A 57,671-nucleotide genomic window follows, 5' to 3' on the forward strand; every position below is an offset into this window, starting at 1 on the left:
TCCAAAATAGCTGCATAACCTAACATCACACCTGCCAGCATATGCCAACGGTGACGATAGATTAACGTCATCCAAGGCATACTGCCGTCATCACGACGTTGCGGCGACCAACCACTGTCGCGGCCCATCAGAATTGACATCACCGCACCGCAATGGATGAACATCATGATAGGTGCGATCAGCGCTGAGAGTATGACCTCAAAGATCACACTGAATATCGCTTTAATCCGGCCGCCAACACTGCGAGCAAACTCGCCGTCTTTAAGCAGCAACAAGACACCGAATACTTTAGGGCCGAACAAGACGCCCATAGTAATGTAGAACAATCTCAATGCCCTATCCGAGTCCATGATGGGCCAAGTGGGGAACAGTGAAAATTGATCGGTGAAATATTCAGGTCGAATAAAGTGTGCCTGCAGGGCTAACATCAAACCGGTCAAAATCAACATCAACCAGAAAGGTGATGATAAATAGGCCATGATGCCCGTCAGTAAATGCAAACGGCTCACCCAGTGCAGACCTTTAGTCGGCAAAATACGTGAATGCTGCAAGTTACCTTGGCACCAGCGGCGATCACGTACCGCTAAGTCGATAATTGACGGTGGACATTCTTCGTATGAACCGGGTAAGTCATAGGCAATAACCACACTCCAGCCGGCACGGCGAATCAACGCCGCTTCAACAAAGTCATGGCTCATGATATGACCACCAAAAGGCGGCTTACCCTTAAGGTTGGGTAATCCGGCCGCGGTCATAAAGGCTTCGGTACGGATAATGGCGTTATGGCCCCAGAAGTTACCTTCTTTTTGTACCCACCAGCCTAAACCGGTACCTATTACGGGGCCATAAATACGCGCCGCAAATTGCTGTAAACGCGCCATTAAAGTGGTGCCGTTGATCAGCGACGGAATCGTTTGGATTAAGCCCGCATCAGGGTCGGCCTGCATACGCTGGGCCAAACCTGTGATGGTTGATGACTCCATTAAGCTGTCGGCATCAAGCACTAACAAGTGATCATAGCGCGAACCCCAACGGCGGCAGAAATCCGCCACGTTACCCGCTTTACGGGCGACGTTTTTACGACGACGACGGTAATACACCCGCGAGTGTTTATGGGTTTCTTGACGTAACACCAAAAAAGCCTGCTCTTCGAGCAAGGCGATATCAGGATCTGTAGTATCACTTAAGATAAACCAATCAAAAGCATGACCATGACCCGTTTGCGACAAGGTTTCTGCCATCACAGAGACCGCCGAAAATACCCTGTCTGGGGATTCGTTATAGGTCGGCATTAAGATCGCAGTGCGCGTATGCAGCTCAGTCACTTGCAGATCTTTTGCCCGCGGTTTGCGCAGCAAAATTAAAAAACCCGCAATACCACTACAGAACGCTAAGGCGATCCAACAAAAGTTGACCGCAAATAACGCCAACACGAGATATTCAAGTGGCGTAATTCCGCCAATGCTAAATACCGCGCCCATTTCATAAATAGCGAATAAAGACAGTAATAAAGCACCGCCAACCACTAAGAAGCGGCGCGAAGCACGCGAACGTACTCCATTCGCCACTGTACTACGGCGAGGGAATCCCTCTGGCATCTTACTTAAATTTTGGGGTTCCATAGCGCCAGGCCGTTCATTAGGCATAGCACTACCACCCACGAGGACTTCCGTCTCGAGTACCGAGTTTTCGGATACAGTCATATCATGTTGCTCCGTCATGAACCTTACAGCGTCCAGCGATAGAGCCAGGTTTCAACCTGACGAGGAGTTGGGAACTTGAGTTCAGCGCGCAGTTCGATAAGTTCTTTATCTTCTGGCTCTAATTCAAAAGCTAAGCGATAGCCATTTTTGGCTGCATTACGGGCAATCACCACATTGGTGACCACACCACCAGACGCTTCTACTTTAGCAACTGGCATTTCATCTGTCATCGGACCTTCAATTTGATAGTCGACCACAAATAAACGTCTTGGTGTTGCTTTAGCGATATCGGCACGGCCACTGGCAGAGCGAGACACATGCACAGCACCGACTTTAGCCGCGGGTTCTTCACCCCAGCTCATGCGATAGGCAAAGTGGAATTCACTGCCCGCAGGAATAGGCTGACGAGGTTTCCAGTAGCTAACGATGTTGTCATGAATTTCAGACTCAGTCGGAATTTCAGTCAACACCACAGAACCTTGGCCCCAGTTGCCCACAGGCTCAATCCACAGACTTGGGCGACGTTCATAATGTGCTTCTAAATCTTGGTAAGACGCATAATCACGCTCACGTTGGATCAAACCAAAACCCTGTGGCGAGTTGTCAGAAAACGCACTGACCTGTAATTGACGAGGGTTAGCCAATGGACGCCATAAATGCTCACCACGGCCGTTTAACATCAATAAACCGTCAGAATCATGCACTTCAGGTCTAAAGTCATCGGTATCGTGACGACCATTGAGTGAGTGCAGGAACATGCTCGTGCTGGGTGCTAAACCAACTTTGCTCAGCTCAACTCGTGGAAACAGCGTCGCTTCGACATCAATCAAAGTGTTATCACCAGGACGGACAGAGAAAGTATAAGCACCCGCCACACTTGGGCTATCTAGCAAGGCATGCACGACAATCAGGTTGCTGTCATTGTATGGACGTTCAACCCAGAAGGCGCGAAATATTGGGAATTCTTCCCCTTCGGCATCGGCGGTTTTAAGCGCTAAACCACGTGAAGATAAACCATAGGCGTTACCTTTACCTAAAGCGCGGAAATAACTCGCACCTTGGAACACCATAAGTTCGTCAAACACGCCGTTAGTATTCAGTTGGTTATGAATGCGAAAACCTGAGTAGCCAATGTCGTCATTGGGTAACGCTTGAGTAATCACTTCACCCGCGGTGAAATACTTAGGCTCGTAGGCTAAGTGCGTTGCGTTTTGACCTTCCACAATCGCAATCTCGATCAGATCTTGGAAATAGAAGCCACGGTGGAACATTTGCATTTGAAAAGGCACGCCCTGATCACGCCAAATAGACGCAGTCGGGTTAAAACGAATATCACGGTATTCATCGTATGACAATTTAGCCAAGCCGGCCGGTAACGGGTCTTTAAGGGCCACATACGGTTTCGCTGCCAAACGTTTTGCAATCTTCACCACAGTATCGCTATCGAAAGCGCCTGTTTTAGTAAATCTCACTTGATTTTTTGTAGCGGGCTGAGAAATCACTTTCGGCGGAGTTACCACAGGAACTGTCTCGGCGGGTTTTGTCTCTTCAGCGAACGCGACACCAGACAGGGCGACAACAGCGCCTAGCGTCAGTGAACAAATGAGTGACGAATAAGGTTTGGACGATGGGCAACGCAACAAGCTAACCATAGATAGGTAACCTAAAAAATAAACTAAGAAATCAATGTTTTTTATGTATACAGTGAATTTTTTTCACCCTCGCTTAGGGGCGAAAAAAAACAGTTGCTTACATATCGCGAAAGATATCAGAAGGAGAAAAAAACTCATAAATAAAGATGCAGTTAACCCCTTCTACACAATACTATTTGAGAATAAGTTTATACCTAAAAGGAATATAAAAATAACATTATCATGCATATTTCTGCTTTCACAGTTACAAAAGCAGGTTAAGTGATCCAAATGCTACATTTTTGAAAGTAAAATGAGACTTTTTAAAGTCTCAACTTAGTGTGGATGATCTTAGATGAAAAAACGCAATTAGCGAACCAATCTGTTGGTAAACCTAAGGATTTTTTCTAAAATAGCAGACAAACGCACAATTACACTCACCCAAATGTATCAAAACCACTGAGGTGATGTCACTTAAACTGCGGATCTATTTTAAGATGTTAACTTCTGAACTATTGCGGCAAAAAAAGAGTCACAGATAATCCGCCCTTCTCCCTTGGCGCTATCACTAAACGGCCTTGGTGCAATTCAATGATGTGATGGCAGATAGACAAACCTAAACCCGCACCTATGCCTTCATTTTCATTCACACGATAAAAACGCTCTGTGGCATTAGCAATCTGCTCCTCTGTCATACCTTGGCCGCGATCCGCAATACAGATACTAATCTCATCACCCAGTGAATGGGCCGACACTGAGATTTCTGATTCCTGCGGGCTGTATTTGCAGGCATTTTCGATAATATTTTTTAGCACCAGCAGCAGATAAAAACGATCGCAAGTCACGGTCAGCTGGGGCGCGATATCGATATTCCATTCATAATCGGTGATTTGTGGCATCAATTGATTAAGCGCATCTTCAACCATGGGCAAGATAGCGTGGGATGACACATTGAGCTCATTTATTGAATCCACCCTTGCTAACACCAGTAACTGTTCAACGGTATGACTCATGTGCACCACGCCGGCATCAATCGCAGCCAGATGAAATTTCTGCTGTAGATCATCGTCAATCAGGCTCTCTAAACCGTGTTGATGTAATTTAATCACAGATAATGGTGTTTTCAGTTCATGGGCGGCATCGGCGCTAAAACGGCGCTCACGGGCAATGAATCTAGCTATGCTATTGATATATAAGTTTAATGCACGGCGAACGGGTACGAGTTCTTTCGGTAGTGACATAGTCAACGGCGTGAGATCGTTCGGCGCCCGCCCAATCAGCTCCCTTTCAAAGGTTTTTAACGGCCGGAACAATAGATAAAATAATAGGCTAACGATAAGTAGTGTCAAAGGCACCACAATCAAGGGCACGATAACCGCGTTATGCATGATTTGTGATACGAGCTCTTGGCGCACTTCATCCTGCTGAGCGGTGACAATCCAAACATGATTTTTGACCGAGAAAAAACTGAACACATGCCAGAGTTCACCTTCGAACACTTTCTTGTGATAACCCTGCACGAATCGGGTGATAGGTTGATGGCCAATATTGTCTGACAGCACTAAGGCTTCGCCCGCCTCACTCCAAATTTGAAACGCCAATTTATGCTCATAGGCGAGTTTCAGGGCATCGGCTTTTTCGGCAAAGGAACTGATCTGGCTATCGGGAACGTGGAGCACTTGCGGTCTCGCGGTACTCTGGGGCGTCGCACCGGGCTCAGTGTGATAAAACAGCTCCAGCATTTTCGCGGTTTGCAGCATTTGCGCATCGAAGAGTTCTTCAATTTGATGCTTAGAATCCCGAGTACTCAACCAGCTAGAGACAGCAACGGACACTGAAATACCTGACAAAATCAATAATGTCAGTACCAAACGCAGTGAATACACATCCAGCCCCTTTAATCGAATCACTTTAGTTTCCTAACGTTTTACCCTCAGCGAATGACTGAGGTATCAATACCCACAAACGTGAGTATTGTCACTTAATTCAGTGAATTAATTTATTTCAATCAAGGTATAGCCGATTCCACGCACGGTTTTAATCAGCTCATTGGCAAGTTTTTTACGCAGATGATGGATGTGCACTTCAATCGAGTTGCTGCCGACTTCATCCCAGCCATAGGTTAACTGTTCCAGTTGGCTGCGCGTCAATACGCGCCCTGCTGATTGTGCGAGTTCAAGCAATAATTGGAATTCACGCCGCGAAAGCAGCACATTTTGATCGCGAAAGGTCACTTCGCGGGTATTTAAATCAATGCACAGCGCACCAATAATCAAACTGTTGTGATCGAGCCCGTACTGGCGTCTGACAATGGCGCGAATACGCGCGGCGAGCTCACGTACATCAAAGGGTTTACCGAGATAATCATCGGCGCCCATGTCTAAGCATTCGAGCTTAGTGTCAAAATCCGTATTGGCGGTCAGGACTATTGTAGGAATTGACACCCCCTGCTGACGCCACGCCTTGAGTAAATCTTTACCGTTACCGTCCGGTAAACCCAGATCGAGCACTATGGCACTGAAGCTTTCATTTTTAACACCCTGTAATGCTTGCTGATAACTATTAAGGTGATCAACCTGCATGCCCAGCTTTGCCAAACTTAAGCAAATCCCTTGGGCTAATAACTCATTGTCTTCAACCAACATAATACGCATTCAATGTCCTTAACAGAGCCTTTTAAAAGAACCCTTAACGGAAAATACTAAACTTAACATCTTGTTGCTGTAAAAATGCTTCCGCATCTTGGCCCTGTAGCATGGCCATAGTCGCCAGCATTCCCGCGGTCACGCAGTTTGGCCCTAACACAGTCACGGAGCGCGGCGCCTGGACGACGGGATAGCCAGTGCGTGGATCGACAATATGGCCGTAACGCATTCCATCGACTTCAAAAAAGCGCCGTGTATCGCCGCTGGTCGCTAATGCGCCCTGACTGATCGCCAGTACATTGGCCGCGTGGTCGAGATGGCGAGGATCTTCAATGCCCACCTGCCATGGGTTCACTTTGGGCACAGGACAGGCGATATCGCCGCCAAAATTCACTAACACAGGAATATCTGGATAACATTCAGCCAACTCATAGGCGACTCTATCGACCGCATATTCCTTAGCAACGCCGCCAAAATCCAATTTCATTCCCGATGGCATCTCAATATGGTGCGAATCAAACTCGATACGCTCAAACCCCACTAAGGCTTTCGCGGCAAGTATGCGGGCATGTTCGGGCAATTGGGCTTTGGGATCAAAGCGCCACAGCTCCATTAACGGCCCTGCAGAGATATCAAATAATCCATCACTAAGCTGAAAACATTGTTTGGCAAAAGCCAATAACTGCCAGGTTTCTTCATCGATAAGCTGCTTATGACCATAGGCATGGTTTAATTGCCACAGACAGTTCTGTGCAATAAAGCGACTGTACTTATGTTCAATACGCAGCGCCTCAGTGACCGCCATATCTAACATATCGTCGGCAATATCGAGTTGATCGCATGCGATGAGTATTTCACAGGGACTCGCCATGGCTCTAAATTCGCCTACATAACCCCAATCACGGCGTTGCAGCGAATAAAGTGCGGTTTTTAGGGATGATGTCGACATCATAAATCACCTCTTTACATGGCACCCCACTGGGATTCAGCTTAAATAAGCTCAGGGGTAAATTGAGTATGGGTAGCTAAGCTACCCATACAGTTTAACGCCTTGCTATCTGAGTCAGTAGCATTATTTCGTATTAAAAAGAATAACTAAACTGTGCTGTTATTGCCTTCTGCGTCGGGAACAGATCAAAGTTTTGCAGCTCTCCTGGGATAGTCGTGCCGTTATTTTTCGGATCCTGTTGGTAATACTCTAAGCGATACGACATCTCATGACCGCCCGATAATCTATGACCAAATTTAATCCCTATCGTATAAGCCGACATATCACCGATACGATAATCGGCACTGGCAAACTCGGGCAGTGGCGCATCTGCCATCAAGAAAGGTTGATAGAAGTTAGCCGCCGTTTGTTGGTAATAACGTAGATGCAATTGACCGTAAAAATTGCCCGTAAAGTAATAACGGTAATGGGTTTCTAAGGTGTGCGATGTGAGATCCCAATCATCAGTATTATAACGATAGGAAAAATCCACTACGCCCGCATCCAACGCGCCTTTAGTCATCACGTAAAAGCTATGCTTCAAGCGAGCATCGGGGCGGCTTTCATACAAGAGATCCTGAGTGATGCCATTGTTATCCACCACACTGAGCACTTTGTAGGGATCGGTTAAATAGCCATTGACACTCGATAAGCCGTAATTGGCCTGCAACAACCAGCGCTGACTGAGCACTTGGGTGATGCCTAACATCATATCGGCCGTTTGCTTATTATCACTGCCACTTTGACGAGTCGCATCAAATGCGGTGCGGTAGGCGGCTTCACTGGCGAAGTTATCGCGAACCGCCATGGAGGATAAATCCACCGGACGTCCACCGACAGGATCGACCACATCGAAGCTGTAAGCTGTGCCTAAAAACAGTGTGGTGTTGTCTTTGTTAAAACCGCGCTCAATACTGGCATTGAGCCCCATTGACATATAATCGAATTCTTTTGAACCATAGACACCAGCGTTGACTTTCCAGTCAGGATTGAGCGCTTGGGCCCAATTAACGCTGCCTTGAACGCGGGTATCGTGGAACGTGTCATCGAGCGGTGTATCGCCCGCTGCCACACTGTATTGGCCATTGCCCGAAGGACGAGTAAAGGTTTGGCTGGTACTTTGAGCCACAGCGCCCGAAGCCGAGGCACCGGTTAAGCTATCGACCACCAGTTTGAGATCCAGCATGCTATCATCGCCAAAGGCTTTTTGTGCTGTACCTATGGCTTCAACGGCCTGTACTCGATCCTGTTCACCGTAATACATTAAAGCGGCATCGACCTTCCAGTCGTCAGCTTTTTTAGATAATTCAGTCGCGTGGCCACTTGTGGCAAACAATCCACAACTGGCTAAGGCTAACGCACCCGCAATCTGTTTCGATTGTCTTGCATTTATTTGATTCTTTTTTTGGGTCATAGCTGACAACACCTGTAGGTCACTTTCATCTATTCAATACCGCGGGATTTCGCCCCAGATTTTATTACATCTGCTCATCACATCTATTCGTTACATCTAAGGGCAACTAACACCAACGGAGAGTTTAGTTACAGCCACATCCACCACCGGCAAAGGCACGACCGCCGCTACTGCCTTCTTTACTAAAATAAATATGGTCATCGAGCGCCAGATCGAGCTTTTCACTGTCGAGCGCCATATCGGCGCGTGCCAACTGGCCTTTCTCCCACGGCTGCACCCCTAAATTTGAACAACCACTCAAACCTATAATGAGTGTGACTGCGACTAATGCGGGTTTAAGCATAAATTACTCCTTCAGTAAACTAACGAGCTCTTGCTCGTATTCAGCGGTTTTATCGGCATAAAAACCAACATGATGCTGCACTAACTGACCTTGGCGATTGAACATGAAACTGCTCGGCATACCCAGTAAATCGAAGCTGCGCGCGACATCACCTTCTGGATTGAAACGCACTGAAAAATTGGCGGGGACTTGTTTTAAGAATTCTTGGGCTAACTCGTTATCTGTATCTAGGTTGATTGCCACGACGGCCAAACCTTGATCTTGATACTTTTTTTGGATCTCATTCATCCACGGAAAGGATTTACGGCAAGGCCCACACCAAGAGGCCCAAAAATCGACATAAACGACTTTACCTTTAAACTCACTCAGGGAAACAGCTTGGTTTTGCGCGTTAAACACTTGGTGATCCAACGACGGTGCGGCTTGTACGCCAGCGGCCATTAAACTGAGTAACAACAATATTTTCTTCATAGAATATTCCGCGTTAACGATTACCTTTGAATCTATTAACTGAATCTTAAGGTTTTCTTAAACAAGCTGATATAAGCCCAATTAAGCCGTATGCACAAACTCCCCCCACTTAAGGTCGGCATTTTCAACAGCGCAACCTTAATAACATGAGCGCCGATTAAGTGACCGATTTCATCCAAAATGGCAAATATGAGACATTTTGTCCCATTAGGAAAAGTGAAATTAGATCTGCGTCATGTTAATTAAATGTCAAATTCAGTTCTATCACATCTCTTGAAAATTCTTGATATACATCAAGAATCTTTACACTCCAACGGCCTAAACTGACCCTGTCAATTATGTAAACCCTTACCAATTTACATTTAAATAACAAAAAAGGTTGACCCATGGACACACATGCAGCCCTATATGAACAGGGAAAGGCGCGCTTAGATGCGTTACGCCAATTCGCTCCCCGTCAACAACAATCGCTGATTGAGAAAATGCAACAGCACGGCATTAGCCGCCGTGATTTTATGAAGTGGAGTGCCATGGTGACGAGCATGCTCGCATTGCCGCTCCCCTTTAGTAACTTAGTAGCCGAAGCTGCCGAATTAGCCGACCGTGTACCCTTAATCTGGTTACACATGGCCGAATGTACTGGCTGCTCAGAATCCTTAATTCGTACCGATACCCCCAATCTAGATTCGCTGATTTTTGATCATATCTCCTTGGAATATCACGAAACCTTAATGGCTGCTGCGGGTTGGCAAGCCGAAGAAAACCTCGAAAATGCACTCGAAACCTACAAGGGCCGCTATTTACTGGCCGTTGAAGGGGCGATTCCGACCGCCAATAACGGCAGCTTCCTCACTGTGGGCTGTAAAGGTCACACAGGATTAGAAATCATCAAACATGCTGCAGAAGGCGCCGCCGCGATTATCTCTGTCGGCACCTGTGCGGCGTTTGGTGGCGTGCAAGCTGCCTATCCAAACCCAACGGGGGCGAAAGGCGTGCACGAAGTGGTCAGTAAACCCGTCATTAACTTAGGCGGTTGCCCACCGAGCGAAAAGAACATAGTCGGCACTTTGATGTACTTCATCATGTTCGGCAAATTACCTGCACTGGATATGTTTAACAGACCTAAATGGGCTTACGGCGCACGGGTACACGATAACTGTGAACGTCGCGGCCGCTTTGATGCCGGTGAATTCGTTGAAGAATTTGGCGATCACGGCGCGAAAGAAGGCTACTGCCTGTATAAAGTCGGTTGTAAAGGTCCTTACACCTACAACAACTGCCCTACCGAGCGCTTTAACCATCACACCAGCTGGCCAGTTCTCGCTGGACACGGTTGTATGGGCTGCTCAGAGCCTAACTTCTGGGATGACATGGCCGACTTTGAAAAACCCCTTGGCCGTCAACTCCTCCATGGATTGGATGCGACCGCAGATACTATTGGTGCGGTGATTTTAGGCGCGACTGTGGTGGGCATTGGAGCCCATGCCGTTGCCAGTATTTTTGCCAAACCGCTGGAGGAATAACCCATGAGCAAGCGCGTTGTTATCGACCCTATCACACGTATCGAGGGTCACTTACGTATCGAAGTTGAAGTTGATGAAAATAACGTCATCAGCAAGGCTTGGTCATCCTCCACACTCTGGCGCGGTATTGAAGTCATTCTCAAGGGCCGTACACCTATGGATGTTGGCCTTATTGTGCAACGTATCTGTGGTGTCTGTACCTATTCCCACTACCGCTGCGGCACTGAAGCAGTTGAGAACGCTCTGGGAATTCAAATTCCGTTGAACGCGAGATACTTACGTTCATTGATGCAAACCTCTTTATACATGCATGACCATATTGTGCATTTCTACCATCTACACGGTCTTGATTGGGTGGATGTGGTGTCTGCACTGAGCGCCGATCCGGCTAAAGCTGCACAAGTTGCGCTGCAATACACAGACAAGCCCATAGCCGCGGGTGAAGGTGATTTAAGAGCCGTGCAAGAAAGAGTCAAAGGCTTTGTCGAAACCGGTAAATTAGGCCCCTTTGCCAACGCTTATTGGGGTAATGGCACCTATAAATTTACTCCAGAGCAAAACCTTATCGCGCTATCTCACTATCTTAAAGCGCTTGAAGTACAACGTGTCGCGGCGGAAATGCTGGCCATCTTTGGCGGTAAATCTCCACATCCACAATCCGTTGTTGTTGGTGGTGTAACGTCGGTGCGTGACATGTTAAGCCCTGCTCGCCTGCAGGAATGGAAGCAAAAACATGCGACCGTGACTGACTTTATCCTGCGTGCTTATCAAGCGGATATCGTGATGGCGGCCGAAGCCTTTGGTACTGAGCCAAGCGTACTGGGCGGCGTGAATGTGAAAAACTTCATGGCGACCGATGACTTTGTGTTAGCCAATGGCGAATACATGTTCAATCAAGGCGTGATCATGAATGGCGACCTTGCCGGTGTCAGCGATGTAAACCCAGATCTGATTGCTGAAGACGTTAGCCATGCTTGGTATAGCGCCGATGCGCCGCAGCATCCCTATGACGGTACAACGATTCCTAATTACACTGGTTTTGTTGAACGCGATACCGTCTACGGCAAGCTGCCAACGCTGGATGGTGATGGTAAATACTCATGGGTGAAATCTCCCCGTTATCAAGGTGAACCCGTCGAAGTTGGTCCATTAGCCTGCCTATTGGTGAGCTATGCCCGTGGTAACAAAGTGGTTGTGGATTCGGTCAATGCCCTGCTTGCTCGCACAGGCTTACCCGTTGCCGCCCTATTTACCACTTTAGGTCGCACCGCAGCCCGTATGTTACAGACAGTTATCGTCGCCCAAGAAGGATTAAAAACCTTCGATGCGCTGCTGACGAATATCCAGTCAGATGAATCAACCTATGTGAAACCCAATATCGACCCGAGCAAAGAGTACATAGGTCACGCCATGATTGAGGCGCCACGCGGCATGTTAAGCCACTGGATCCGCATCAAAAATGGAGTGATTGAGAACTATCAAGCCGTAGTACCGACGACCTGGAACGCAGGACCTGTGGATGCCAACGGTAAAATGGGTCCCTATGAAGCCTCTTTAATTGGCTTGAAATTAGAAGATCCTACTAAGCCCCTTGAGGTGATACGTATTATTCACTCATTTGACCCTTGCATGGCGTGTTCTGTACACGTGATGGATTTTAAAGGTCAGGCATTGAGCGAATTCCGTGTCAGTCCCAATGGTCAATAATCGAGGGAGGGAACGCAAAATGAACCATTCTGCAACCCGCATTCGGACACTGGTTTTTAGTCCGGCAATACGGATTTTCCACTGGCTCAGGGCACTATCAATTTTAGTGCTAGTGATCACCGGATTCTATATTGCTTGGCCGTTTCTTGTGGCGCCTGAAAGTACGGATGTGCTCGTACAAGGCTGGATCCGCTTCGCGCATCTGATCTGCGGTTTTGTATTGACCGCCATCACCTTAGTCCGCTTCTACCTGTATTTTTTCAGTCGAAGCGACATTGAGCGGCGCTCATTTCGCGACGTGATGAGTGTAAAAAGCTGGATCACTCAGCTGAAATCTTACTTATGGATGGGTCACTTACATAAAGCGGGTGTATATGGACCGCTGCAATTTGTGACTTATGTAGCAATCTCACTGGTCGCTCTCGTGATATGTATAACGGGTCTGGTGTTGTACGCCAATGTGTATCACCAAGGTTTAGGTGGGATGCTTTGGGGCAGCGCCGCTTGGATTACGGCACAAATGGGTGGGCTGGCACAGGTTAGGATTTTCCATCACTACTTAACTTGGGCATTTGTTATCTTTGTGGTTATCCACGTCTATATGGCGGTTTGGTCAGGGATACGCTTCAAACATAACTCAGTTGACTCGATTGTCTCTGGCTATGACTACCCAAAGCCAGACTCACACCACTAGGAGTCCAATGAAGATATTGCTACTCGGTATTGGCAATGTCCTGTACGCCGATGAAGGCATCGGCGTGCATTTTGTCAATTATATAGCTGATAATTATCAGTTTACCCATGAGTCTCACCAGCTGAAGCTGCTCGATGGCGGCACCTTGGCTCAGGGACTTATCCCTATTATTTGCCAATATGATTATTTAATCGTGGTCGATACTGTCAATGCCAATGGCGTAGAAGCGGGCGAAGTCTACTTCTTCGATTTTGATAAGGCTCCGAAGGAAATCGACTGGCAAGGCAGCGCCCATGAAGTCGAAATGCTGCAAACCCTCAATATGATGGAAATGGTTGGCGACAGACCTAAGACCTTTGTGCTGGGCGTCACCCCAACCGTGCTTGAACCTATGGTGCTGGGTTTGACCCCTAAAGTTGCCGCCGCAGTGCCGTTAATGGAATCAAGCTTGTTATCCCACTTAGCCTCCCTTGGGTTCACTGCGACGCGTATTGCCGATCACAGTATCGACTCGCTGATCCCTGACTCTTATAAACGCGGCGTTACTACTGGTGAAAGTATATAGAAAATGAAAAACATCAGATTTGATTTTACCTGTTCACGTCAGGTGCCTTTGTACGCGCATTTATGTAATCAATACCTAAATTACGATGCGCTGAACATCAGCATAGGCTGTGATGGGCAACAGGACTTTGGTCAGCACAGTTACTTTATTGAAGTCCAGGGCGAGCAGACTCAACTCGAGCAACTGGCCGATGCCATTGCCGCAGACTTTTTGATTTCCGCTTGGTTGATTGACTCCGGCATTAAGGTCATCGACGAGCCCCAAGGCGGCAAAACCTTACTGCCCTATTCACAGTCTGGATCAAGTCCTGCCATCGCGCCTTTTTGCCAGCAATGTTATCCGCTTATTGGCGATAATCAGTCGGCGAAGTTTGGCGCGCTAGATTTAGCCTGCCCTTGCTGCAAGGGCGAAACACAATTAACGCCAGCGCAAAAAGCCTTAACCTTGTCAGATATAAAAGCCATGGCACAGGGGCTGCTGACACAAGGCCCACTGACATTAGCGGCCGCCGATGAGCTGCAACTTAGTCTGACACCGTTTGCTCTGCCCTTAGGCGAGCGGCCACAGCTGTTAATTTGTAATCCCAATACGCTAAACGCCCATTTCTGCCTGAACGATGCGCAGGTACTCGCGCTTTCGAGTATTGAAAAACCGCTTATCTGCGCCAGACCCACGCAAGAGCACGACAAACTCAGTGCGCCGCTGTACGACATTTGTTTTGCCTACAGCCGGGTGATTTTAGTACTCGCCGAAGTGTTGCGGCAAAAAGGGATCGATTGGGTTTATATCCAAGGTAAGCATAATAGGCCGAAACTCGCGTGGGTCGATGGCGCTTGGGCGCAAATTGCCAGCAAAGATTTAGGCTCAACGCAGGCTCCAACTAAGCACTTTATCGCCCCAGAACCCTTAAGAGAAAAAGTCAGTCTTCACGGTTATCAAGCCCAATGGCAAGCGGCGAAACGGTCACGTTCCCATCAAGGCGAACTGAGTGTGGCGGTATTAGCTCAATCGAGTGAAGCGACTCATGCTGCTAACACCTTTGCCGCTAACGCAGAAGCAGCTCACACTGAAGTTGAACATGCTGGCACGCCACACGCTAGCGATACCGAAAATCATACCATCGCGGACGCAGCGTTATTCAGTGCCTTACTTAACGGTAAATTTACCAGCCACAGACAAGCAAAAAATGCCGCGGTCATTTACTTAAGCCATACCCACGCCAGTCAAATTGTCACCTGCGATAATAAGGGCGACACCGAACTCTTCTTTGCACTGCCCGAGCTGCCCGATAACGGTTACGAAATCTTCCATCAACTGGACAGCAGTCCACAAAAAGCCGTGGCACAAAAGTTTAAAAGCCTGTTCCCCGACGATTACCTAAAACTCCTGAGCCTAAAGCTTCACGGCAGACGGGACAACTTGCAAAGTTTGTGGGCCATTGCCGCCATTTTAATTGGCCTCAATCCCCAAGAAGAAACGCAAAGCCAAGAAAGACTCAGCGATGCACTGATGGCCGCCGCCATGCGTTACCACGGTGCCAATGCCCCGCGTATCGATTATCCCCTGACCAAAGGTGAAGCCCACCGCAGCCTAAATTGGTGTAAAACCTTAGGCACAGTGTTGAGTTTTCGTATCGCAGGTAATGACGACCCGAGTCAACTCGCCTTTGCAATGCAAGACTCGCTGGCGGACTATTTATCTAACTGGATCGAGCATATCGATTTAAATATCGGCGTGCACAATGTTGCCTTAGCGGGCAATGAATTAACGAATGAAACCCTGTGTAAACGCATCAGTTTACGCTTAGGCAAAAACTTCCCCTTAGTGATCAATCGTAGTCTAGATTTAGACGGCGATAACTTAGCCGTTGGCGCACTTTACGTAAAGCAGCGCCAACTGAATACCCATGATTAGGAGGCCAAAAGTTAAGTCACAACGCATGCAGCCACATAGACATAATAGTCGCCACAAAAAGCACAGTGATCTGCAGATAAAGCGCAGGCTGGCATTGGAATACCTTGTCCACAAGGGCGCCGCGCTAAAGCGTTGTCAGCTGCACATCACTGGCATAGTGCAAGGGGTGGGATTTCGCCCCTTTGTCTATCGTTATGCCCTTGAATTTCAACTGACGGGTACTGTGCTCAACAATGCCAAGGGCGTGACCATTGAGCTGCAAGGCACAGAAGAAAACCTCACGCAATTTATCACAACGCTCAATACTACCCCACCGCCACTGGCCCGTATCGACAATATAATCCAAACACCGCTGCCGATTTTGCTAAGCGAAACCGCATTTGAAATTATAAAAAGCGACAGCCATGAGGACGATGACCCAAGTTCACCGATAGGTGCGCAGGTGGCGGTATCTGCGGATAAAAGTACCTGCCAAGATTGCTTGAACGACATGCATAATCCTGATGATCGCCACTTTGGCTATGCTTTTACAAACTGCACTAACTGTGGCCCTCGATACACCATAATCAATGCTTTACCCTATGATAGACACAACACAGCCATGGCCGATTTTGACATGTGCCCCGAGTGCGCCAAAGCATATCAAAACCCACTCGACCGCCGCTATCATGCTCAGCCAGTCAGTTGCCCAGTCTGCGGCCCCAGACTCAGTTTAAAAACACCCCAAGGGGAATACATCATTCCCAATACCTCTAATTTCAGTACACCTGAATTGAATACGGATTTGGCGGTACTGAAAGCGGCGGCTGACAGATTACACCAAGGGCAGATTCTGGCAATTAAGGGACTGGGCGGATTTCACTTAATCTGTGATGCCCGTAACGACAAAGCAGTCAACAAACTCCGGCTGCGAAAACAGCGCCAAGCCAAGCCGCTAGCTGTGATGATGGCGGATATCCAGATGGCGCAGCACTATGTCACAGGTTCGGATGCCGAGTGGCAAGTGCTGAGTTCGCAGGAGCGGCCCATAGTGCTGATGAGCAGCCGCGCCGAACATGATCTCAGCTTAGCTGTCGCCCCCAATCTGAATAAACTCGGGGTATTTTTGCCCTACACTCCACTGCATCATTTGCTGTTAGGTCTCTTCAAAGGGCCATTGGTCGCAACAAGCGCTAATGTGTCAGGTGAGCCTATCATCACAGATTGTGATGAGCTTATTAGCCACTTAAGCCATGTTGTGGATGCAATAGTTGATCATAATCGGCCGATTATTAATGGCTGCGATGACAGTGTGGTGCAGGTGATTCAGCCCCACATGGATTCGCCTGCAGAGGTGCAAGTACTGCGTCTCGCCCGTGGTTATGCGCCGTTAAGTTTCCCACTTGATACACCGCTGTCCCAATCAATTTTGGCCGTGGGTGCACAACAAAAAAATGCCATCGCCTTAGGCTTTGGCAATAATGTGTTTTTAAGTCCCCATATTGGCGACTTGTTCAGTGTCAGCGCCGAGCAGTATTTTGAGCGCACCTTAGCCACTTTTGCTCGGTTGTATCACTTTACGCCAAATCTTATTGTTCGCGATAAACACCCAGATTATGCCCCTTCGCGCTGGGCTGAAATGCACTCAAACTCGAGTGTAGAACTCATCAATACCAGCCAAAGCCAATGTTTAACTGTGCAACATCACCATGCCCATGTGCTCAGCGTAATGGCGGTTAATCAATATCGAGATCCCGTATTGGGCTTTAGTTTTGATGGCACAGGGCTTGGCGACGATGGCAGTTTATGGGGCGGTGAAGTGTTATTAACCACGCTCGATAAAGCGCAGCGACTGGCCCATTTTGAGCCCATAGCGCTGCTGGGCGGCGAACAAGCAATTAAGCAACCCGTGAGGTTGTTACTGGCATTATTGTTCGAGCAAATGAGCCTCGATGCTGTACTCGCATTGCGATTACCTATATTAAACAACATGCGCCCAAACACTCTGACTAACTTACATAAGATCTGGCAGAACGGTAGCGCACTTAAAAGCTCATCGGTCGGACGCTTGTTTGATGCCCTCGCCTGCGCCTTAGGCTTAATCGAAACCACACAATTTGAAGGTCAAGCAGGCATGGCAATAGAAGCCGCAGCCAATCGCGCCGATGCATTAGCCCTTGAAGCCATGTCGCTTAACTTACCTCTTGACGTCGACCAGTGGCGTAGCAGTGAAATGTTCAAGCAAATTGTTAAATTAATGACTGAAAAACCGCTAACAGACAACAGACGAGATGCCATCGCCCGCGCCTTTTTACACACATTAGGCGATGCTATCTGCGACTATGCCGCCCAGTACAAACACCTCCCAACCGTGCTCTGCGGCGGCGTATTCCAAAATAAATACCTATTGGAATATTGCCTGAGCAAGCTAAGCACCCAAGGCAATCAAGTGTTATCCAGTCAACAGATCCCCATCAATGATGGCGGCATAGCTCTAGGCCAACTTTGGTATGGCATTCATCAGAATCAATAACCTTACTTATTTGATAACCCCTGATGTTAGCTCGCCATTTTTATCCCCATAAACCTGACGAACATCAAAGATCTGCAGCGCAATTTGTATCACACTCAACATTAGCGTAACCAAATTAACGATCCGTATATCAGCATTCACAATTCGTCAGGCAAAGTCCTCGTACTCTGCCAATACAAGGAGAGGTAAAATGTGTAAAGACTGCGGCTGCTCCCTTACCCGCCACGATCATGATCATCTAGGCGCGCATGCCCATAGCCATGAGCATAATCATGACCATTCACATACTCATGAGCATAGCCATCAAGAGTTACACACCAATCCTCAGTTAAACGATAAAAAAACCTTGTCTGTGATCCATAAGATTTTAGATAAAAATGATATCGAAGCTGGACATAACCGCGCCCACTTTGAGACACATAACATCACGGCCTTCAACATCATGAGTAGCCCAGGCAGCGGTAAAACGACCCTTTTAGAAAATCTCAAAGAATACACCAAGCTCAACTATGCGGTGATTGAAGGCGACTTAGAAACCTCCCGCGATGCCGACCGCCTCATCGCTAAAGGCATTAAGGCCTATCAAATTCAAACGGGCAGCGCCTGTCACCTCGACGCCTTTATGGTGCACGGTGCCCTACATCATTTACCACTTGAAGGGCTCGATATTTGCTTTGTCGAAAACGTCGGTAATCTTGTCTGCCCAGCGAGTTATGACGTAGGTACGCACAAAAATATCGTGCTGCTGTCCGTGCCAGAAGGCGATGATAAGATTGAGAAATATCCCGTGATGTTCCGCCGCGCCGATGTTGTGTTTATCACTAAGTGCGATCTACTGCCCTATTTTGATTTCAAGCTAGACGAAGCCAAAGCGCAGCTTAAAAAACTCAATCCAGCAACTCAAATCATTGAAGTCTCCATTAAAGATGGCGACTCCATGCAGGCTGTGGCGGCTTGGCTTAAAGACAATATTAGAGGTGCACAATAATGTGCTTGTCCATACCTTCCCAAGTGGTGGCGGTCGATATTGAACGCCAGAGTGTCACGGTCGATACCTTAGGCGTACGCCGCGATGTCAGCAGTCATTTGATGAATGAACCGCTGGAGATTGGCGACTATGTGCTGATCCATATTGGTTTTGTGATGAACAAAATCGATAAGGAAGACGCGCAGCAAAGCATTGACCTATATAAAGAAATCGTCACTAAACTCGAAAACGAAGCCATACACTGATCATCAACAATGCAAGATTGAGTAGCAAGGCACGCACCCTATCGAGTGCACCGAGGAAAGAGCATGCTTGAACTAAAAAACCTCTATCAAAGCTTTCGCGATCCCCAAACGATTGCCAATTTAGCGCGTGATATTCAGTTGACCGCTAAATTAGTTAAGCAACCAATCAATATCATGGAAGTCTGTGGCGGTCATACTCACACTATTATGAAATACGGCTTACTGGATTTACTGCCTGATAATATTGAGTTTATCCACGGTCCAGGTTGTCCAGTGTGCATTATGCCGAAAGAGCGTATCGACCAAGCGGCGGCGCTGGCCTCCCAAGAGAATGTCATCTTAGTGACGCTGGGCGATATGATCCGTGTGCCCGGCTCTAAGGGTTCCTTAGCCAGCTTTAGGGCGAAAGGCTGCGATATTCGGCCGATTTATGATCCCTTAGATACGCTCAAAATTGCCCGCGACAATCCCGATAAAACCGTGGTCTTCTTTGCCATCGGCTTTGAAACCTCAACCCCAATGACGGCGATTTTGTTACAACTGGCCGAACAAGAAAAACTCGAAAATCTACTCTTTCATATCAATCATGTATTAGTGCCGCCAGCGATTGATGCCGTGATGCACGACCCGAAAGCGAGGGTGAATGCCTTTATCGGCCCCGCCCATGTGAGCGTGATCAGCGGCGCCAAAATCTATCGCAGCACAGTCGAAAACTATGGTACGCCTGTGGTTGTCGCAGGATTTGAACCCGTTGATGTGATGGAGTCGATTTTACGGATTGTGCGCCAAAAAGCCGCGGGCAAAGCGGAGCTCGATATCCAATACAGCCGCGCGGTATCGGAAGACGGTAACCTCACGGCGCAGGCCAAAGTGAATCAATTCTTTAATGTCAGACCGCAATTTCGCTGGCGCGGCCTCGGTCCTATCCCCAATTCAGCGCTGCAGCTCAAACCCGAATATGCCCACAGGGACGCCGAACTGCGCTTTAAAGACTGCTTACCCGTAAAGGAAATTGACGATCATAAAGCCTGCCAGTGTGGCGACATTCTTCGTGGGCTTGCTAAACCAAAGGACTGTAAAGTTTTTGGCCGAGGCTGCAATCCCGAAACGCCCCTAGGCAGCTGCATGGTCAGCTCCGAAGGCGCATGTAACGCCTATTACCGCTATCAAGGTATCGATATCAAGGAGCCACATCATGGCTGATACGCTAAAAGATAAATCCATTCAGCTCAGCCACGGCGGTGGCGGCAAAGAAATGAATAAACTGATCCGCGATCTGTTTTTTGCCGAGTTTGATAACCCTATCCTTCGTTGCGAAGAAGACGCTGCCAAACTCGATTTGCACGGCGCCAACGCCTTTACTACTGACTCTTTTACCGTCTCACCTTTGTTTTTTGCCGGCGGCGATATCGGCAAACTCGCCATCGCAGGCACAGTCAACGATCTCGCTATGATGGGCGCAGAGCCTCAATATCTGAGCTGTAGCGTGATCATCGAAGAAGGCTTTTCTATCAATGATTTAACGACTATTGTCCGCAGCATGGCAAAAGAGCTCAAACAAAGTGGTGCGCGGATTGTCTGCGGCGACACTAAAGTCGTGCCCAAGGGCTGTGCCGATGGTTTATTTATTAATACCTCAGGCATTGGCCGCATCTTGCGTCCCAACATCTCAGCGGCAAACATTGCAGTGGGCGATGCCATTATCGTCTCCCGTGATATTGGCTGCCACGGCGCAGCGATTTTAATGGCGCGTGAAGGACTCACGCTCGAATCAGCATTACAAAGTGACTGCGCCACGCTCTGGCCGATAGTCGAGCAATTGATTGCCGCCAATATTCCCATTCATGCGATGCGAGATGCGACTCGCGGTGGCTTATCGGCAGTACTGAACGAATGGGCTATTGCCTCCAATGTTGGTATCACAGTGAATGAGGCCAGTATTCCCGTCAGCGATGAAGTCAAAGGTCTGTGCGAACTCTATGGTTTCGAAGCCATGGATCTTGCCAACGAAGGCACTTTCATCCTCGCCGTCCCCAACGACATCGCTTTAGGTGCGCTCGAAATCATGCAACGCTTTGGCCACTGTGAGCATGCAGCGATAATCGGCACTGTGAGTGAGGATTTAGTGGGGAAAGTCGTGCTAAGAACGCCTTGGAATACCAAGCGTTATCTCGATCTTCCCCAAGGTGAACTGCTGCCAAGGATTTGCTGATGCACGAATATTCAATTGTGAGTGCGCTGATTGAGCAATGCGAGCAGCACGCGCAGGCTAATCATGCCGATAAAATCACCCGAGTGGATATCAAACTAGGCGTCATGAGCGGGGTTGAACCTAGCCTGCTACAAACGGCCTTCGATACCTTTAAGCTCGATGGGATTTGCAAAGAAGCCCTACTCAATATGCAAATTCAGCCGCTAGTGATACTTTGCCAAGACTGCCAGACTGAATCCGTACTGAGTGAGCGCACGGTCGTCTGCCCTGCGTGTCAAAGCTATCGCACCCGCGTACTTGATGGCGAAGACATGCTACTGATGCAACTTGAAATGGAACAAGATGAAGATTAGGTGCCTCATTTGTAATTGGCATTGTTAACGACAGCAGAGTTGATCAAGATCTCAATCAATAAAGAGTGCCATCAACAAGAATACCCCTCAAAACAAAAATGGCTTTGAGCACTGAGCGCTCAAAGCCATTTTTAGCCATACTAAATTGACAGGCCCGTCATTGACCGTAGATAGAAGCTTCACCCTCTGGGCGCGTCTTGAGCACGCGTAGGAACCACATATATTGCTCAGGGTAAGCTAAGATAACTTGCTCGACCACTTTGTTCAGCGCCAACGCCTCGTTTTCCTTGCCTACCATGTCTTCAGGCGCAACGGCCGTCATCACAGTGAGATCAAACTGCCGTGTCGCTTGGTTGTAACCAATCTTTACAGGTAGCACTTGGGCATTACCCGCCTGCGCTAAACGCCCAACAACAGGCAGCGTTGCTTTCACTGTGCCTAAAAATGGCGCAAACACGCTTTGTTCTGGGCCTAAATCTTCGTCGGGTAGATAAAAGAAACTGTTACCCCGCTTAAGCTCAGCTAACAACGCACGAATTCCCGCCTCGCGCATGTATACATGGCCACCACAACTGCTGCGCACACGATTACTAAACCAATTGAATAAGCCGTTTTTATGGGCTTTGGCCATAGTCACCATAGGCAACTCAAGGTTAAGGCGTAAACCAGCATAATCGATTGGCCACACATGGGGCATGATAAAAATGATCGGTTGCCCCGCCGCTTGTGCTTTCGTCACATGCTCAAAACCGATTAAATTCACTCGACGACGCAAATACGCTTTTGAGCGCACCAGCAATTCGCCTTGAGCTAACAAGACCAAAACGAAGTTTTGTACGTTCTCGCGGATTAACGCTTCAATCTCGGCGGCAGATTGTTCAGGAAAGCACGCCCTTAAGTTGGCTCTGGCAACACTAATGGGCTTTTTGGCAATCGGCATCACTATTTTTGCCAATAATCTTGCTATGGGATCACGTAGCCATGCGGGCATGAGTCCGAAAATCACTAATAGACCAATCGCCAACCAAGTGGCCCAGTATCTAGGGTGTAATAAGGCGAGTTTAAAACGACGGTCAAAATGTTTGGGCTGTCTTGACAAAGAATTCACCTCAGACAGTGGATAGAAATAATGGAGATATTGCACGAAAAAATAAACAGGAAAGCCACTCTCTAAGGAGTGGCTTTCCCATCAAACAAACGAAATTACTTACCCGTGTTTGCTGCTTCTACACGAGTTTTCAGCTTTTGGCCGGGACGGAAAGTCACGACACGACGAGCAGAAATTGGGATATCTTCGCCTGTTTTTGGGTTCCTTCCCGGTCTTTGATTCTTGTCCCTAAGGTCAAAGTTGCCAAAGCCAGATAACTTGACCTGCTCACCACTTTCAAGTGCGCCCCGAATCTCTTCAAAGAACGACTCAACCATCTCTTTGGCGACACGTTTGTTCATTCCGAGTGTTTCAAAAAGATGTTCTGCCATTTCGGCTTTGGTAAGTGCCATACTTTAATCCCTCAACGATGCGTTGAACTCGGACTTCAGGGCAGAAACGACTGAACCAACGGTCTCAGCAATCTCTTTTTCCTCAAGCGTACGAGTAGTGTCTTGTAATGTAAGTGCTATCGCCAGGCTCTTCTTGCCAGGTTCAACACCTTTACCTAAGTATACATCGAACAAGTTTATGCCAACCAACTGATTTTCGCCAACTTTTCTTATCAATTTCATTACATCACCTGCAGATACACTCTCATCTACTACGACTGCGATGTCACGACGATTAGCTGGAAACTTAGATACAGCTTGGGCTAGCGGCAAACTGGTATGCAATAAAGCATCCAATTCCAACTCAAAAACGATGGTTTTACCATTGAGTCCAAAAGGCTTCTCCAAACTAGGATGGATTGCACCTATATGACCGATCACTCGATCATTTCTCAATATTTCAGCACATTGCCCCGGATGGAGAGCAGAATGCGTCGCTCCTCTAAAGCTAAATTCTGATGCGGAAACTGTCAAGCCGATAATTGCTTCTAAATCACCTTTAAGGTCGAAAAAATCAACGGTTTTCGATTCCATAGCCCAATGTTCATCATTTTGGAGCCCAGTAATGACACAAGCGAGCATTGCTTGCTGTCTTACACCGGATTCTGCATTGATATCAGGAACAAAGCGCAGGCCAGTTTCAAAAAGTCTCACGCGACTCTGTTGACGACTTTGGTTGTAGCCAACGGCGGCCAATAAACCGGTGAACATTGACAGGCGCATGGCCGACATTTCACTGGAAATTGGGTTTGGTAACACCATAGCGTCTAAACCAGGGTGAACCAGATTTTGCAATTTGGGATCGACAAAGCTGTAGGTTACCGCTTCTTGGAAGCCGCGAGCGACCAATAAGGCACGCACGCGTTTTAGGCTTAAGTTAGATTCTTTATGATCTGACATACGCAGCGCAGCAACAGGCGCGATATTCGGGATATTGTTATAACCGTAAATACGCGCCACTTCTTCAATCAAATCTTCTTCAATCGCCATATCAAAACGATAAGTCGCAGTGGTGACCTGCCAGCTTCCCTCTGCTGCAACGACAGCAAAACCTAAACGCGTGAGGATTTCAGCCACATCGCTATCAGGTACATGGTGACCGAGGATTTTATCTAACTTGCTACGACGTAACACGATTTGTGCTGGTTTGGGTAAATCAGCCTCTGATTTAGCCTCAACTACAGGGCCCGCTTCACCGCCACAAATATCCAGCACTAAGCGGGTCGCACGGTCGATAACCTTGTGTTGCATCTCAGGGTCAACGCCACGCTCAAAGCGGTGTGATGAGTCTGTGTGCAAACCTAAACGACGTGACTTACCCATAATGGCAAGAGGCGCGAAGAACGCACATTCAAGCAGTATGTCTTGGGTCGTGTCGCTCACGCCTGAGTATTCGCCGCCAAACACGCCTGCAAGGGCTAATGGACGCGCATCATCGGCGATCACTAAGGTATCGCTGGGAATAGTGACTTCGCTGCCATCAAGCAGGGTGATTTTCTCTTCGCCAGTGCCTAAACGCACTTGGATATCGCCCGTTAACTTGGCAAGATCGAAAGCGTGCATAGGTTGACCGAATTCAATCAACACAAAGTTAGTGATATCAACGATAGGATCGATAGAGCGAATACCGCTACGGCGCAGTTTTTCCTGCATCCATAATGGCGTAGGCGCTTTCACATTGACGTTTTTAACCACACGGCCTAAGTAACGTGGACAAGCGGCTGGCGCCTTAACGTTAATCGTGACCTGTGCATCTGTCGTTGGCGTAACGGCTTGCCACTGTGGCTCAACCACAGCTTGGCGGTTTAACACGCCCACTTCACGGGCAAGACCTGCCATGCCTAAGCAATCGGCACGGTTAGCCGTTAAATCTACATCGATAACGGCATCATTAAGTTGCAGATAATCGCGGATGTCAGTGCCTAATGGCGCGTCCAATGGCAATTCGATAATGCCATCGCTTTCGACGTTAATGCCAAGCTCACTGTACGAGCACAACATGCCTTCTGATGGCATGCCACGCAGCTTAGCTTTCTTGATTTTGAAATCGCCAGGTAATACAGCGCCAACCATAGCTACGGCCACTTTAAGACCTTGACGGCAGTTTGGTGCACCGCAGACGATATCGATAAGTTCGCTACCACCAACGTTGATTTTGGTCACGCGCAGTTTATCGGCATCGGGATGCTGACCACACTCCACTACTTCACCAATCACCACACCGCTAAAATCGGCTGCTACGGCTTCAACGTCATCGACTTCGAGACCGGCCATAGTGATCTGGTGGGATAATGCTTCACGGCTGACGGAAGGGTTAACCCATTCACGAAGCCAAGATTCGCTAAATTTCATGCTATTACAGCTCCGTTATTTAAATTGCTTCAGGAAACGTAGGTCGTTTTCGAAAAACGCACGTAAATCGTTTACGCCGTAACGCAACATAGTTAAGCGCTCGACACCCATACCAAAAGCAAAACCAGAGTATTTTTCTGGATCTATGCCAACGCTGCGCAGCACGTTCGGGTGCACCATACCGCAGCCAAGCACTTCTAGCCATTTACCATTTTTGCCCATCACGTCTACTTCTGCTGAAGGTTCAGTGAATGGGAAGTAAGATGGACGGAAACGCACTTGCAGATCTTCTTCGAAGAAGTTACGCAGGAAGTCATGCAAAATGCCCTTCAATTCGGCAAAGTTAACATGTTCATCCACGAGCAAACCTTCCACTTGATGGAACATTGGCGTGTGCGTTTGGTCGTAATCGTTACGATAAACACGACCCGGAGAAATAATGCGTAAGGGTGGCTTTTCAGTTTCCATAGTACGGATTTGCACGCCCGACGTTTGGGTACGCAGCATCAGTTTAGGATTGAAATAAAAGGTATCATGATCAGCACGCGCAGGATGGTGCTCAGAGATATTCAGCGCATCGAAATTGTGGAAATCATCTTCAATTTCAGGCCCTTGCTTAACCGAGAACCCTAATTCCCCGAAAAAGGTTTCGATACGTTCAATGGTACGCGTCACTGGATGTAAGCCACCGATCTCTTGGGTACGGCCTGGCAAAGTCACATCAATCTTTTCAGCGATTAATTTGGCTTCCAGTTCCGAACTCTTCAGACCATCGATGCGCTCAGTTAATTTTTGTTGAATCGCCTGTTTAGCATCATTGACCGCTTGGCCAAAGGCTGGCTTTTCTTCAGGGCTTAAGCTACCCATCATTTTCATCATGTCGGTGATCTTACCTTTCTTACCCAGGTAATCGACACGGATATCATCCAGTGCTTTTAGATCACTGGCCTGGTCAATAATGACTAAGGCTTGTTCTACGATCTCAGTTAACTGCTGCATTTTCTCTTCCACTGCATAGTCGCGCTTGATAAACAAGTGCTATGGGCGCCAAACTTTCAGGCTATTTGGGTGCTCAGGTTATCGGGCGTTAATGCCAGACGCTTTGCTAGCTATAACGAAATAAAAGGATAGAAATTTTACGCGAGCGAGCGGCATATTACTAGGGCTTATTGGGGGTTTTTATCATGCAAATTCATGTGTTACCCCAGTTCAGAGCCTGAGTTTTGCTCAAGGTGAAATCTAAACCTCGATTCTGACTGAAACAAGTTCCGTGTTCAGCCACTAGCAGCATTTGTAACTAAACTGTAAACTCACACCCGTACCCTGCCAAAATTGCAGCAAATAACACAATAACGACTGCAATTAGACTACATTAACGATATAAGCTTTTACAAAACAGAAAACTATAAAGTCTATGGCAAACTAACCGATATACATTCGGTTCACAGCCCATTTTATCGAGGCACTCATGAAAGAAGTAAAGTTTCGCTGGATAGATCAATATCTTATCCATATGACCTTAAAAACTAAATTCGCAATTCTCTCTATCGTTCCTATGCTAATGATTGTTGGACTGGCGATTTTTCTTGATAACCAATCCCGGCAAACCTTAGTCCAAGGACAACTCAACGGTCTGCAAAATGCGTCACAACAAATCAACCAAGTCACGGGTACCTTATATAACAAACTCCCAGAGCAAGAACGCCAAGCTATCCTTAGCCAGCTAAGCCGCGACATCAAAGGCAATGTCAGCATTATTTCGGTGAATGAGGCCGACAGTAAAGCGCAATCCTTAGCTCGCAGCGGTGGCGGTATTGATAATAGCGGTAAGCTACCTAGAGCTGTGAGTGGCGTTAACGATCAAAACCTGATCACGATTATTCCCTTAGACAGCAAAGAAATTGATGCCCTGCTCGCCAAAGATAACCTGCTGGTTTACGGCCTGATGGCGGCGCTTCTATTTGTGTTGTTTTTATTTAGCTACTACATTTCGACCTTCGTGGGCGGCGCACTTTATACCACAGTGATGGCATTAAAACGGGCCGCATCGGGCGATTTGACGGGTCGTTTAAACTTCTTCGAAGTCAAAGACGAGTTCAGTATCTTAGCTATCAGCATAGATACCTTAGTTGAACGTCAACATCTGTTAGTGAAACAAATCGCAGAATCGACAACAAAAATCCGTGAGGTAGTCTCCTCGTTTCGTAGCACAGCGCAGCAAGGTCAATCTTTGGCGGTGAACCAGAGACAACATTTGGATTCCCTAGCAACGGCAATGGAAGAAATGACCGCTGCAGTGAAGGAAGTTGCCCGTAATGCTGAACAATCTTCTGCCGAAACTCAAGAGGCTAATCAACAGGTTAGCGCTGGCGGTAAAGACATTGAAACCACAGTCAATGCTATTGACGTGTTATCGGATGAAATTTCTGCGGCCTCAAATGCGGTGGGCGTTCTCAATGACAACGCCAGTAAAATTGATGAAGTGGTATCAACTATTAATGCAATTTCCCAGCAAACCAACCTACTCGCCCTCAACGCGGCGATTGAAGCGGCGCGCGCCGGAGAACAAGGTCGTGGTTTTGCCGTGGTCGCCGATGAAGTGCGTACCTTAGCGGGCCGCACTCAAGCCGCGACGGTTGAGATCAAAACCATGATCGAATCACTGCAGTCGGGTACGCGCAATCTAACCCAAGTAATGTCGCGTACTGTGAATCAAGCCGATGAAGGTAAACAACACGTACTGCAAACGGGTAAAGACTTAGAGTTTATCGCCCACCACAGCAACAAAGTGTTTGAAATGAGTGTGCTAATTGCCACCTCGGCCGAAGAGCAATCGGCAGTGGCCAACGAGATTGCAACTAACCTGATGGAAATCCGCAACCAGTCACACGATGTGGAGCAATCGGCGAACCAGTCGGTTTCAGGTTGTGATGAGCTGCAAGCAACAGCTGGGCAACTTGATCAGTTGATGGTGGGATTAAAAATCTAGCCAAAGGTTATTTAACGAAGTTTAAATTCACTTAACACCCAACATGCACAAGGGAGCGATAATCGCTCCCTTGTTGTTTTTTCATTCTGACGGTAACGGTCCAATCAACTACTGTTTTTTCAATCAACCAGTGTCGTTTCAACCAATAATTCACTTTTCAATCAATAAGTCACTTTTCAATCGACAACGCGACGGTAAAAATTAATCCACGTCTGTTAATCCACATCTTTGAGTGGCCATAGCACGATATGATCTTCAATATCCTTCACGCGTCTTTCATCGACTACTTTACCTTGGATCGACATGCCCGCTAAATGCATCGCTTCTTTAGAGCCAGTCAGCAGCGGATGCCAGCTCGGTAGCTCACGCCCTGCCGCTAAGCGGCGATATGCGCAACTGTCGGGAAGCCAAGTTAACTCATGGATATTATCAATCGTGATCACAGTACATTGAGGGACATGGGTGAAACGGTCACTGTAATGCTGACAGCCCGCCGTTTGATGATCGAGCAAAAGGCAGGCCGCATTGGTGTAATACAAGTCTTCGGTTTCATCATCTATCAACTTGTTTAAACAACATTTACCACAACCGTCACACAGGGATTCCCACTCGGTTGCGCTCATCTGCGCTAATGTTTTGCTCTGCCAAAATGCCATGATTAACTGTATCTTCTCAATAAAAAGCCCGCTTAATGCGAGCTATTTTACACTAGTTTATCGGCGGATACTTTATTCTCTCGGACAGATGCGCGACAGAAATCCCGAAATAATCGGTATTCTGCCAGTGCATTAATACGCGGTAATTGCCATAAACGAGGTATTTTCGACCGGTAACACCATCGGGCATGATTAGCGAGGCCTTGATTTCTTCGCGGGACGGCAAATCGGTATGATCAAACTTGCGAATACCGAGAGTTTGCCACTGGGCTAAGGACTGGGGTTTATCTAATCCAGCGACGGCCAAATCAAGCGTTGCAGGCACTTGTACTTGTCGCCCCCAAGTATCATCGCCGTTCCAACCGAGTTGCTGTAGCAAATGCGCCGCGGAGGCAAACGCATCTTGTGTGTTGTGCCAAATGTCTTTCTTACCGTCACCATCGCCGTCCTGCCCATAGGCAAGATAATCCGTTGGCATCAGCTGCGTTTGTCCCATGGCGCCATTCCAACGACTTTTAAGATCTTGAAAACCGATATGATCTTTATCCATTATGCTGAGCGCTGCAATAAACTCTTTTTTGAAGAAAGCTTCGCGCTCGCCGCCAAAGGCCAGTGACGCCGTCACAGATAGCACAGGATAATCTCCAGAAGCTTCACCAAAGTCGGAGACAAGCCCCCAGAGCGCGACTAAGAAGCGTGGCTGAACAGAGTATTGGCTGGCGATGGCGTTGAGTTGTTGTTCATGCTCTTTAAACAGCACACGTGCGGTGTCAACTTTCCACTCGGGCACAGTGTCGGCGAGATAAGTATCGAGGTTGTGAGTTTTGTCAGTCTGGAGGCTGTCTGTCGCTCGAGCTTTTTTGAAGAGTTTGATCTGGGGAAAGGCTAAATCTAAGGTCGCTTGGCTGATGCCCTGAAGACGGGCTTCTTGCTTTAGCTGAATTAAATAATCACTAAAGCTGATTTTCTCATCCGACTGCTGCGCCATGGCTGGCAAACTGCACGCACTCAGCCAAATGATGAAACAGACAAATGCCCTGATGGGAGCGAAGATATATGCTGCGAGTCGATAAAGCTTATTCTGATAAACCCCAAATTGACAAACCTTAACTGGGAAAGCATTGGTTTGATAAGCTTGGGTTAGATAAGTACGGTATCGATGCATATACCTTCCTGTTATTTTTATGCTATTGGCTTAATCTTTGATCCCAAGACTGAGCTTATGCTCGGCCAATAAATTCACCTGAGGTGGCGGAATTTGTAAATAAAAGCCGTTTTCTTCCATCGCAGCTCTTACCTTTTGAATATCTGCCATGCCTAACGCGTCACGTTTCGCAATAGGAAACACCATCACCAGCTTTGGCACGCCGAACATTTCCATCAAAGGCGCAGGAACATCATCAAAACAATCTCTTTTCTTCACAAATAAATAAGTATCAGCCTTTCGGCTACTTTTATAAACGGCACATAGCATAAGAGTACAAATATCCAATAGTTCAAACTTGCCAGTCAATGGGGCACACTATAACATGGTCGCCTAGTAATTTAATTGTAAAATCAGCGAACCGACTGATGATTTCTGGAGAATAGTGCCGGGATGTCAAAACCTAGCTTAGAGTTAAAAGGCGCTTCTTTTACTCTTTCAGTGCTTCATATTAATAGCAGCGATTTACAAGCTGTCATGACTGAATTAGACAGTAAGTTGGCACAAGCTCCTCAGTTTTTTCTGGGTGCTCCTTTAGTCGTCAATCTGAGTGCGATCCAACACGACAGCTTAAATTTAAGTGCGTTAAAGGATCTGCTGATCTCACGTCAATTAGTGATTGTTGGCATAACGGGCGCGACAACCGTACTCAGCAAACAGGCTAAAGACTTAGGCCTTGCCATAGTCAAAGCCGGAAAACAGAGCAGTACGCCACCGCCTGCACCTCGCCAAACTAAGATAGTGAAGCAAAATATTCGTTCAGGCCAACAAGTCTACGCAAAAAATGGTGATTTAATCATATTTGGTGCGGTAGGCAATGGCGCAGAAGTCATCGCAGATGGTAGCATTCATATCTATGGCGCATTACGAGGGAAAGCCATGGCGGGCGCGGCGGGCGATACCAGTGCCGTCATCATAGCCCACTCTCTGGAGGCCGAACTCGTTTCAATAGCAGGGCAATATTGGCTCGCTGAAAATCTACAACAACATAGCTCAGATAAAAGCGGCTGCATTCGCCTAGACGGTGAGTCGCTTATGGTTGAATCATTGCCCCTCTAAATGGCAGAACAAAGGATAGAGAGAAACATGGCACAAATTATTGTTGTCACTTCAGGTAAAGGCGGCGTAGGTAAAACCACATCGAGTGCTGCAATTGCGACCGGTCTTGCCATGCAAGGACACAAGACAGTCGTTATTGATTTCGACATTGGTTTACGGAATTTAGACTTGATCATGGGTTGCGAGCGTCGTGTGGTTTATGACTTCGTCAATGTGATCAATGGTGAAGCCAATTTAAATCAAGCGCTGATCAAAGATAAACGCTGCGACAAGTTATTCGTTTTACCCGCTTCACAGACCCGTGATAAAGATGCACTGACCAAAGAAGGTGTTGGCCGTGTTCTAGACGATTTAGCCAAAGACTTTGAGTTTATTCTGTGTGATTCACCTGCGGGGATTGAGCAAGGCGCTATGATGGCACTGTATTTTGCCGATATCGCCATTGTGACAACTAACCCAGAAGTCAGTTCAGTACGCGACTCAGACCGTATTTTAGGGATGCTGCAGAGCAAATCACGCCGCGCCGAGCTAAACCTTGAGCCAATCAAAGAATACTTACTGCTGACTCGTTATTCACCGAGCCGTGTAAAATCAGGCGAAATGTTGAGTGTTGATGATGTTCAAGAAATTCTGGCCATTGAGTTACTCGGCGTGATACCTGAGTCACAATCGGTACTGAAAGCCTCTAACTCAGGCGTGCCTGTGATTATCGATCAAGAAAGTGATGCAGGTTTAGCCTACAGTGACACAGTTGCACGTTTACTGGGCGAAGATGTCCCAGTACGCTTTATTACGGAAGAAAAGAAAGGTTTCTTACAACGGATATTTGGTAGCTAATTATGTCTTTACTCGACTATTTCAAAAGCAAGAAAAAGCCTAGCACTGCGGTAATGGCTAAAGAGCGCCTACAGATCATTGTGGCTCATCAACGTGGACAAAGGGACACTCCCGATTATTTCCCACAGATGAAACAAGAGATCATTGCCGTTATTCGCAAATATGTGCCGATTTCTGATGATCAAGTTTCTGTGCAGTTAGATCAAAACGACGCGAACCTGTCGGTACTCGAACTTAACGTCACATTGCCTGACAGATAAGTCGATTACGCAAAAAGCGTCATCTTCTGAAGAAGATGACGCTTTTTGTTGGCTGTTTTTCGGCTATCGATAAGTTTCAAATACTGCGCATAAAGTACAAGACTTCACGCGCAAGATTTAAATACTAGATTAAAAGCCTTAGACCTCAAGCTTAGCTAGGGACTCAGCGGCAATCTCGCCTCGCCATCCGCATAACACCGCGGGTAAATCCCCTTGTTGCTTATCCCAACGCCATTGCAAAAACTCATGGATATGACGTTTAGAGCCGAGCATTTCCTGTGGCACATCATGCTGTTCACACAACTCAACTAAGCAGCTTTTTATCGCCTTAAAGGCCGATTTGTAACCCGACTTCAACGCCAGCACATCCACTAACTCGGGTAAATTGACCAAATCAGCGGTTTGTAGCACACGTAATAGATCTTTACCGTGGATACGTTTTTCTTGCTCAGTCAAATCATTGAGCTTAAACAAGTCGGCCGAGGATTTAGGTTGCTTCTTCGCCAATGCGATAAGACCATGATCTTTGACCACAAAACCTAGAGCTAAATCACGCACTAAGGCTTTTTCAAGACGCCACTTGGCTAGCACTTTAAGGTAAGCCAATTGGATTTCAGTCAGTTGGAAAGCATTTTTCACTTTCAAATAGGCCGTGTCGAGATCAGGATCGGCAAGCCTGCCCTGGGTCATCCTTTCCCCTTCCTCGTATAACCAAGCTAAACGCCCTTGGGCGCTGAGTTTCGCTTTAAGTTGAGGATAGAGCTGATACAAGTACAAGACGTCATTAGCGGCGTAACTTAACTGTGCTTCCGTTAACGGGCGGCGGATCCAATCGGTACGCGACTCGCCTTTATCAATCACTTCACCCAGGCAAGTTTCTACTAACTTGGCATAACCCACACCGTGGCCCATACCACACAAAGAGGCGGCAATTTGGCTATCAAACAAAGGCGTAGGCTGACATTTGCCATAGTGGGCAAACACTTCTAAGTCTTCACTGCAGGAATGCACTAGCTTAACGATATTCGGGTCCGATAACAGCGCCCAAAACTGGGCTAAATCAGGTAAAGCCACAGGATCAATCAAAGCTAAGGTTTTACCATCATAGGCTTGGATCAAACCTAACTTGGCATAATAAGTACGAGTACGAACAAACTCGGTATCTAACACGAGTATCTTACTCTGTTTATATTGGGCAACGAGGGCATTAAGGCTTGCTTCATCACTCACATATTGAAACGCTGACAAATTCTTCTCCAGATCCTGTGGGTCAATCACAGTCCATAAAAACAAAAGCCGGCAAATGCCGGCTTCAATCTTACGCGCGCTTAGCTTCGTCTCTAAGCTCTCGTCGCAAGATCTTACCCACGTTGGTTTTAGGTAACTCGTCCCTAAATTCTACCAGCTTCGGTACTTTATATCCCGTTAAATGAATACGGCAGTGCTTAATGATGTCTTCAGCGGTTAAAGATTTATCTTTTGCCACCACAAATACCTTCACTAACTCACCACTGGCGTCGTTTGGCACCCCAACTGCGGCCACTTCAATCACTTTAGGATGCAGTGCAACCACTTCTTCGACTTCGTTAGGGAACACGTTAAAGCCTGAGACTAAGATCATGTCCTTCTTACGATCGACAATATAGAAGAACCCTTTCTCATCCATGTAACCAATATCGCCCGTGGCTAACCAGCCGTCAGTATCGATCACTTTGGCGGTTTCTTCAGGACGTTGCCAATAGCCTTTCATCACTTGCGGGCCTTTACCAAACAGCTCGCCAGTTTCGCCTTGGGCTAATACCTTGCCGTCATCATTACGGATTTGAATGAGTGTCGAAGGTGCAGGGAAACCAATTGAACCGTTGTAACCATCTAAATTATATGGGCAACAGGTTAATAGAGGTGAGGCTTCCGTCAGACCATAACCTTCGAGTAAACGGGTCTTAGTGATGGCTTGCCATTTATCCGCGACGGCTTTTTGTACCGCCATGCCGCCACCGATAGAGAGTTTTAAGCGCGAAAAATCCAACTGGGAAAAATCATCACTGTTCACTAACGCGTTAAATAAGGTGTTTACCCCAGTCAATGCAGTGAAAGGATACTTTTTCAACTCGGCCACAAATCCTGGGATATCACGGGGATTGGTGATGAGTAAGTTCTGGCTGCCTTTGTGCAAAAACAGCAGGCAATTCACAGTCAATGCGAAGATGTGATACAGCGGCAAGGCCGTTACCACAAACTCGCTGCCATCGTTTAAGGCGGGCGAATAAGCGCCATCGGCCTGCAATACGTTGGCGACTATATTGCCATGGGTCAACATCGCCCCTTTAGACACCCCAGTTGTGCCGCCTGTATATTGCAAAAACGCTAAGTCGTCGTTAGTGACTTCAGGCTTGATGTATTGCATGCGGCGACCAGTTGATAAGGTGTCGCGCATAGATAGTGCGTGGGGTAAGTCGTATTTAGGGACGAGCTTCTTAATGTACTTCACCACAAAGTTCACTAAGGTGCGTTTTGGTGCACTTAATTGATCACCTAAACTGGTGATAATGACGCTTTCAACGGGCGTTTGTTCGACCACTTCTTCTAAGGTGCGGGCGAAGTTTGACACGACAACGATGGCTTTGGCGCCCGAGTCAATCAACTGATGTTTAAGTTCGCGCGGGGTATATAGCGGGTTAACGTTAACGACCACCATACCGGCACGTAAAACCCCAAACAGTGCAATCGGGTATTGCAACAGGTTTGGCATCATTAAGGCGACACGATCGCCCTTTTCAAGCTTTAATTCATTTTGTAGATACGCGGCGAATGCACGGCTGCGTTCTTCCAATTTACGATAGGTTAGCGTGGCACCCATGTTGATAAATGCAGGTTGGTCTTCATACTTAGCCACCGCTGTTTCGAACATATCAACAAGCGATGAGTACTGCTCCACATTAATTTCAGCAGGCACATCTTTTGGCAAATGATTAATCCAAGGCTGATCCACTACTCTCTCCTAAATCCCCACAACTGCGGAAACAATATCCATACAAGCGTCAAGACTCGATAAATACCGAGTTAAAATACCGGCTTACATTTTATAGTTATTGATTGACTCGTCATAAATCATACGAGCGTTTTAATTTTGATCATCATCACATAAAAAAAACAAAAAACCTAGCGTCTTTTTTAGGGCAGTAAAAGCACCCTATTTAACGAATTCGCGGATCAAGCGCGCGACACCTTCGGCATTGTCCATGTGCACATGGTGATCGCCCTCTATTATGTGTTCAGACAAGTGTTTGAACCAGGTTCGCGCCTTAGGTATGGCGGTCTGCAACTGGCTAAATCCCTGTTTGCCACACACTAATAAGGTTTCAATATTGATGTCCTGCATTAATGCATCAACTTGAGCGAAGGTTAGCCTTTGGGGTGAATCTAATCTCAATCGAGGATCACTGCGCCAACCTATGCCCTCACCTTCGGGTTGCATATTACGCTCGAGCAACAGACGACACCAAGGTTGGGCAAGTCCTGTTAAATGTGCCCTCGCCCGTACTGCGGTATCTATGCCGTCATAAATTTTTGCCTGCCCATGCTTCTGGGTTAAATACTTCTCGTGTTGATAGAAGCTTTTTCTTAATCGTGCTTTCGCCTGCGTTGGCGACTCAGACAAGGGGCTTAACGCTTCAATCAATACCAGCTTGTTGACCTTTTCTGGAAACGTCGCCGTATACGCCGAGGCAATAATGCCACCGAGCGAATGCCCCACCATAGCCACAGGATTTTGCGGTAATGCCGTTAACAGTGCATCCAAATCATACAAGTAATCAATCCAATGCAGCGGATAATGCCCCGGCCTGTGCGCCGAAAAGCCGTGTCCAGGCCAGTCAATGGCGAGCACTTGATAATCGAGTAAATGTGCCGCTAAGGGCTCAAAACTGTTGGCGTTATCTAACCAGCCATGTAAGGCCAGTAATAAAGGTTTATCCTTCGCCCCCCATAATCGGCCCGCGACCTTAATATGAGGTAATACAAATTCGATTTGATTTTGGGGGGCGAGAGATTGCCACATAATGCCTCTGATGTCAGGTGATTAAGATGATTTTTTGACAAATTTGAGTGTCATACGATCACTTTCACCGATCGCTTGGTATTTTTCTTTATCCGTGTCACCCAAAGCAAAAGATGGCGGTAGCGTCCAAACACCTTTGGCATAATCCTTAGTATCTTTGGGGTTCGCATTGATTTCGGCGCTTTCAACTAAGGTGAAACCGGCTTTTTTGGCTAAAGCAACCATGGCCGCTTGGTCCATATAGCCAGTGCTAAAATTCATCCCTTCGTTGGCTCTATGCTCCACCACACCAAAGACACCGCCGTCTTTCAATACTTTATATGACGCGGCAAACACATTCTCTAACTGATCACTCGATGCCCAGTTATGAAGATTACGGAATGTTAATACCAGATCGGCACTGCCATCGGCGCCTAAATCCATCTTTTGTGGAGGATCGAAGGTAACAATCTTTGCATTGCCCATGACGTCTTTATTGGCCGTCATCCACGCAGCATACTTAGTACCAGCGTTGGCGCGATAGCGATTTCCGGGTGTATCCGTCGCGGGAGCGGTTTCGAAACTGGCGGCGATATATTGGCCTTCTTTGGCTAAATAAGGCCCTAATATTTCGCTATACCAACCATTACCTGGCCAGAGTTCAATCACAGTTTGTGTTGGGGTAATGCCAAAAAAACTTAAGGTTTCAGCGGGATGACGATAAACGTCACGGCTGGCATTTTTAGCCTGACGAAAATCGCTTTTTAAGACTTTATCTAAACTTTCATCGGCGTAGGTAACACTCGAACATAAACCAGCAAGCAGTAGACTGGCAACTAAGGTGACTTTTTTCATTGTAATTCTCCATGGATACCGAAGGCATAAGCTAGCAGCCAATGGCCAAAAATCCAAGGAATAGAAGTCGTAAAACCTAGGTTTGAGTGACATAAGTGGTTATGGCTCAAAGTGATGAGTCAATTCACCTTTAGCTAAACCAATAAAGCGCAAAGCGGAAAAAAGCCAGAGGAAACACAATACGCCTGAGGTATTAAATGACCTTGATGATTAGCGACTCGCAGCGTTATCCACACGGCGCCACGCAAAATACAAGGCGCAGGCACTGGTTAATAACCAAAGTCCCACCCAAATCCACGCGGGGATCCAAGAACGTTCGGCCAACATCACCGCATCACCTTGGCCATCAAGCCCGAGCAACACAGTTGGACTTGCCAGCGCATTAAGCATGATCATCAAACCGATAATACGCAAAAACTGGGTCAACATTTTGTTTTGACTGAGTTTAAGCGGTAACAACAAAATAATAGTGAGTACGGCTAGAATCGCCAGCGTGAGAATATCTCTGCCCCAAAGCAAGCCGCTTAGCACCACTAAAGCGCCCAGCAAGGCAAAGCTCACGCGGATCCCCTTTGGCCAAGTCGCGAGCAAGTAGATTAAATATCCCCAACAGGCCGCGCCAAAATACCCAGCAAAGCCAATCAACATCGGCGAGCCGCCTTGGCTAAAACAAAATCCGGCGCCATTCGGAAACAACTGAATATGGCTGACCACGCCCGAGCTTAAAATCGTTGCAATGCCATGGGACAGTTCATGAAAATAGCTTTCAAGCCATTTAAACGGCACGCTTAAATAGGGAATGCGAGTGATGAGTAACGCCACCACCAGCTCGATAATAAACAAGCCACGGCTTGGCACACCGCTGGCGGCTAAACCCGTTAATTTAGAAGAGGAAAATCGCGAGGTAGAACGGGGAGGCTTTTGTTGATGTTCAAGCATACAAGTCCACGCCAACCATTTGCTGAATTTCATCGCGTTTGGCGGCATGTTGAGTTTGTAAATATTGGGCTATCGCCCCCTGATGGCCACGAGTGTCTTGCTCATACTCGAGGTGGGCGCCGAGCCTTGACTGTAAATTTCCCGCTGCGCTTTTACTTTTAGGCTGTGTTTCTAAACTAAGGGCTTCGACGGCATCTTGCTCAATCACTGGGCGTGACGATTCAGGCACGGTTAGCCCCTGAGCGATAGCGGGTCTATTACTCGCTACAGCATTCGTCAAACTCATTTGATTCACATTCACTTGCATCAAGAAGCCTTAAGTTTGCACTATTCATCGTTAAGCCATTCATCGTAAAGAATGCTTAGCAGCAATTGCCTGAGATTCTATCGCAGATACTCAGGAAAAGAACAGCTTATTCACGACCGGGTAACTTTTTCCATGTGACTGTATCACGTAAATACACAGGTTCAAGCTCATCGACCGAGGTTGTTAGCCCTGCTTTGATACCTGCTTCAGCCAATATCAGCATAGCCCTTGCATCGGGATATTTCACGGCGTCGAGAGCTAAAATCCCCTTGCCGAGTGCCAGTAAATCAGGATACGCATCAAAACCTGTGCCGCAAGCCACAATGGGCGCTTGAGTATCAAGCTGAAGTTGTACGTTGGCAGGCGCACTGACCACTTCTTTACCGACTAATGTCGCAATACCATCGACGGCCACAAACTGCCCCCAATACACTTCACCCATGCGCGCATCAATGGCACACAGCACTTGCTCGGCTTGATGCTCGCTAATGGCCATTTGTGCCATAGCCGCTAAGGTTGAAATACCAATCACAGGCAAATCTAACCCCAGTGCCAGACCTTGGGTCATGCTAGTGCAGATACGGATCCCCGTGAAACTGCCAGGACCTCGACCATAGGCTATCGCCGCCACTTTATCTAAGCTAATGCCTGCTTGCTTGAGCACTGAATCGACCATAGGCAACAGACGCTGGCTGTGTTCACGCGGCGCATCGGCAAGTTCAGCATAAATCTGACCTTGATATTGCAGCGCAGCTGAGCAGGATTCGGTACAAGTGTCTAAGGCAAGAATACAAGCAGAGTGTTCATGTGTTATTGTCATTTCAAAACCGGATTAGCGGGCAAGATTTCGCATCAAGTTGACCATTTCGGTATTGTGCGAATATGCCATGAGTAAACTGGCGCAAATAATAACATCAAATGCCCGAAAACAAAGGGCTAAGCAAGCAAGTCAGCTAAAATAGCGCCCGCATGATATCCAGTAGCAAATCAGGACTTGATGGATTTATGTGATCTAAGTCAATGATCGATAAACTCATTAAGGAATACCGCCAGCTTGGGGAAACTTTTTCAACTTTGCTTGTCAGAGCAGACAAGTCTGGATTGAATTCATTCCTTGCCATTCCTTTACTATTGTACGATAGCACTAACCCGCCTTCGATAAGGATATTTCATGTTAAACACGCCTCCATTGCGTCGCCTAAGACGCTTACGTAGTTCAGAAGCGATGCGCGATCTGCTGCGCGAAACCCATATTTCGTTAAGCGATCTCATCCATCCCCTGTTCATTGAAGAGCACATCACCCACGCAGTGCCTATCTCCACTCTACCTGGTATCAGCCGCTTACCTGAGACTGCACTGGCGGAAGAAGTGCGCGAGCTTTATGCCCTCGGGATCCGCTATGTGATGCCCTTTGGGATTTCCCACACTAAGGATGATAAAGGCAGCGACACGTGGGATGACAATGGCTTACTCGCCCGCATGGTGCGCACCATTAAAGCCGCCGTGCCTGAGATGATGGTGATCCCCGATATTTGTTTTTGTGAATATACAGATCACGGCCATTGCGGCGTGGTGCACAATAATGAAGTCTGCAACGACCTCACCGTCGAAAATTTAGTTAAGCAATCGATAACAGCCGCCAAAGCGGGCGCTGATATGTTAGCACCATCGGCCATGATGGACGGTCAAGTGAAAGCCATTCGCCAAGGGCTTGATGCCGCAGGTTTTGAACATGTGGCGATTCTGGCTCACTCGGCAAAATTCGCCTCTTCCTTCTACGGTCCTTTTAGAGCCGCGGTCGATTGTGAACTCAGTGGTAACCGCAAGGGATATCAGCTTGATTATGCCAACGGTCGCCAAGCCCTGTTAGAAGCCTCATTAGATGAAGCCGAAGGCGCCGATATCCTGATGGTTAAACCCGGTACGCCCTACTTGGATGTGTTAAGCCGTTTAAGACAAGAAACTCACTTACCACTCGCCGCCTATCAAGTCGGCGGTGAATATGCGGGCATCAAGTTTGCCGCCCTTGCAGGTGCGTTGGATGAGCGTGCAGTGGTGACAGAAACCTTTGTCGGCTTAAAGCGAGCTGGAGCGGATTTGATTGTCAGCTATTACACCAAACAATACGCCCAGTGGTTAGCCGAGAGTAGATAGTTCCCTCGGTAACTATCGTTGCGGACATTAAAAAATCGATTAAAAACGCCACCTTTATCGGTGGCGTTTTTGTATTTAGCATCCTGCGCTGAATTGCTTAAGCTTTTTGCAATCGTGCAAACAAGGCTTTCACTTTTTCGACTTTAGGGCGCACAACCATCTGACAATAAGGCTGCTCACCGTGTAAAGCAAAGTAATCATTGTGATAATTTTCAGCGGGATAAAACGTCTCAAACGCTGACACTTGGGTCACTACTGGCGCATCAAAAACCTTGGCTGCTGCTAACTGAGTCAGCATAGCGGTAGTTTGCTCTATCTGCTCAGCATTATGGGCAAACACCACGGAGCGATATTGTGGCCCCTTATCATTGCCTTGACGATTGAGCGTGGTCGGATCATGACTCTCAAAAAAGACCTTTAACAGCGTCGTAAAATCAATTTCCTCTGGATTGAACTCAATATGCACAACCTCTGCATGGCCAGTTTGGCCTGAGCAAACCGATTTATAATCGGCATCATGGGCATCACCGCCAGCATAGCCAGAAGTGACGTTCACCACGCCTTTGAGGCTTTGAAAGATAGCCTCGACGCACCAAAAACACCCAGCGCCAAAAGTCGCAAAGCTGTTCGATGCTGGTTCAACAGCATCATCCATCCCTTTAAAAACCATAGAAACGGAGTTAACACAGTGACGAATATTATTGGGGGTTAACATCTCACCTTCAAAAACATGGCCCAAATGGCCGCCACATTGGCTACAGACAATCTCGGTTCTGCGGCCATCGGCGTCAACATGGCGCGTTACAGCGCCGGCGATTTCATCATCGAAAGCTGGCCAGCCACAATGGGCATTAAATTTATGCTCAGAGCGGTACAAGGGCGCATGGCATTTTTTGCATAAATACAAACCCTTGGCATCATGATCATAATACTCACCACTAAATGGGCGTTCAGTGCCTTTTTCTTCGATAACATAGCGTTCAAAATCGGTCAGTTTGTTCATATTAATGCCCTTTCGACTCACGTCGTTGTCTATTTTGATACTCTTTGATTAAGTTGATTAAGTTAATTAAGCAGCTGTTCCATAAAACCCAACATAAGACCCACTCCAAGCAAGATATCTTGCACTCGGCTTCAAAATGCGGCTGACATCAATCACAACAAATCTAATCACAACACATCCAATAACCCATACTAACGGGTTTAACGGCTAAAATCTTGCCACTTAAGTCAGTCCTAATCTAAGCATTTAAATCAGTGCGCATTAAGCGACAACATAAATGACGGAAAATACAGCAGTTGCTCTCACTCACCCTCGCGGAGTGTTTGCACCCGCTCAAGCGCACGGCTACACTTGCTGCGGGTCAAATTACAACTAAATATAACAAGTAGAAACCACAATGAAATTAGAAACCATTGATTACCGCGCTGAAAACAGTGCCCAGCAATTCGTTGAATCACTTAGGGAAACTGGCTTTGGTGTTTTATCTAATCATCCGATTGATAAGCGCTTAGTTGAAGACATCTACACCGAGTGGCAAGCCTTTTTTAATTCAGAAGCTAAAAACGACTATATGTTCAAAAAAGAAACCCACGACGGTTTCTTCCCCGCATCAATTTCTGAAACCGCCAAAGGCAACACAGTCAAAGACATTAAAGAGTACTATCACGTTTATCCTTGGGGCCGGATCCCCGATTCACTGCGTGCCAATATTCTCGCCTATTACGACAAAGCCAATGCGCTGGCTTCAGAACTTTTAGAGTGGATTGAAACCCACTCACCCGAAGACGTAAAAGCCAAGTTTTCGATGCCATTGCCAGAAATGATCGCCAACAGCCAAAAAACCTTACTGCGTATTCTGCATTACCCACCGATGACGGGCAGTGAAGAAATGGGCGCCATTCGCGCCGCCGCCCATGAAGATATTAACCTTATCACAGTGTTACCTGCGGCCAATGAGCCTGGGTTACAAGTGAAAGCCAAAGATGGCACTTGGTTAGATGTCCCCAGCGATTTTGGCAGCATTATTATCAATATCGGTGACATGCTACAGGAAGCGTCTGGCGGTTATTTCCCATCGACGTCACATCGCGTCATCAATCCTGAAGGTACGGATAAAACCAAACCACGGATCTCTTTGCCGTTATTTTTGCATCCAAACCCTGCTGTCGTGCTGTCTGAGCGTTATACCGCCGACAGTTATTTGATGGAAAGACTGCGCGAACTAGGGGTTATTTAACCCTTAATACCGCCTATTAATCCGAGAGATAATCGCAAGAGACAGTCAAGGATTAAGCGATTAAAGCGCCTTAGGGCGCTTTTTTTATGACATTCGCCACCTTCAAGGTAGAATAGCCATTCTTTAAGTTATTTAGGACAAGGCGTTATCATGGCAATTCAGTGGTATCCAGGGCATATGCACAAGGCACGCAAAGAGATTGAGGAGGCAATGCCTCAGGTCGATCTTGTTATCGAAGTGCTGGACGCGCGTATTCCCTACAGTAGCGAAAACCCCATGGTGGCTCAGCTTCGAGGCGACAAACCTTGTATCAAACTGCTCAATAAATCTGATCTGGCAGATCCAGAGATCACTGCGCAATGGATTGAATACTTAGAACGCGAACAAGGCGTAAAAGCCACCGCGATCACCACACTGCAAGCGGCAATGGTGAAAAAGATCCCAGATATCTGCCGTAAGTTAGTGCCGAGTCGCGATAAAACCGAAAAAGACATTCGCACTATGATCATGGGGATCCCCAACGTCGGAAAATCCACCATCATCAACACCTTAGCAGGCCGTGTTATCGCCAAAACAGGTAACGAACCTGCGGTGACCAAAACCCAGCAAAGGATCAATTTACGTAACGGTATCGTACTCTCGGACACCCCAGGGATTTTGTGGCCCAAAGTGGATAACGAAGCGAGCAGCTATCGCCTCGCCGTCACGGGTGCCATTAAAGATACCGCGATGGAATATGAAGATGTAGCCCTGTTCGCCGCTAAGTATTTCTTAACCGCTTATCCAAAAGAGATTTGTGAACGCTACAACTTAAGTGAATTACCCAAGGATGATGTCGCACTTCTCGAAGAAATCGGCCGCAAACGTGGTGCGCTGCGCCCCGGTGGTCGCATTGATATGCACAAGGCATCTGAGTTATTGCTGCATGAATACCGCTCAGGAAAAATCGGCCTCCTCTCGTTAGAAACGCCTGCGATGGCCGAGCTTGAGAAGATTGAAGTCGCCCGCATCATGGCAGAGAAGGAAGCAATAAAAGAAGCCAAACTCGCAGCAGAAAGATTGAAGCGTTCTGGTAAGCGCCATAACGACTAACTCATTACGCGTAGTCATCACGCTTAGTCATCACGGCAAGTTATCTTACTATCTCTGCAAGCATTGAAAATAACGCTTAGAGTGTATTTAAGTTAAGACGCTAATGGCGTTGATATTCAAGCTTAGTAAGCTAATTCATCAAGCGTAACATTTAAGCCAGCATATTGAATATGTTGGCTTTTTATTTTCATAAACGAAGATGTCGCGTTAACAAACACAGCCACTCGCAACTACTTTTGCGCACCAGAGGTCAACCTATCAAGCAAGGCATCCATACTCTGCTCTAATAAATCCAACACCAGTTCAAAGCCCTGCTCGCCACCATAGTAAGGGTCCGGCACTTCCGTGACTTGCGTATCCGCATAAGAGAGCATTAACTGTAACTTGTACTGATACTCAAGCGGACAACGACTAAGCAAATCCGCTAAATTGGCCTTATCCGCCGCCAAAATTAAATCAAAATGTTCAAAGTCGGCATCCACAACCTGCCGAGCCCGCATTCCATCGAAACTAAAACCCCGCTTTTCCCCCGCCGCCATAGCACGGCTATCAGGCCTATCCCCTTGGTGATAACCAATAGTACCCGCAGAGTCCACCTCAATATTAAGCCTGCGCTGCGCAACCTTAAAGCGACACACAGCTTCTGCCGTCGGTGAGCGGCAGATATTGCCCAGACACACCATTAATATACGTTGCACTCTCGCCTCTTTCATTTCATTCAATCCTTCAACAGTCAAAGCTTATCCATCGTCATGATGAAGTGATTAAATGTACTTTGTGCCTTAGCTGTCAAATTAAATTAAAATAAAGTCTACCAAAACAAGTACTTGCACTAAGTCTCGTTAACCGTACACGCCCCTATTGTTGACTGTCGATCTTATCTACATCGACTCGTACCCGCAGGAAACTGGCAAATCTGGGTAAGCCATTTACGGTAAGACCTAAATATTTATAGGTGATGATTGCACCCACAGCGGGAGGATGTTGGCGCTCTGCGAGATTAAAACCTGTGCCTATGTTGAAAACGCGGCCGTCTGGGGTTTGCACTCTTATTGCACCCATTTGCCCTGCAAATTGACCTTTGCCTGGTATATGGCCGATCACTGTCGCTTCAGCATCATAATAGGGTTTTAATTTCATCAAATTAGGATTGCGGCCACTGACATACATCGCGGAGCTGCGATGCAGCATTAATCCTTCAGCGCCTTTAGCAACTAAGCTATCAAGTTTTTGATACAGAGCTTCAAGACTGTCCACTTGGAACTGCGCTATGACTTCAAGATAATGCGATTTGCCACTCAGTTTAGTTAACGCAAATTGATAGCGATGCTGAAAGTCGCCACCCGCCTTGGGCACATCGAACACCATAAATCGCACTTTGCGCCAGTCATCATCCTTGGCTGAGGTTTGTCGAACTATGCTCGACATAACCTCAAACTGGCCTCGCCCAAGCCATAATTCACCATCGAGGGGATAATTCGGAAAATTCGCGATAAACCAAGTTGGAGCAGCAATAAGATTACCTTGCCGAGTCAATAGTGCCTGACCATTCCAGTAACCTCGCACCCCGTCGAGTTTTTCGCTAATCAAAAAGTCGTGAATATTAATCTCTTGCTGGGCATCAAACTCGGTTGCCAACTGTATCGAAGGTAGTGAGGTTTGTGCATAGGTCACTGGGACTAAACAACCGAATATTAGCAGACTGAGTAAGAGCAGACGTTGTTTGAAAAACCGAAAGCGGATAAAACGATGAAATGTTAAATCTTGTAACGGGCTGATATGAGTCATTCCCTTGCTCACTCTGGCAATATATCCTTCATCAAGCTTAGAACGCATAGCTCAAGTTGCACTAAAAAACCGTCGAAAGTCACTAAGCGCCTAAGTTAACAACGAATGTTGATGACGATTTTACTCAGTTAATTGTTTATGCGCTTTTCATCTCGGGCTATACTGCGGCCAAATTTATTAACTCAGTCAAATGTTAAAATCCACAACAGTTGGTTTTATCAAACCTGTTTGAGTGAGCAACACCTCAGCGCATTGTCGCTAATGTCTATTGGAAACACTATGAAACCAGCCAACAATCACGGTATTAAACGCATTTTCAGAGCGACGGGATTTTCGATGAAGGGCTTAAAGGCCGCTTGGATCCACGAAGCCGCTTTTAGACAAGAATTAATGTTGGCCATCGTCATGTTACCCGTGGCTTTGTGGGTTGATATCAGCACGATTGAACGTTTGTTGCTGATTTTTACACTGTTTATCGTGTTGATTGTTGAGCTTTTAAACTCGGCGATTGAAGCTGTGGTCGATCGTGTTGGCAGTGAAATTCACCCACTAAGCGGCCAAGCCAAGGACATCGCCTCGGCCGCCGTGTTTATGAGTCTTGCGCTGTGTGGATTAACTTGGCTGGTTGTACTCGCGCCACTGGTGTTTTAACACCGACGTTTTAGATAGTCGCATGAGCAAACACTGAGCCATCGTCCCTTAAAAAGTCGATGGCTTGTTTGATCTGGGCTAAACGATCATTTTCTGCCCAATAGGCAACATACACATTTCGTGAAATAGCGCTGGCGCCACTAACGTGATGCAATTCGCCGCTGCGCAAAGCATGCTGCACCAAATGCTCAGGTAAGAAAGCACAACCACCATTATTTAGGATGAAATCCAAGGCGATACGCGCAGAGCTCGTATGTAGCGTTGGCACAGGCAGCGACGCATATTCTTGCGCATGCACAATATTAAACGCCGTCCCCCAATCCACTTTTACATATTGCCCCGGCACCACGGCATTCACAGTTTGACCTTTTAGGCTCGAAACCAACAACAAATTAATTTGCCCCAGCTGCACTAATTCAAATTGATCAAGCTTTGGCGGATCGAATGAAATCGCGATATCGAGGGTGCGGTCCATTAATTGGCGCGTCATCGCATTGGCAGGCAGCACTTCGGTGCGCAGCGCCACGCCGGGCAGCCCCACATGCAGCCCCTGTAAATATCCTTGCAAATAGGCATCCCAAATATTCGGCCCTGCACCAATAGCAAGCTGAGTCGACTGTAACTGGCTAAGGGAAACATCTTGTTTAGCCCGCTCCCACGCCGTTAATACTGCTTCGGCATGGCCAAGCATGCGCTCGCCTGCAGGTGTGGGCTGAATGTTATTCCGCTGCCGCTCAAACAGCGCGACGCCTAAAATGCTCTCAAGCTGCTTGACTCGAAAACTCACAGCACTGCGCGTGAGATACAGATTCTCGGCCGCTTTACCGAAATGGCGAGTACGGGAGACTTCAAGAAAGGTTTTCAGTAAATCGGTATCCATAAAAATTCTTGACCAACATAGGCAAATTTTTTTGATTTATAAATCAATAATACTAGCCAATACTCCAGTTGCAAATCTTTGTATATCAAAAACTAGAGGGTATCTGCCATGTCTGAACAGTCTTTTTCAAACGCTAACAAGGGTTCTGAGACGTTTAACGGCTCAGCTGCTGCCAGTTTTGTCTCGCAAAAACGTTTCTACGACGACGCGAATTTCCCCAAAGGCTTCAAACGGAGCGGCGATTTTACTAATAAGGAAGCTGAACTGCTTGAATTGCATGGTCATGCAATGAAGAATTTGGCTGAAGGTAAAACCTTGCCCTGCACCTCCGATGAAGCCCAATTTGTGGAAGTCGCCAAAGGAAATATCGCGCCCAGTAGCTTGTTAGAGCAGATCTGGGTAAAGTATCGCAGGCTCGCCATGGGGAAACCCTTTTATGCCGTGGTTGGTACAGTGCATTTACCTGCAACCAAGCCCGAGATAGAAGTAGAGGCTGAGGCTGTATTTGATATTGAAGATGATGTTCAGGATGAACCTGAACCCGAGGATAAAGAATGAAGATTAAGGTTTGCTACTAAATGCGTGGTTGGATTTTATATAAAGAAACCGCGACTCAGCTAAAACCTGAATGGTATGAAATTGAGCGTCTACTGGCGGCAGCAAAAGCCGACAACATACAGTTGGAAGTTTACGCACCTGATGAATTTGATCTGACTGTCACCAGAGAAGATAACAAGAGTATTTTATTGAATGGGCAAGCCGTCGAGCTGCCCGATTTTATTATTCCGCGAATGGGATCAGGCACAACTTACTTTGCCTTAGCCATTATTCGCCACTTAGAAAGATTAGGGGTGTATTGCCTCAATCCTTCTAAAGCCATTGAAATCGTTAAAGACAAATTATTCTCCCAGCAATTGTTGGCCGAGAAGAATTTGCCTACGCCTAAAACAATGTTGGTTAAATTCCCCGTTGATATCGCCCTTGTAGAGCGCCATCTCGGCTTTCCTGTGGTGATTAAAACGCTTTCTGGCTCACAGGGCAGCGGTGTGTTTTTATCCCATAAGGCACGTGAATTTGACGATCTAATGCAGTTGATTGAAGCGACCAACAAAAACGCTAACATTATTCTGCAAGAGTTTATCGCTAACAGTCACGGGCGCGATCTACGGGTATTTACCATCGGTGGTCGTGTTGCAGGTTGCTACGAAAGGCGTGGTCAAGAAGACAGCTTTAAAGCCAATGTCAGTGCCGGCGGCTCAGCGCGTCCATTTCAGATCACTCCTGAAATTGAATGGCTTGCCACGCAAACAGCCAATATTCTCGATCTCGATGTTGCGGGTATCGATTTATTGTTTGATAACGGCCATTACAAAATTTGCGAAGCAAACTCATCCCCAGGATTTGAAGGCTTAGAATCCTGTTTGAATGTGGATATTGCCGCGCAAATTTTACACTTTATTCGCATCCGTTTAGGCATGTTTAATAAAGATGAGCCAAGTAGCCCCAAAGTGGTCATTACTGACAATGTAGAAACGTCTGTGACGCCCGTTATCGAGCCTAAATAGCGGACCAGCGATATATCTAGCGGTATCACGCCGCTAGATATTCTTAAATTGATTACTATCCTCCATTTATCATGTTTCACATCCATTGGCATCTCGCGCCACAAGCAAAGCTGCAATACTGAAGTCATTTCTAGGTAGCACTAGTCCCTCCCTTACCGTTTGCGTTAGCCTTCAATCCACAATTGATGTGATGTTTCGCTCAAATTTCATTCAATGCCGCTAAAATAAGTCCTACTTTTGTTTTAAATCACAAATTTTCGCATTTTTTAAAACATTTTATTCACATAGCGAAATTTGCTGTTAAACTCCAAATGTCGATTTTTTATGGCACTAAAGTCTGACCTTATCGCTAAACATAATAAGAATAATGCTGGAGTTACTCCTTAACATGTCGATTCGCCTGTTACCCCTCATCATAGCGTCACTCGTCAGCACTCAAGTGCAAGCCGATGACTTTACTATTCAATTAGGCGGCTTCTACTCGCAATCAGACACCAATATGGAAGTCACTAACCCAGTTTCGGGTAATAACTTCACCTTAGATTATGAATCTGATCTCAAACTCGCTGAAAACGAATTCCTGCCTTTTATCGAGTTAAATTATCACTTCAACGAGCGGCACAATATCTACCTCGACTGGAAACAACTCCACCGTAGCGCCGACACCCAAGCCCTTGCCAAACCCTTCCAGCTCGAAATCAACGACACCATTTACGATATCAAAGCCGGCGGTAAGCTCAGTTCAACCTTAAACATCGACGTGCTGCGCTTAGGCTATGGTTATGATGTCTTTCAAGGCAGTAACTATGATGTGGGTCTGTCATTTGGTTTACACACTATGTTTATCAAGACAGGTTTTGAAGGTGTGATTGGTGTTTGCGCTTCGTCAGAATTACTCAATAACGTCTGTGGTAGCCAAGCGATTCCGCGCATTGTTGATGAAAATGTCACTGCACCACTGCCGGACTTTGGTATTTATGGTCAGTATGAATTTGTTCCAGGTTGGCAAGTAACCAGCCATGCACAGTATTTCTACATCACACTCAATGATGTAAAAGGCGAGCTTGTTGATATTAAAGTCGGTGTTGATGCACAAATCACCCCGAACTGGCGCATGAGCGTGGCCTATAACTACTACAAAGTTGATGTGGATATCGCCCAAAACTCGCCGAATAAAGACACTCAAATCGCCGATTACAATATCTATTACAGCTTTATCGGCCCTATGCTTTCCATCAGTTATTCTTTTTAATTCAAATATATTCCATTAAGACTCTTATTGTCTTAAATCGCTACACCTAGCTAAAACTATCACTCAATCCTCAGCTAAAATCAGCGTTAAAAAATAAGGGCACCTACTGGGCGCCCTCATAATTCAACTGATTAACACTATTTACGCCCATCTTGCTCGCGCTTGGCTTTAAAGTCAGATGACTCAAGCCAATGGGGCCAATCGGTACTATTGGCTAAGCTGGTAATCATACTGGCGATGAGATCTAGATCTTGGCTTACACCGCCTAAATTCCAGCTTGGATCATAATCATCGGCAGGCTTGTGATATTTATGGGCGATATAATCAGGATCGGTATCCCCAAGGCTCATAAATAACAATCCAGGTACACCTTGTTGTGCCAGCGCAAAGTGGTCCGATCTAAACATCAACCCATTCTGCGGTCTTGGATCGGCTTTAACTGAACGGTCTTGGGCCTTCGCGGCGTTATCTAAGTATTGCTCCAACTCAGATACACCTTCGCCATAACGCAAAATATAATCCACGCCCTTGTTCACATTCATGCCATCGATATTTAAAAAGGCGACGATGTTTTTCGTTGGCACACTCGGATGCTGAGCAAAATGCTGTGCACCAATTAGGCCCGTTTCTTCCGCCGTAAAGGCGCTGAAGAGCACCGAGCGATCCAGTGGCACCGTCTTGGCTTGCTGTTTGAAGTAACGCGCCAAGGCTAAAACCCCCGCCACACCGCTGGCATTATCGACCGCTCCGTTTAAAATTTCTGACTTACCGCCTTCAATCACAGTACCGAGGTGATCCCAATGGGCATGCATCATCACCACTTCGTCGGGGCGCGTTTTACCTGGCAGTAAAGCCGCGACGTTATGGGACTCGGCGCGTTCAATTTTATTGTTTAACGTGAGCTGGGCGCTCAACTTAAGTGGGATCGCCTTAAAGTTTGGCTTGGCTGCTTGCTGCTTTAAGGTATCAAAATCCAATCCTGCTTTAGTAAAGATTTTTTGCGCGGTTTCATGCTGAACCCAACCCATTACGCCAACTTGGCCTTGGTTATTATTGGCATCGACCAGAGTGAACTTAGTGCCCGTGTTGGAGTTTTGCACCACACCCCAGCCATAGGCGGCAGGCGCTGTTTCGTGAACAATAAACACAGCCTCGGCGCCTTGACGTGCGGCTTCCTCATACTTATAAGTCCAGCGACCGTAATAGGTCATGGCATTGCCTTTAAATACCGCTGGGTCTTGAGTCGCAAAGCCTGGATCATTTACAAGCACAATAACGGTTTTGCCTTTTACATCTAACCCTTGGTAATCATTCCAGCCATATTCGGGCGCGTTGATCCCGTAGCCGACAAACACCACATCGCTTTTATTCAGGCTAACGGTTTCGGCGATTCTTTGGGTTCTCGCGGTAAATTCACTGCCATTGGCAAATTTAAGTCCGCCAATATCAAGCTGCATGTTTTGATCTGCGCTAATTTGCGCCAAGGGTACGGCCTGCAGATAACTGTCGCCAAATCCGGGTTTGAGACCCATATCTTTAAATGCTTTCACTAAATAGTCTAAAGTTAAGTTCTCACCTTCAGACAAAGGCGCACGTCCACCGAAGGCATCACTGGCTAAGGTTTTAACATCGGTTCGGTATTGCGCGAGATCGAGGCTTTGCACAAATGTGGTTTCAGCTAAAACGGGTAATGAGATAGTGGCCATCAGACTTGTGGCTAAGATGATATTTTTCACAACTTTCTCCCAAGTTATTATCATAATTTGATTTTAAGGATAGACTTTACCATATCATCTTTAGTTTATGATGGAAGTCTTAGCGCAAACGGAGTCGCTGCTGCCCAAGCACAAACGGTGTTCATGCCTTCATCGAGCCGGGATACTTGTGGTTAGTCTTGAACAGATAACAACAGAATAAAATAGCGAAGATCTTAAAATATCCGTGCATTTTCATTAAGTAAGGTAACAATATGTCGCTAGAGTTATTACAAGCCGCTGCACTGAATCTCAAAAAAGCAGTGCCTCTGATGCTCAAACATAAAATTCCGACCACCCCGGTTAATTATGCGCTTTGGTACACTTATGTTGGTGAACAGAATCCCGAATTAAATCAACGACTCGATACCGTTATCGCCCAGTACAACACTTGTCCTCCTGTGAGTAGCGAACTCTTATATCGCCAGTATGTTGCCGATCCCGTTGAACTCGATGTCCGCGAAATGCGCCAGAATCTGGATGCTATGGTGACTGAGCTGTCCCAATCGCTCAAAGATACCAATCTGGATGCCAATGAATTCCAGTCGCGCATCGAGAGTAATTTTGAAAAGCTCAACCGCATCGAAGATGAGGGTTTTAGTGTTGAGCAAGTGCTCGATCTGGTGCGCAGTTTAGTGAAAGAGTCGGACAATATTCGCTCGAGCACTGAGTTCTTTACCGGACAATTGCAGAAAGCGCAAACCGAAATCGATGCGCTAAAGAAAAAGCTCGAACAGACAGAAAAAGATGTGCTCTACGATGCGCTGACTGGCTGCTTTAATCGCCGCGCCTTCGACAGCGATTTTGCTGGCATGTTAGCCCAAGCGCCCTTAGGCACCTGCGTGATCTTGGCCGATATCGACCATTTTAAAGTGTTTAACGACACCTACGGCCACCAGCTTGGCGATCAAGTGTTACGCGCCGTGGCGAAACGGCTACAGGAATCCTGCCGCGATGGCGCAAAACTGTATCGTTTTGGCGGTGAAGAATTTGTGATTATTGTGCCTAAAAGTCAGTTACGCATCGCAAGGCAACTGGCCGAAGCCATGCGCCGTGGACTCGAAAAGCTCAGTTTGAAAGACAGACGTAAAGACGAGCGCATCAATAATATCAGTGCCTCATTTGGGGTTGCCCAATGGCAAGAAAAACAAACGGGCATGCAATTAATTGAAGCGGCAGATAAATTACTTTATGACGCTAAACGTTTAGGTCGAAATCGCGTGTTACCGATCAGCAACTAATTGTGATGACTTGATTATGCTAACTGGAACGCAATGAATTAGCCTGAAGCCGATGATTCGGCTTCAGGCTAGGATGATTAAAAGACAGTCATTTGGCGGTTACTGATAAGCACTATTTATTCAGCATTATTTAGTTAACATTATTAGCTCAAAGCAGCCTTAACGCTTTGGTTGAAGATTGCGCTAAGGCTTAAATTAACGTGCGACCTAATGGGTGAAACTGCGCGATACAGAAGCGACCTTCCCTTGTATCCCATTCCCTATTGAAGCTGAAACATCGGCACTAGCCGTATCCATTGACTCATCTGCAACCGGTATCGCCTGCACCACAAAGCGCAGTTCGGCGCCGCCTTGAAGCGCATCAAACGGATAACAAGTGATTAAGGTTAAGCGATTATCAGCGGATGGCGCCATAAACTGCGTTTCAGTTTCATGCACCACCTGAGTCGCAACTACTTCATAAATAATGTTATTTCCCTTAAGCGTCTGCAGCGATAATCGGCGACCCACCGCCATGCCATTGAGGATCGCAAAATGCGTGTCCCTGTGTCCGGCAATCACAGTATTGCCCTTTTGCCCCGCTGGCGCGCTGGACAATACTAAACTTGGGCCAAAGGCCAAATTTCGCCCTGAAGCCCCCGCCAACACATATAAACTGTCATTAAGCTCGGCTTCAATATCGCTATTAGCCGCCGCTTGTTCACGATAAATGGACAGCTTTGCCACGGGATAAGTATCCGCCCATGACCAAGGCTTATGAGATTGTCCATCGGCTAAGGTTTTAGTCCACGCCTGTTCAATCAAATACTGGGCAAAGTGTGCTTTAGCTTGCATATAGAGTCCCTTTCCTAACAATGTTGCGCCAATTAAAAATAATCCCACCACTAAAAATCGCTGTGTTCTGCCTTTGCTCATCGGGCTTTACTCGTCGTTCATGATTCATAATTCATGGTTCATGGTTCATCGATGACAGGCAAGCGCGATCATGGCCGCCTTCTCTTCACGTTTTTGTCGCAGAATCGATCCCATAAGTACCAAGGCCAGCAGCAAGGTCAGCGCACCCAATAACATATCCAAACGGCTCGAGGTCGCAGTTTGTGGCAAGGCACCAAAAGGCTGCCAACCTAAGGGCAAGTGCTGACGCACCACGGCATCGCGGCTCATTGCGGTTGAATCGATGGGGGTTAAGTCCACCGCCACTAAACTGGTATAAGCGCTGACTAAGTGATAATTCATCGACAAGGCCGTGACTTGCTGCTTTACCTTGTCATCATTTGCGCCATTTTTACTCAGCTCCAATGCACCAATCTGTTTACGCGCCCAGAGTAAATCTAAACCCGCACCTTGATTGGTGATAAGTCCCGTTGAGTTGTCCTGAAGCGATAACGACTGTTGCCAGTTTTTATGCCCTTGGCGACCTGAGATCACTAATTCCTGCGGCTCACGGGCGCTGCGTTTTAGACTTACGAGCACAGGCTCGCCGCGATACAGATCGGCAATCGGTGATGGCCAGTAATCGGGCACACTGCCATCATCAAAACGCACTTGAATATCGGTTAATACGGGATATTGAATTTTGCTCAGCAAGGCGCTGATCTTCTCGTCGACTTCATCCACTTTGCCAATATAAGTAAAAGTGCCACGACCCAGCTCTGCCGCCCTTTGCATAAAGTGAGAATTAGGCGCTGAGCCTATGCCGACAGTAAATAAGCGGCTCTCACCGATTTGATAGCGGATCAAATCGAACAAGGCTTGCTCATTGCCCACAGAGCCGTCGGTCATAAAGATCACTTGGCGCAAAGGCTGCACTGCATCGGGCGAGACACTGCCCAAGGATTTGGGCAATGCAGCGTCCAGTGCCAGTGCCATTTCAGTGCCACCATCGGCTTTTAAACGGCTCACAAATTGACGGGCGCGGGACAAATTAGACGAAGTCGCCGGTAATGGTGTCGCTGAAAACTGAGACAGACTGGAGTTAAATTCGATAATGTTAAAACTGTCCTCGGGCTTGAGTCCTTTTAATGCATAAAGCAGTGCATTTTTGGCTTGAACGATAGAATCCCCCGCCATAGAGCCCGAAGTATCAATCACCAAAATTAATTCACGGGGCAAACTCGGTTGGGTGCTCTTTTCAACTTTAGGAGGCAACACCATGACGAGACTGTAATTATCTTCATTCATGCCGTTGGCTTTGCTGGTTTCAAGCGTGTCCTGAGACAGATTATCGCCATCGGGTTTATGGGTTTTACCCTGTTGATTAAACACCCAAGCCATAGGACTCGTGCCCTGCTGTACGCGCCATTGCAATACAAAGTCACGATTGGCAGGCACGCGTTGTGCCAGTGAAACATCGACGCCGCTATTGGTTTGCTTGAGTTTGATGTCATGATAAGGGCTCTCAATTGACGCCTTATCAACCCCCTTTGCCAGCAAGACTTGAATGTCAGCCTTGAGCACAGGATCGCGTCCACTGGCGCCGTCCCGCACAGGCGCCACAATCCGGTCAGCATCAAACACCTGCGAGCTGGTCACTCGGCTCGATTGGCGTGCCATAGGCTCATTTGAATCGCTAGCACTGGCGTCAGAGGTTAAGCCCGGGATATACCGAGGCGCGACCACCAGCGGAAAACGTAGGCTAAATAAGCCGTCTTCATAATTGATACTCTCTTGATAGCTGATTTCGACAATCAGCTCCTCTTGTGGTGCTAGGTTGGCCACTTCGGTCGTGAACATATTCGGCCGCTCTTGGCTCACTAAGCTGGCGCGTTTGCCCTCCGCTTTGGCTTGCTCAAAAATCTGCTTAGCCTCGGCCTTAGGATGAATTTGCCCTTCGATGACCCTTTGGCCGATATGTAATCGCAGCGAATCCACCGCGGCCTCATTGGGCAGCGGGAACAGATATTGCCCATTCAACACAAATTCAGTGTTATTGCGAAAAACCTGCTTCACGCTCACGCGATTACTTAAGCCAGAGACTTGCATCGACACTTGTGTATCGAGTGGCAAAGATGGCACCCAAGCGCCACTCGGCTGGCGATAAAGTAATAATCCCTGGGTAATGTCATCGTAATTAATGACCTGTGATTCTGTCGTACTTTGAGCAGTATTTTGGCCGACCAGCGCCGAAGCAATATTCTGTGGTTCAGACAATGTGCCCGTGCTATTGGGTGAGGCTAATGCCACAAAGGGCAAGCCCCAACATACGGCGGCACTGATCATTAATATTGCTAAGCTTTCGCTGATTTCTTTTACCCTTTTCCCTGTGATCATCACAAAGGCTTCCTTCTTTCTATTAACTAATATGGACTGACGTTCGCAGTCGTTAAAATGAATGTTCTAAATTGACGGCTTAGAATGGACGACTAACATCGACCGCTATTGTGTCGTGTGCGTTGCCATCAAGGTTGAATGAGGCTGTAAGGTCAAGGTCACACGGCGATCGAACACATCCGATTCCCTGTCCTGCTCCGCTTGCAGTGGCGATAAAGCGCCAAAGGCTTGTGTTGTCATACGCTCAGCAGCGACGCCCTGCTTAATCAGGTAGCCACGGACTTCCAGTAAACGTTGCTCAGAAAGGGCTTGGTTGTAGCTCACATCCCCTCGGCGATCGGCATAGCCTTTCAATTCCAAATTAAGCTCAGGCGACAGATTCATCACCTCGGCCACATCATCTAATTGGGGCAAAAAATGCGATTCGACCTCAGAGGAACCAGTGCGAAACTGCACGTTTAGCCCTAGGGCGAGCTCACTGAGTAATTGACGTTGCGCGGATAGCAATTCATCAAGCTCTTGCTGCGCCTTGGCATATTCGCTGGCGCGTTTTTCGGCGGCTTGTTGCTTTACACTCAACTCGGATAATTGCGACTCTTGCAGGCTGATCTGTCTTTGCTGAACGTGCAGCGTGTCTGTGTCGCTAACCGACTTACCAATCAAGGTGCCAGTGAACGCGCCAATAATGGCCCCCACTGGGCCACCGACTAACGCGCCCACTAATGCACCACCACCGAGGCCAATTAAGGCTTCTGGCTGTTCGTCCTCATTGGCGTATTCACCATCCATCGCCATACCGCTGGCATCGACATCATTATCTAAGCTGCGCTCCTGTCCTT

General features: G+C 47.2%; 53 protein-coding genes (2 of these 53 cut by a window edge). 23 read left to right on the forward strand and 30 right to left on the reverse strand.

Translation table 11 applies throughout. The annotated features are described in order from the left end of the window. The 8 genes from mdoH to Q4Q49_RS10850 form a co-directional block, all read right to left on the reverse strand. Positions 1 to 1,703, reverse strand: the 5' portion of a protein-coding gene (gene mdoH, locus Q4Q49_RS10815; RefSeq protein ID WP_300477601.1) for a glucans biosynthesis glucosyltransferase MdoH. 481 nt of this gene lie to the left of the window's left edge; only the first 1,703 of its 2,184 coding nucleotides appear in the window; it begins with the start codon at positions 1,701 to 1,703; its stop codon lies beyond the left edge, outside the window. A gap of 23 nt (positions 1,704 to 1,726) precedes the next feature. Then, positions 1,727 to 3,355, reverse strand: coding sequence for a glucan biosynthesis protein G (locus tag Q4Q49_RS10820; protein ID WP_311999338.1), 1,629 nt, complete (start codon positions 3,353 to 3,355; stop codon positions 1,727 to 1,729). A 491-nt stretch (positions 3,356 to 3,846) separates the two neighbouring features. Then, positions 3,847 to 5,244: an ATP-binding protein gene (locus Q4Q49_RS10825; protein ID WP_311999339.1), complete on the reverse strand. Its 1,398-nt coding sequence runs from the start codon at positions 5,242 to 5,244 to the stop codon at positions 3,847 to 3,849. A gap of 84 nt (positions 5,245 to 5,328) precedes the next feature. Continuing rightward, a complete protein-coding gene (locus tag Q4Q49_RS10830; protein ID WP_006086413.1) occupies positions 5,329 to 5,988 on the reverse strand; it encodes a response regulator transcription factor in 660 nt (219 codons plus the stop codon). A 34-nt stretch (positions 5,989 to 6,022) separates the two neighbouring features. Then, a complete protein-coding gene (locus tag Q4Q49_RS10835; RefSeq protein ID WP_311999340.1) occupies positions 6,023 to 6,931 on the reverse strand; it encodes an FAD:protein FMN transferase in 909 nt (302 codons plus the stop codon). A 130-nt stretch (positions 6,932 to 7,061) separates the two neighbouring features. Then, a complete protein-coding gene (locus Q4Q49_RS10840) occupies positions 7,062 to 8,381 on the reverse strand; it encodes a DUF3570 domain-containing protein (RefSeq protein ID WP_226059066.1) in 1,320 nt (439 codons plus the stop codon). 124 nt (positions 8,382 to 8,505) lie between these two features. Further along, complete coding sequence (locus tag Q4Q49_RS10845; RefSeq protein ID WP_006081386.1) at positions 8,506 to 8,724, reverse strand: DUF4266 domain-containing protein; 219 nt, start codon at positions 8,722 to 8,724, stop codon at positions 8,506 to 8,508. A 3-nt stretch (positions 8,725 to 8,727) separates the two neighbouring features. Continuing rightward, on the reverse strand, positions 8,728 to 9,195 hold the full coding sequence (locus Q4Q49_RS10850) for a TlpA disulfide reductase family protein (protein ID WP_006086408.1): 468 nt from the start codon (positions 9,193 to 9,195) through the stop codon (positions 8,728 to 8,730). Positions 9,196 to 9,581: 386 nt separating this feature from the next. Between Q4Q49_RS10850 and hyaA the strand changes: the two genes are divergently transcribed. From hyaA to hypA, 11 genes are all read left to right on the forward strand, one after another. Then, positions 9,582 to 10,718, forward strand: a complete 1,137-nt coding sequence (gene hyaA / locus Q4Q49_RS10855) for a nickel-dependent hydrogenase small subunit (protein WP_006081384.1) — start codon at positions 9,582 to 9,584, stop codon at positions 10,716 to 10,718. A 3-nt stretch (positions 10,719 to 10,721) separates the two neighbouring features. Further along, positions 10,722 to 12,425, forward strand: a complete 1,704-nt coding sequence (gene hyaB / locus Q4Q49_RS10860) for a nickel-dependent hydrogenase large subunit (protein ID WP_006081383.1) — start codon at positions 10,722 to 10,724, stop codon at positions 12,423 to 12,425. A gap of 19 nt (positions 12,426 to 12,444) precedes the next feature. Next, a complete protein-coding gene (cybH, locus tag Q4Q49_RS10865; protein WP_006081382.1) occupies positions 12,445 to 13,119 on the forward strand; it encodes a Ni/Fe-hydrogenase, b-type cytochrome subunit in 675 nt (224 codons plus the stop codon). A 7-nt stretch (positions 13,120 to 13,126) separates the two neighbouring features. Beyond that, positions 13,127 to 13,684: a HyaD/HybD family hydrogenase maturation endopeptidase gene (locus Q4Q49_RS10870; RefSeq protein WP_006086407.1), complete on the forward strand. Its 558-nt coding sequence runs from the start codon at positions 13,127 to 13,129 to the stop codon at positions 13,682 to 13,684. Between the two features lie 3 nt (positions 13,685 to 13,687). Next, on the forward strand, positions 13,688 to 15,598 hold the full coding sequence (locus Q4Q49_RS10875) for a NiFe hydrogenase (protein ID WP_311999341.1): 1,911 nt from the start codon (positions 13,688 to 13,690) through the stop codon (positions 15,596 to 15,598). Further along, complete coding sequence (hypF, locus tag Q4Q49_RS10880; RefSeq protein ID WP_409373189.1) at positions 15,591 to 18,110, forward strand: carbamoyltransferase HypF; 2,520 nt, start codon at positions 15,591 to 15,593, stop codon at positions 18,108 to 18,110. Before Q4Q49_RS10875 ends, hypF begins: the two co-directional genes overlap by 8 nt. A 190-nt stretch (positions 18,111 to 18,300) precedes the next feature. After that, positions 18,301 to 19,098, forward strand: a complete 798-nt coding sequence (gene hypB / locus Q4Q49_RS10885) for a hydrogenase nickel incorporation protein HypB (RefSeq protein ID WP_311999342.1) — start codon at positions 18,301 to 18,303, stop codon at positions 19,096 to 19,098. After that, positions 19,098 to 19,343 carry a HypC/HybG/HupF family hydrogenase formation chaperone gene (locus Q4Q49_RS10890; protein WP_028760183.1) on the forward strand — a complete coding sequence of 82 codons (246 nt, stop codon included), beginning with the start codon at positions 19,098 to 19,100 and terminating at the stop codon, positions 19,341 to 19,343. Before hypB ends, Q4Q49_RS10890 begins: the two co-directional genes overlap by 1 nt. Before the next feature lie 63 nt (positions 19,344 to 19,406). Continuing rightward, the gene (gene hypD / locus Q4Q49_RS10895; RefSeq protein WP_311999343.1) at positions 19,407 to 20,546 is read left to right on the forward strand and encodes a hydrogenase formation protein HypD; all 1,140 of its coding nucleotides are present in this window, start codon (positions 19,407 to 19,409) and stop codon (positions 20,544 to 20,546) included. Then, entirely contained in the window at positions 20,539 to 21,555 is a 1,017-nt protein-coding gene (gene hypE / locus Q4Q49_RS10900) for a hydrogenase expression/formation protein HypE (RefSeq protein ID WP_311999344.1), read from the forward strand. The genes hypD and hypE overlap by 8 nt, the downstream gene beginning before the upstream one ends. Further along, on the forward strand, positions 21,555 to 21,908 hold the full coding sequence (hypA, locus tag Q4Q49_RS10905; RefSeq protein WP_311999345.1) for a hydrogenase maturation nickel metallochaperone HypA: 354 nt from the start codon (positions 21,555 to 21,557) through the stop codon (positions 21,906 to 21,908). The genes hypE and hypA overlap by 1 nt, the downstream gene beginning before the upstream one ends. A gap of 157 nt (positions 21,909 to 22,065) precedes the next feature. Here hypA and lpxM read toward each other — a convergent pair whose 3' ends face one another. From lpxM to pheS, 4 genes are all read right to left on the reverse strand, one after another. After that, a complete protein-coding gene (gene lpxM, locus Q4Q49_RS10910; protein WP_311999346.1) occupies positions 22,066 to 23,007 on the reverse strand; it encodes a lauroyl-Kdo(2)-lipid IV(A) myristoyltransferase in 942 nt (313 codons plus the stop codon). A 104-nt stretch (positions 23,008 to 23,111) separates the two neighbouring features. Continuing rightward, positions 23,112 to 23,408, reverse strand: coding sequence for an integration host factor subunit alpha (ihfA, locus tag Q4Q49_RS10915; protein WP_006081370.1), 297 nt, complete (start codon positions 23,406 to 23,408; stop codon positions 23,112 to 23,114). Positions 23,409 to 23,411: 3 nt separating this feature from the next. Then, positions 23,412 to 25,799 carry a phenylalanine--tRNA ligase subunit beta gene (gene pheT, locus Q4Q49_RS10920; RefSeq protein WP_311906625.1) on the reverse strand — a complete coding sequence of 796 codons (2,388 nt, stop codon included), beginning with the start codon at positions 25,797 to 25,799 and terminating at the stop codon, positions 23,412 to 23,414. Between the two features lie 15 nt (positions 25,800 to 25,814). Continuing rightward, positions 25,815 to 26,798 carry a phenylalanine--tRNA ligase subunit alpha gene (gene pheS, locus Q4Q49_RS10925; protein WP_006081368.1) on the reverse strand — a complete coding sequence of 328 codons (984 nt, stop codon included), beginning with the start codon at positions 26,796 to 26,798 and terminating at the stop codon, positions 25,815 to 25,817. A 469-nt stretch (positions 26,799 to 27,267) separates the two neighbouring features. Here pheS and Q4Q49_RS10930 point away from each other — a divergent pair, with 469 nt between their 5' ends. Beyond that, entirely contained in the window at positions 27,268 to 28,788 is a 1,521-nt protein-coding gene (locus tag Q4Q49_RS10930) for a methyl-accepting chemotaxis protein (RefSeq protein ID WP_311999347.1), read from the forward strand. 215 nt (positions 28,789 to 29,003) lie between these two features. Here the strand turns inward: Q4Q49_RS10930 and Q4Q49_RS10935 are convergent, their stop codons facing one another. Genes Q4Q49_RS10935 through Q4Q49_RS10945 form a run of 3 tightly spaced genes read right to left on the reverse strand, consistent with a single transcriptional unit; the run spans position 29,004 to position 30,918 of the window. Further along, positions 29,004 to 29,444: a YcgN family cysteine cluster protein gene (locus Q4Q49_RS10935; protein WP_006081366.1), complete on the reverse strand. Its 441-nt coding sequence runs from the start codon at positions 29,442 to 29,444 to the stop codon at positions 29,004 to 29,006. Between the two features lie 52 nt (positions 29,445 to 29,496). Further along, positions 29,497 to 30,609 (reverse strand): lytic murein transglycosylase, encoded by a 1,113-nt coding sequence (locus Q4Q49_RS10940; protein WP_311906627.1) that lies wholly within the window; start codon positions 30,607 to 30,609, stop codon positions 29,497 to 29,499. Between the two features lie 30 nt (positions 30,610 to 30,639). After that, positions 30,640 to 30,918, reverse strand: a complete 279-nt coding sequence (locus tag Q4Q49_RS10945) for a YcgL domain-containing protein (protein ID WP_006081364.1) — start codon at positions 30,916 to 30,918, stop codon at positions 30,640 to 30,642. Between the two features lie 123 nt (positions 30,919 to 31,041). Here Q4Q49_RS10945 and minC point away from each other — a divergent pair, with 123 nt between their 5' ends. The 3 genes from minC to minE are packed head-to-tail and all read left to right on the forward strand — an operon-like array spanning position 31,042 to position 32,804. Next, on the forward strand, positions 31,042 to 31,707 hold the full coding sequence (gene minC / locus Q4Q49_RS10950; RefSeq protein WP_006081363.1) for a septum site-determining protein MinC: 666 nt from the start codon (positions 31,042 to 31,044) through the stop codon (positions 31,705 to 31,707). Positions 31,708 to 31,734: 27 nt separating this feature from the next. Further along, positions 31,735 to 32,544 carry a septum site-determining protein MinD gene (minD, locus tag Q4Q49_RS10955; protein ID WP_006086391.1) on the forward strand — a complete coding sequence of 270 codons (810 nt, stop codon included), beginning with the start codon at positions 31,735 to 31,737 and terminating at the stop codon, positions 32,542 to 32,544. A 2-nt stretch (positions 32,545 to 32,546) separates the two neighbouring features. After that, positions 32,547 to 32,804, forward strand: coding sequence for a cell division topological specificity factor MinE (gene minE / locus Q4Q49_RS10960; protein ID WP_028760193.1), 258 nt, complete (start codon positions 32,547 to 32,549; stop codon positions 32,802 to 32,804). A gap of 138 nt (positions 32,805 to 32,942) precedes the next feature. Here the strand turns inward: minE and rnd are convergent, their stop codons facing one another. The 7 genes from rnd to tsaB all read right to left on the reverse strand — a co-directional run bounded on the left by rnd (position 32,943) and on the right by tsaB (position 39,764). Further along, positions 32,943 to 34,052, reverse strand: a complete 1,110-nt coding sequence (gene rnd / locus Q4Q49_RS10965) for a ribonuclease D (protein ID WP_063882836.1) — start codon at positions 34,050 to 34,052, stop codon at positions 32,943 to 32,945. Positions 34,053 to 34,122: 70 nt separating this feature from the next. After that, positions 34,123 to 35,796: a long-chain-fatty-acid--CoA ligase FadD gene (gene fadD, locus Q4Q49_RS10970; protein WP_261273369.1), complete on the reverse strand. Its 1,674-nt coding sequence runs from the start codon at positions 35,794 to 35,796 to the stop codon at positions 34,123 to 34,125. Positions 35,797 to 35,997: 201 nt separating this feature from the next. After that, the gene (locus Q4Q49_RS10975; RefSeq protein WP_311999348.1) at positions 35,998 to 36,864 is read right to left on the reverse strand and encodes an alpha/beta hydrolase; all 867 of its coding nucleotides are present in this window, start codon (positions 36,862 to 36,864) and stop codon (positions 35,998 to 36,000) included. Between the two features lie 21 nt (positions 36,865 to 36,885). Beyond that, entirely contained in the window at positions 36,886 to 37,698 is an 813-nt protein-coding gene (locus tag Q4Q49_RS10980) for a methyltransferase (RefSeq protein WP_311890801.1), read from the reverse strand. Between the two features lie 210 nt (positions 37,699 to 37,908). After that, positions 37,909 to 38,637 carry a M50 family metallopeptidase gene (locus Q4Q49_RS10985; RefSeq protein ID WP_006086386.1) on the reverse strand — a complete coding sequence of 243 codons (729 nt, stop codon included), beginning with the start codon at positions 38,635 to 38,637 and terminating at the stop codon, positions 37,909 to 37,911. Next, on the reverse strand, positions 38,630 to 38,944 hold the full coding sequence (locus Q4Q49_RS10990) for a hypothetical protein (protein WP_311999349.1): 315 nt from the start codon (positions 38,942 to 38,944) through the stop codon (positions 38,630 to 38,632). Before Q4Q49_RS10990 ends, Q4Q49_RS10985 begins: the two co-directional genes overlap by 8 nt. A gap of 106 nt (positions 38,945 to 39,050) precedes the next feature. Beyond that, positions 39,051 to 39,764, reverse strand: coding sequence for a tRNA (adenosine(37)-N6)-threonylcarbamoyltransferase complex dimerization subunit type 1 TsaB (tsaB, locus tag Q4Q49_RS10995; protein ID WP_311999350.1), 714 nt, complete (start codon positions 39,762 to 39,764; stop codon positions 39,051 to 39,053). A 351-nt stretch (positions 39,765 to 40,115) separates the two neighbouring features. On the opposite strand from tsaB, the gene hemB reads away from it, so the two are divergent. Then, on the forward strand, positions 40,116 to 41,099 hold the full coding sequence (gene hemB / locus Q4Q49_RS11000) for a porphobilinogen synthase (RefSeq protein WP_311906634.1): 984 nt from the start codon (positions 40,116 to 40,118) through the stop codon (positions 41,097 to 41,099). A 97-nt stretch (positions 41,100 to 41,196) separates the two neighbouring features. On the opposite strand, the gene Q4Q49_RS11005 is transcribed toward hemB, so the two are convergent. Beyond that, positions 41,197 to 42,102, reverse strand: a complete 906-nt coding sequence (locus tag Q4Q49_RS11005) for a bifunctional methionine sulfoxide reductase B/A protein (RefSeq protein WP_311890803.1) — start codon at positions 42,100 to 42,102, stop codon at positions 41,197 to 41,199. Between the two features lie 397 nt (positions 42,103 to 42,499). Here Q4Q49_RS11005 and Q4Q49_RS11010 point away from each other — a divergent pair, with 397 nt between their 5' ends. Both Q4Q49_RS11010 and ylqF read left to right on the forward strand, forming a co-directional pair. After that, positions 42,500 to 43,339, forward strand: coding sequence for a 2OG-Fe(II) oxygenase family protein (locus Q4Q49_RS11010; RefSeq protein ID WP_311890804.1), 840 nt, complete (start codon positions 42,500 to 42,502; stop codon positions 43,337 to 43,339). Positions 43,340 to 43,489: 150 nt separating this feature from the next. Then, positions 43,490 to 44,431: a ribosome biogenesis GTPase YlqF gene (ylqF, locus tag Q4Q49_RS11015; protein ID WP_220592779.1), complete on the forward strand. Its 942-nt coding sequence runs from the start codon at positions 43,490 to 43,492 to the stop codon at positions 44,429 to 44,431. Positions 44,432 to 44,661: 230 nt separating this feature from the next. Here the strand turns inward: ylqF and Q4Q49_RS11020 are convergent, their stop codons facing one another. Together Q4Q49_RS11020 and Q4Q49_RS11025 are read right to left on the reverse strand one after the other, a co-directional pair. Beyond that, positions 44,662 to 45,144, reverse strand: coding sequence for a low molecular weight protein-tyrosine-phosphatase (locus Q4Q49_RS11020; protein ID WP_311999351.1), 483 nt, complete (start codon positions 45,142 to 45,144; stop codon positions 44,662 to 44,664). 145 nt (positions 45,145 to 45,289) lie between these two features. Further along, positions 45,290 to 46,219 (reverse strand): DNA ligase, encoded by a 930-nt coding sequence (locus tag Q4Q49_RS11025; protein ID WP_311999353.1) that lies wholly within the window; start codon positions 46,217 to 46,219, stop codon positions 45,290 to 45,292. Between the two features lie 279 nt (positions 46,220 to 46,498). On the opposite strand from Q4Q49_RS11025, the gene Q4Q49_RS11030 reads away from it, so the two are divergent. Further along, the gene (locus Q4Q49_RS11030) at positions 46,499 to 46,870 is read left to right on the forward strand and encodes a diacylglycerol kinase (RefSeq protein ID WP_300482009.1); all 372 of its coding nucleotides are present in this window, start codon (positions 46,499 to 46,501) and stop codon (positions 46,868 to 46,870) included. Between the two features lie 10 nt (positions 46,871 to 46,880). Here Q4Q49_RS11030 and hdfR read toward each other — a convergent pair whose 3' ends face one another. Further along, the gene (gene hdfR, locus Q4Q49_RS11035; protein ID WP_006086379.1) at positions 46,881 to 47,750 is read right to left on the reverse strand and encodes an HTH-type transcriptional regulator HdfR; all 870 of its coding nucleotides are present in this window, start codon (positions 47,748 to 47,750) and stop codon (positions 46,881 to 46,883) included. Between the two features lie 108 nt (positions 47,751 to 47,858). On the opposite strand from hdfR, the gene Q4Q49_RS11040 reads away from it, so the two are divergent. The 3 genes from Q4Q49_RS11040 (at position 47,859) to Q4Q49_RS11050 (ending at position 50,567) form a co-directional block, all read left to right on the forward strand. Further along, complete coding sequence (locus tag Q4Q49_RS11040) at positions 47,859 to 48,308, forward strand: DUF413 domain-containing protein (RefSeq protein WP_011846617.1); 450 nt, start codon at positions 47,859 to 47,861, stop codon at positions 48,306 to 48,308. 20 nt (positions 48,309 to 48,328) lie between these two features. Beyond that, entirely contained in the window at positions 48,329 to 49,315 is a 987-nt protein-coding gene (locus tag Q4Q49_RS11045; protein WP_011846616.1) for a RimK family alpha-L-glutamate ligase, read from the forward strand. 388 nt (positions 49,316 to 49,703) lie between these two features. Next, the gene (locus Q4Q49_RS11050; protein ID WP_006086376.1) at positions 49,704 to 50,567 is read left to right on the forward strand and encodes a DUF481 domain-containing protein; all 864 of its coding nucleotides are present in this window, start codon (positions 49,704 to 49,706) and stop codon (positions 50,565 to 50,567) included. Between the two features lie 137 nt (positions 50,568 to 50,704). On the opposite strand, the gene Q4Q49_RS11055 is transcribed toward Q4Q49_RS11050, so the two are convergent. Further along, positions 50,705 to 52,327: a M28 family metallopeptidase gene (locus Q4Q49_RS11055; protein WP_311999354.1), complete on the reverse strand. Its 1,623-nt coding sequence runs from the start codon at positions 52,325 to 52,327 to the stop codon at positions 50,705 to 50,707. A gap of 209 nt (positions 52,328 to 52,536) precedes the next feature. On the opposite strand from Q4Q49_RS11055, the gene Q4Q49_RS11060 reads away from it, so the two are divergent. Further along, entirely contained in the window at positions 52,537 to 53,562 is a 1,026-nt protein-coding gene (locus Q4Q49_RS11060) for a GGDEF domain-containing protein (RefSeq protein ID WP_006086374.1), read from the forward strand. Between the two features lie 207 nt (positions 53,563 to 53,769). Here the strand turns inward: Q4Q49_RS11060 and Q4Q49_RS11065 are convergent, their stop codons facing one another. The 3 genes from Q4Q49_RS11065 to pdsO all read right to left on the reverse strand — a co-directional run. Then, the gene (locus tag Q4Q49_RS11065) at positions 53,770 to 54,477 is read right to left on the reverse strand and encodes a class GN sortase (protein WP_311999355.1); all 708 of its coding nucleotides are present in this window, start codon (positions 54,475 to 54,477) and stop codon (positions 53,770 to 53,772) included. A 45-nt stretch (positions 54,478 to 54,522) separates the two neighbouring features. After that, a complete protein-coding gene (locus tag Q4Q49_RS11070) occupies positions 54,523 to 56,832 on the reverse strand; it encodes a marine proteobacterial sortase target protein (RefSeq protein WP_311999356.1) in 2,310 nt (769 codons plus the stop codon). Between the two features lie 105 nt (positions 56,833 to 56,937). Further along, positions 56,938 to 57,671: the 3' portion of a sortase-associated OmpA-like protein PdsO gene (pdsO, locus tag Q4Q49_RS11075; RefSeq protein ID WP_012088943.1), read on the reverse strand. It continues 97 nt past the right edge of the window; 734 of the gene's 831 nt are visible here — the last part of the coding sequence; its start codon lies beyond the right edge, outside the window; the stop codon is at positions 56,938 to 56,940.

The sequence above is a fragment of the Shewanella sp. SP1S1-7 genome (assembly GCF_031932105.1).
Taxonomy (GTDB): Bacteria; Pseudomonadota; Gammaproteobacteria; order Enterobacterales; family Shewanellaceae; genus Shewanella; species Shewanella baltica.

Coding starts and splice junctions, on each gene's coding strand:
- Q4Q49_RS10820 (WP_311999338.1), bottom strand. CDS start 3,355: ATGGTTAGCTTGTTGCGTTGCCCATCGTCCAAACCTTATTCGTCACTC.
- Q4Q49_RS10830 (WP_006086413.1), bottom strand. CDS start 5,988: ATGCGTATTATGTTGGTTGAAGACAATGAGTTATTAGCCCAAGGGATT.
- Q4Q49_RS10835 (WP_311999340.1), bottom strand. CDS start 6,931: ATGATGTCGACATCATCCCTAAAAACCGCACTTTATTCGCTGCAACGC.
- Q4Q49_RS10840 (WP_226059066.1), bottom strand. CDS start 8,381: ATGACCCAAAAAAAGAATCAAATAAATGCAAGACAATCGAAACAGATT.
- Q4Q49_RS10845 (WP_006081386.1), bottom strand. CDS start 8,724: ATGCTTAAACCCGCATTAGTCGCAGTCACACTCATTATAGGTTTGAGT.
- Q4Q49_RS10850 (WP_006086408.1), bottom strand. CDS start 9,195: ATGAAGAAAATATTGTTGTTACTCAGTTTAATGGCCGCTGGCGTACAA.
- hyaA (WP_006081384.1), top strand. CDS start 9,582: ATGGACACACATGCAGCCCTATATGAACAGGGAAAGGCGCGCTTAGAT.
- hyaB (WP_006081383.1), top strand. CDS start 10,722: ATGAGCAAGCGCGTTGTTATCGACCCTATCACACGTATCGAGGGTCAC.
- cybH (WP_006081382.1), top strand. CDS start 12,445: ATGAACCATTCTGCAACCCGCATTCGGACACTGGTTTTTAGTCCGGCA.
- Q4Q49_RS10870 (WP_006086407.1), top strand. CDS start 13,127: ATGAAGATATTGCTACTCGGTATTGGCAATGTCCTGTACGCCGATGAA.
- Q4Q49_RS10875 (WP_311999341.1), top strand. CDS start 13,688: ATGAAAAACATCAGATTTGATTTTACCTGTTCACGTCAGGTGCCTTTG.
- hypF (WP_409373189.1), top strand. CDS start 15,591: ATGATTAGGAGGCCAAAAGTTAAGTCACAACGCATGCAGCCACATAGA.
- hypB (WP_311999342.1), top strand. CDS start 18,301: ATGTGTAAAGACTGCGGCTGCTCCCTTACCCGCCACGATCATGATCAT.
- Q4Q49_RS10890 (WP_028760183.1), top strand. CDS start 19,098: ATGTGCTTGTCCATACCTTCCCAAGTGGTGGCGGTCGATATTGAACGC.
- hypD (WP_311999343.1), top strand. CDS start 19,407: ATGCTTGAACTAAAAAACCTCTATCAAAGCTTTCGCGATCCCCAAACG.
- hypE (WP_311999344.1), top strand. CDS start 20,539: ATGGCTGATACGCTAAAAGATAAATCCATTCAGCTCAGCCACGGCGGT.
- hypA (WP_311999345.1), top strand. CDS start 21,555: ATGCACGAATATTCAATTGTGAGTGCGCTGATTGAGCAATGCGAGCAG.
- ihfA (WP_006081370.1), bottom strand. CDS start 23,408: ATGGCACTTACCAAAGCCGAAATGGCAGAACATCTTTTTGAAACACTC.
- pheT (WP_311906625.1), bottom strand. CDS start 25,799: ATGAAATTTAGCGAATCTTGGCTTCGTGAATGGGTTAACCCTTCCGTC.
- pheS (WP_006081368.1), bottom strand. CDS start 26,798: ATGCAGCAGTTAACTGAGATCGTAGAACAAGCCTTAGTCATTATTGAC.
- Q4Q49_RS10930 (WP_311999347.1), top strand. CDS start 27,268: ATGAAAGAAGTAAAGTTTCGCTGGATAGATCAATATCTTATCCATATG.
- Q4Q49_RS10935 (WP_006081366.1), bottom strand. CDS start 29,444: ATGGCATTTTGGCAGAGCAAAACATTAGCGCAGATGAGCGCAACCGAG.
- Q4Q49_RS10940 (WP_311906627.1), bottom strand. CDS start 30,609: ATGCATCGATACCGTACTTATCTAACCCAAGCTTATCAAACCAATGCT.
- Q4Q49_RS10945 (WP_006081364.1), bottom strand. CDS start 30,918: ATGCTATGTGCCGTTTATAAAAGTAGCCGAAAGGCTGATACTTATTTA.
- minC (WP_006081363.1), top strand. CDS start 31,042: ATGTCAAAACCTAGCTTAGAGTTAAAAGGCGCTTCTTTTACTCTTTCA.
- minD (WP_006086391.1), top strand. CDS start 31,735: ATGGCACAAATTATTGTTGTCACTTCAGGTAAAGGCGGCGTAGGTAAA.
- minE (WP_028760193.1), top strand. CDS start 32,547: ATGTCTTTACTCGACTATTTCAAAAGCAAGAAAAAGCCTAGCACTGCG.
- Q4Q49_RS10975 (WP_311999348.1), bottom strand. CDS start 36,864: ATGTGGCAATCTCTCGCCCCCCAAAATCAAATCGAATTTGTATTACCT.
- Q4Q49_RS10980 (WP_311890801.1), bottom strand. CDS start 37,698: ATGAAAAAAGTCACCTTAGTTGCCAGTCTACTGCTTGCTGGTTTATGT.
- Q4Q49_RS10985 (WP_006086386.1), bottom strand. CDS start 38,637: ATGCTTGAACATCAACAAAAGCCTCCCCGTTCTACCTCGCGATTTTCC.
- Q4Q49_RS10990 (WP_311999349.1), bottom strand. CDS start 38,944: ATGCAAGTGAATGTGAATCAAATGAGTTTGACGAATGCTGTAGCGAGT.
- tsaB (WP_311999350.1), bottom strand. CDS start 39,764: ATGACAATAACACATGAACACTCTGCTTGTATTCTTGCCTTAGACACT.
- hemB (WP_311906634.1), top strand. CDS start 40,116: ATGTTAAACACGCCTCCATTGCGTCGCCTAAGACGCTTACGTAGTTCA.
- Q4Q49_RS11005 (WP_311890803.1), bottom strand. CDS start 42,102: ATGAACAAACTGACCGATTTTGAACGCTATGTTATCGAAGAAAAAGGC.
- Q4Q49_RS11010 (WP_311890804.1), top strand. CDS start 42,500: ATGAAATTAGAAACCATTGATTACCGCGCTGAAAACAGTGCCCAGCAA.
- ylqF (WP_220592779.1), top strand. CDS start 43,490: ATGGCAATTCAGTGGTATCCAGGGCATATGCACAAGGCACGCAAAGAG.
- Q4Q49_RS11020 (WP_311999351.1), bottom strand. CDS start 45,144: ATGAAAGAGGCGAGAGTGCAACGTATATTAATGGTGTGTCTGGGCAAT.
- Q4Q49_RS11025 (WP_311999353.1), bottom strand. CDS start 46,219: ATGACTCATATCAGCCCGTTACAAGATTTAACATTTCATCGTTTTATC.
- Q4Q49_RS11030 (WP_300482009.1), top strand. CDS start 46,499: ATGAAACCAGCCAACAATCACGGTATTAAACGCATTTTCAGAGCGACG.
- hdfR (WP_006086379.1), bottom strand. CDS start 47,750: ATGGATACCGATTTACTGAAAACCTTTCTTGAAGTCTCCCGTACTCGC.
- Q4Q49_RS11040 (WP_011846617.1), top strand. CDS start 47,859: ATGTCTGAACAGTCTTTTTCAAACGCTAACAAGGGTTCTGAGACGTTT.
- Q4Q49_RS11045 (WP_011846616.1), top strand. CDS start 48,329: ATGCGTGGTTGGATTTTATATAAAGAAACCGCGACTCAGCTAAAACCT.
- Q4Q49_RS11050 (WP_006086376.1), top strand. CDS start 49,704: ATGTCGATTCGCCTGTTACCCCTCATCATAGCGTCACTCGTCAGCACT.
- Q4Q49_RS11055 (WP_311999354.1), bottom strand. CDS start 52,327: ATGATAATAACTTGGGAGAAAGTTGTGAAAAATATCATCTTAGCCACA.
- Q4Q49_RS11060 (WP_006086374.1), top strand. CDS start 52,537: ATGTCGCTAGAGTTATTACAAGCCGCTGCACTGAATCTCAAAAAAGCA.
- Q4Q49_RS11065 (WP_311999355.1), bottom strand. CDS start 54,477: ATGAGCAAAGGCAGAACACAGCGATTTTTAGTGGTGGGATTATTTTTA.
- Q4Q49_RS11070 (WP_311999356.1), bottom strand. CDS start 56,832: ATGATCACAGGGAAAAGGGTAAAAGAAATCAGCGAAAGCTTAGCAATA.